Below are 55,789 nucleotides of genomic sequence, written 5' to 3'. Positions count from 1 at the left end.
TCCATGTCGACCCGTCTTGCCGCCGCCCTGGGCGCGATGGCGCCGCTTGCCGCCGTCCTGGCGGGATCCGCGCTCGCCCACGAGGGCCATGACCACGGCGCGGCCCCGCCGCCCGTCTCGAAGACCATCGCCCCCCGCGGCGAGGCCCTCTCGGAGACCTTCGAACTGGTCGCCGTCCCGCGCGACGGCACCCTGACGCTGTTCCTCGACCGCTTCCGGACGAACGAGCCGGTGACCGGCGCGACCATCGATGTCGAGACGCCGGACGGCCCGAAGACCGCGACCGCCACGCCGGAGGGCGGCTACGCGCTCACGGCCCCGTGGATGTCGGCGCCCGGCCGGCACGAATTCGTCGCCACCGTCACGGCGGGCGGGGACGTCGACGTCCTGACCGTCGCGGTCGCCGTGCCGGACCCCTCCGGCCGCGCGGCCGCGGCGCCCGCCGAGCCGTCACCGGGGCGGGCCGCCCTGTCGCGCGTGTCCGAGGTCGCCCAGGGGGTTCGCGCGCGCCTCGGGCAGAAGGATCCGACCCTGGTCGGCGCGGTCGTCGTCGCCTTCCTGCTCGGCATGCTGGTGACCGGGCTCGCGCGCGGGCGCCGCAGCGTCCCGGCGGTGGCGTTGCTCGCCATCGGCATCTCCCTCGTCCTCGGCACGGCCGCCTTCGCGCATGGCGACGAGGACCACGGCCCGGCCGTGCAGGGTGCCGCCCTGACCGAGCCGCGCCCGTCCGGAACCTCCGATCTCGCCCAGCGCCTGCCCGACGGCTCCGTCTTCGTGCCCAAGCCCACCCAGCGGTTGCTGGTTCTGCGCACGACGATGACCGAGCAGGGCCGGTTCCACCGCGCGGTGGAACTCCCCGGCCGCATCATCCCGGATCCGAATGCGAGCGGCGTCGTGCAATCCTCGGTCGGCGGCCGCCTCTCGCCTCCGGCCTCGGGGCTGTTTCCCCGCCTCGGCACCCGGGTGCGCCGGGGCGAGGTGCTGGCCACCGTCACCCCGCCGATCCAGGCCGTCGACCTCTCCGACATGCGCCAGACGCAGGGCGACCTCGACCAGCAGATCTCCATCGTCGAGCGCCGGGTCGACCGCTACAGGCGTCTCGCCCTGACGGGGGCGGTGGCCCAGACCCAGCTCGACGACGCCCTGGCCGAGTTCAAGGGCCTGCAGGACCGGCGCGCGGCCCTCGACCGGATCCGCCGGGAGCCCGAGCCGCTGGTTTCCCCGGTGGATGGCGTGGTCGCGCAGGCCGCGGCGGTCGCCGGGCAGATGGCGAGCCCCGGGCAGATGGTCTTCCAGATCGTCGACCCGAACCGCCTCTGGGTCGAGGCGCTGAGTTTCGATGCCCTCACGGCGGCGCAGGACGCCACGGCGCGGCTCGCCGACGGCCGGCTCCTGACGCTCGCCTACCAGGGCTCGGGGCTCGCCGACCGCAACCAGGCCATCCCGGTCCAGTTCGCGGTCCAGGGCGACGCGTCGGGCCTGCGCGTCGGGCAGTTCGTCACCGTGCTCGCCGGGACGGACCGCGAGCAGGCGGGCTTGGCCCTGCCGCGCGCGGCGGTCGTGCGGACCGGCAACGGGCAGGACGTCGTCTACGAGCACACCAGCGCCGAGCGCTTCGAGGCGCGGCCGGTGCGCGTCGAGCCGCTCGACGGCGGCCGCGTGCTGGTCGCCGAGGGGATGGGGCCCGGCCGGCGGGTCGTGACCCAGGGTGCCGAACTCCTCGACCAAGTGCGCTGAGGAGGCCCGCGATGTTCACCGTCCTCGTCGGCCAGTCGGTCCGCAACCGCCTGCTCGTCCTCGCGCTCGCCGCGGCGCTGGCGCTGTACGGCGCCTTCGCCGCCACCAAGCTGCCGGTCGACGTCTTCCCCGACCTCAACAAGCCGACCGTCACCCTCATGACGGAGGCGGAGGGGTACGCCCCCCAGGAGGTCGAGCAGCTCGTCACCTACCCCATCGAGACCCGGATGAACGGACTCCCGGGCGTCACCCGGGTGCGCTCGGTCTCGGGCGTGGGGCTGTCCATCACCTATGTCGAGTTCGACTGGGGCACCGACATCTACCGGAATCGCCAGCAGGTCGCGGAGCGTCTGGCGCTCGTGCAGAACCAGCTGCCCCGGGGCGTGACCCCGGTGATGGCCCCCATCTCCTCCATCATGGGCCAGATCCTGCTGGTGGCGGTCACGAGCGCGACGGCGAGCCCGATGCAGGTGCGCGAGGTCGCGGACTTCACCCTGCGGCCGCGGCTGCTGACCATTCCGGGCGTCGCGCAGGTCATCCCCATCGGCGGTGAGGTGCGCCAGTTCCGGATCGGCCCGAACCCGGCCGCCATGCGCGCGCTCGGGGTGACCAACGCGCAGCTGGAGACCGCGCTCGCGCAGTTCGGCACGAATGCCGGCGGAGGCTTCACCGACCAGAACGCCCGCGAGTACCTGATCCGGAACATCGGCCGCACCCTGAGCCTCGACGACCTGCGCAACCTCGTGGTCGCGACGGTCAACGACGCGCCCGTATCCCTGCGCCAGGTTGCCGAGGTCTCCTTCGCCGCGAAGGTGAAGCGCGGCGACGCCGGGTACATGGCCAAGCCCGCGGTCATCGTCTCGGTGGAGAAGCAGCCCGACGTCGATACGGTGCGGCTGACCCGCAGGATCGAGACCGCCCTGAAGGAGATGGCGCCGACGCTGCCGGCCGGCATCCGGGCCGACCGGATCCTGTTCCGGCAGGCCGACTTCATCGAGACCTCGATCCGCAACGTCGAGGGCGTCCTCGTCGAGGCGGTGCTGGTGGTGGCGGCGGTGCTGTTCGCCTTCCTGCTGAACGTCCGGACCACGGCCATCTCGCTGCTCGCCATCCCGGTCTCGGTGCTGACGACCGCCGCGGTGTTCCACCTGTTCGGGCTCTCCATCAACACGATGACGCTCGGCGGCCTCGCCATCGCCATCGGCGAACTCGTCGACGACGCGGTGGTCGACGTCGAGAACATTTTTCGCCGGCTCGGCGAGAACCGGAAGGCCGGCAACCCGAAGAGCGTGTTCCAGGTGGTGGTGGAGGCCTCGAACGAGGTCCGGTCCGGCATCGTCTACGCGACGCTGATCATCATCCTGGTCTTCGTCCCGCTCTTCGCGCTGTCGGGCATCGAGGGCCGGCTCTTCGCCCCCCTGGGGCAGGCCTACATCATCTCCATCCTGGCGAGCCTGCTCACCTCCATCACCCTGACCCCGGTGCTGGCCTCCCTGCTGCTGCCGGGGCTCAGGAACCTGGAGCAACACGACAGCCGCTTCCTGGCCCTGCTCAAGCGGGCCAACGCCGCCCTGCTGGGGGCCGCCTTCCGGCACCAGGGCCGGCTCGTCGGCGCCGTCGCCGTGGCGGTGGCGGCCGCGAGCGTGGCCGCCTGGAACCTGCCCCGGGCCTTCCTGCCGCCGTTCAACGAGGGCTCCTTCACGGTCAACATGACGTTCCGCCCGGGCATCTCCCTCGCCGAGAGCGACCGGGTCGGGCGCATCGCCGAGCGGCTGCTCCTCGACATCCGGGGCGTGAAGGCGGTGGGCCGCAGGACCGGCCGCGCCGAACTCGACGAGCACGCCGAGGGGGTCCACGCCTCCGAGATCGAGGTCGCCCTCGACGCGGACGCCGCGCGTCCGAAGGAGGCGCTCGTCGCCGACATCCGCGGACGCCTCGCCGCCCTGCCGGTGGCGGTGAATGTCGGCCAGCCGATCGCGCACCGGCTCGACCACATGCTCTCGGGCGTCCGCGCCGAGATCGCCCTGAAGGTGTTCGGCGACGACCTCGACGGCCTGCGCCGGGTGGCCAACGCCCTGCGCGACCGGCTGGCGGCGATTCCGGGCCTCGCCGACCTGCAGGTCGAGCGGCAAGTGCGCATCCCGCAGCTGGAGGTGCGGGTCGACTATACCCGGGCGGCCCTCTACGGGGTTCAGCCGGCCGCAATCGTCGAGCAGATCAGCCGCCTGTCGAACGGGCGGGTGGTCTCGACGATCGTGGATGGCGTGCGCCGCTTCGACGTGGTGCTGCGCCTGTCCGAGCACCGGCGGACGACCGCGGGGCTGGGCGATCTCCTCCTGGAGACACCGTCGGGCTGGGTGCCGGCGCGGCAGGTGGCCGACATCCGCGAGACGGACGGGCCGAACCAGATCCTGCGCGAGAACGCCCGCCGCCGCATCGTCGTCCAGGCCAACACCGACGGCGCAAGCGACATGGCGACCGTCGTGGCGGCCATCCGCGAGGCCGTGGCCAAGGAGCCGCTGCCGCCCGGCTTCTTCACCAGCCTGGAGGGCACCTTCCAGGCGCAGGAGGAGGCGAGCCGGACCATCGCGGCGCTCTCCGCGCTGTCCCTGGCCCTGGTCTTCGCCATCCTGTTCAGCCGCTACCGCTCGGCCGCCCTCGCCCTGATCATCATGGGCAACGTCCCGCTGGCGCTCATCGGCTCGGTGGCCGCCCTCTGGCTCGTGGGCCAGCCGCTCTCGGTGGCGTCGATGATCGGCTTCATCACGCTGACCGGGATCGTCGCGCGCAACGGCATCCTGAAGATCAGCCACTACCTGAACCTGTCGCTGCACGAGGGCGTGCCGTTCGGGCCCGACCTCGCGGTGCGCGGCAGCCTGGAGCGGCTGACCCCCGTGCTGATGACGGCGCTCTCGGCGGGCGTCGCGCTGGTGCCGCTGCTCTACGATGCGGCGAGCCCCGGCAAGGAGATCCTGCACCCGGTGGCGGTGACGATCTTCGGCGGCCTCGTCAGCGCGACGCTGCTCGACACCGTCCTGACCCCCGTCCTGTTCCTGCGCTTCGGCCGCACGTCGCTGGAACGGCTGCGCGCCCTCCACGCCGAAGCCCCGGCCCACCCATCGCCATCGGGCACGCCCCCGCGCCCGGCCGAGGCGTACTGACCCCCGAGGAGACACGCGCATGATCCGACCGAGCCTGACCCTTGCCGCCGGCCTGCTGGCCGCAACCGCCGCCTACGCCCACGAGACTGCGGGCCGGCACGGCGGGCGCGTCGCCGACGCCGGCGACTTCCACGTCGAACTCGTCACCCGGGGCGAGACCGTCGACGTCTACGTGTCGGACGGCACGCAGGCGCCGGTCCCCGTCGCGGGTTTCAGGGGGACGGCCATCCTCGTGGCCGGCGGCAAGCCCGCCCGCGTGCCGCTGGAGCCGGCCGACGGCAACCGCCTGACCGGGAAGGCCCCGGCGGCGCTCGGCGACCGCCCGAAGGGCGCCGTGCAGCTCGCCGCCCCGGACGGGGCCACCGTCAGCGGCAAGTTCAACTGAACCGACCACCGAAAGGATCTCTTCCATGACCGTCGCCCGGACCCTCCTCGCCGCTGCCCTGCTGACCGCAGGCCTCGCCGGCACCGCCCGCGCACAGGGCCTGCACGACCACGGTTCCATGTCCGGCCAGGGGAGGGGATCGATGAAGCCGGACCCGAAGGACGACGCCTCGACCCGGGCGTTCAAGGCCGCCGACCATGCGATGATGACGGACATGGACGTCCCCTACACCGGCGACCCCGACGTCGACTTCCGCACGCACATGATCCCGCACCACAAGGGCGCGGTCGCCATGGCCGAGGTCGCGCTGAAATACGCCCGGGACCCCGCCACGCAGGCGATGGCCCGGAAGATCATCGCCGACCAGACCACGGAGATCGCCGACATGGAGGCGTGGCTGAAGCGGCACGGCCGGTAGTCGCCGCCGGGGCCGGGCCGCCGACAGGGGCGCCCGGCCCGCGTCCCGATTCCACCCGCGCTTGTCCAGGGGCAACCGATGCATGCCGCCCGCAAGGCCACGCTCCACCGCATGGCCCCCTCCGAGCGCCTCTGTCCCTCCGGCCTGAAGGCCGAGGACCTGCGCGAATGCGAGGGCTTCGCGGTCGAGGACCGCAGGCTCACGGCCCGCGATGAGGCCGAACGCCTCAAGGACGAGCCCCCGGTCAAACCGACGCCCCGGACCTTCATCGACGACCTGCAGCGCCGTCTCGGCAAGGCGGCCCACGCCCGAACATGCCGACCTCCGTGCCGGCCAACGCGGTGTTCAAGGCGGTCGACCTCGAAGGGCGCGACATCGAGTGCGCCTGCGCCGGCGGGGCGAGCACGGTGCCGCCCGGCTTCGTCGGGCTGACCGAGAGCGTGATGATGGTCGCCCTGGCGGTCCGGATGCTGGCGATGCCCCCGTGAGCGGGGTCGTCGGCCTCTTCCCGCGGGGCCGGCCGCTCCCTGCGGCTCTTCAACCCGGCGATCCGGCCCCCCGGCTGAGACGCGTGGGGCATGTGGTCCGGCCCGTCGGCGCCCGCTCGCCGTGGACTGAGGCCCCTTCCGCGGGCGGCACGCCACGCTGGAGGCGCACCACCACGGGACGGTCAGCCTCCGAGCGGGCCGCGTACGCCGCCTCACATGCCCAACGGGCATCACTCGCGGGTCCATGGGCTGGCATCCATGGCCTGGCACGGTCTGAGCGAACGGTGTGAAAGAGCCATGTGAGCCGCACCAGCACCTTCAGCTACGGGCTTGAATGTGCTGGCGCGCCCTACGGGAATCGAACCCGTGTTTTCGCCGTGAAAGGGCGACGTCCTGGACCGCTAGACGAAGGGCGCTCTGGCTAGGCCGGGGTTCTATAGTCGGACCGGAGACGCCCGGCAACCGTTCATGCGCGGCACTGGTGCCACAGGACCCAGGTTTGACCGCGGGCCGGGTTGGGGCGATGGAGGAAAGATGCCCCAATCCCCCCCTCGCATGACCCTCGTCCTCGGCGGGGCGCGGTCCGGCAAGAGCGCCTACGCGGAGGGGTTGATCGAAGCCTGCCCCGGCCCGTGGCTGTATCTCGCCACCGCGCAGGCCTTCGACGACGAGATGGTCGCGCGCATCGCCCAGCACCGCGCCCGGCGCGCCGGGGCGTGGCGCACCCGCGACGTGCCGCTCGCCCTGCCGGAGGCGGTCGCCGCGTCCGAAGGGCCGGTCCTGGTCGATTGCCTCACGCTCTGGCTCACCAACCTGATCCTCGCCGAGGCCGATCTGGACGCTGCGACGGCGCGCCTCCTCGAAGCCTGCGCCGGCGCGCCCGGCCCGGTGGTGCTGGTCGGCAACGAGGTCGGGCTCGGGATCGTGCCCGACAACGCCCTCGCCCGCCGCTTCCGCGACGCGGCCGGCCGCCTGCACCAGCAGCTCGCCGCCCGGGCCGACCGGGTCGTGCTCACCGTGGCCGGCCTGCCGCTGGTCGTGAAGCCGCAAGCCCCCACCGCAGGAGCCTCCGCATGAGCGACGACGACGCCCGCCACCGCGCCAAGATGGAGAAGCGCAAGGCCGTCCAGGATGCCGAGGTGGCCGCCAAGACCCTCGAGAAGGGCCTGCTCCTCGTCCATACCGGTCCGGGCAAGGGCAAGAGCACGGCGGCGCTGGGGCTGATGCTGCGGGCGCTCGGCCGCGGCTGGCGGGTCGGCATGGTGCAGTTCATCAAGGGCGGCTGGGATACCGGCGAGCGCCACGCCGTGGCGGCCTTCGGCGACCGGGTCGTGTGGCACACCCTGGGCGAGGGCTTCACCTGGGAGACCCAGGACAAGGCCCGGGACATCGCCGCCTGCCGCCACGCCTGGGACGTCGCAGCCGGCCTGATGGCCGATCCGACGATCCGCCTGCTCGTCCTCGACGAACTGAACATCGCGCTGCGCTACGACTATCTCGACCTCGACGCCGTCGTCGAAGCCCTCCGCACGCGGCGGCCGGACCTGCACGTGGTCGTCACCGGCCGCAACGCCAAGCCGGCCCTGATCGAGGCCGCCGACCTCGTCACCGAGATGGGCAGCGTCAAGCACCACTTCGCCGCCGGCGTGAAGGCGCAGGAAGGGATCGAGTTCTGAGCCCGCCGCGGACAAAGGCCCTGATGATCCAGGGCACCGGCTCCGATGTCGGCAAGTCGCTGCTCGTGGCGGGGCTGGCGCGCGCCTTCACGGAGCGGGGCTTAAGGGTCCGGCCGTTCAAGCCGCAGAACATGTCGAACAACGCCGCCGTCACCGCCGATGGCGGCGAGATCGGCCGCGCGCAGGCCCTCCAGGCCCGGGCCGCCCGGGTGGCGCCCTCCGTCCACATGAACCCGGTCCTGCTCAAGCCGCAGAGCGAGGTCGGCTCCCAGGTGGTGGTGCAGGGCCGGATGGTCGCCACCGTGAAGGCGTGCGACTACCAGGCCTGGAAGCCCCGGCTGATGTCGGCCGTGCTCGACAGCTTCTCCCGGCTCGCCGGGGAGGCGGATCTGGTCCTCGTCGAGGGCGCGGGTTCGGCCTCAGAGGTGAACCTGCGGGCCGGCGACATCGCCAATATGGGCTTCGCCCGGGCCACCGACACGCCGGTGGTGCTGGTCGGCGACATCGACCGGGGCGGGGTGATCGCGAGCCTCGTCGGCACCAAGGCGGTGATCGACCCGGAGGACGCCGCCCTGATCGCGGGCTTCCTCGTCAACCGCTTCCGCGGCGACCCGAGCCTGTTCGCCGACGGCATGCGGCTGATCGCCGAGCGCACCGGCTGGGCGGCTCTGGGCCTCGTGCCGCACTTCCGCGATGCCGCGCGCCTGCCGGCCGAGGACGTGCTGGGGCTCGCCGGCTCGGAATCGCGCGGGCCCGGAGCCGTCACGGTGGCGGTGCCGGTGCTGCCGCGCATCGCCAATTTCGACGACCTCGACCCCCTGCGGGCGGAGCCGAACGTGTCGGTGGTGCTGGTCCGGCCCGGCACGCCGATTCCCGCCGAGGCCGCCCTCGTGCTGCTGCCGGGCTCCAAGACCACGATCGACGACCTGGAGGCCTTTCGCCAGGAGGGCTGGGACGTCGACCTGTGCGCCCATGTCCGCCGGGGCGGGCGGGTGCTCGGCCTGTGCGGCGGCTACCAGATGCTGGGCAACAGCCTCGCCGACCCGCACGGGATCGAGGGCGCGCCCCGCACGGTGGCGGGCCTCGGGCTCCTCGACGTCGACACCGTCATGACCCCCGAGAAGCGCCTCGCGGCGGTCACCGGCACGAGCCTGCCGGACGGCGTTCATTTTGCCGGCTACGAGATGCATATCGGCGCGACGGAGGGCCCCGACGCCGCCCGGCCGCTCCTGCGCCTCGCCGACGGGCGCCTGGACGGGGCGGTCTCGGCGGACGGGCGCGTGGCCGGCACCTACGTGCACGGCCTGTTCGCCCACGATGCCCAGCGGGCGGCCTGGCTCGCGCGCCTCGGGACGGCCTCGGACGGCCCGGGCTACGAGGCCGGGGTCGAGGCAGCGCTGGACGGCCTCGCGCGACACATCGCGGCCCATGTCGACTGCGACCGCCTCCTGGCGCTTGCCCGGTAGGCGCGGGCCGCGCCAGGAATTACTCTGTGTAATGCCGGTCCCGCCACGAAGGGCCGCACGCGCCAGAGGAATGCCCCATGCCCCCCACGCAATCCCCCGTCGGGGAGGATCTCGGCGCGAGCACCGTCCGCACCGTGACGCTGCGGCTGATGCCGCTCCTCGGCCTGCTCTACCTGATCGCCTATATCGACCGGCAGAACGTCTCCTACGCCAAGCTGGAGATGGTCGGCAGCCTCGGCCTCTCCGAGACCGCCTACGGGCTCGGGGCCTCGCTGTTCTTCCTCGGCTACTTCCTGTTCGAGGTGCCGGCCAACGTCTTCCTGGAGCGGGTCGGCGCCCGGATCTGGTTCGCCCGGATCATGATCACCTGGGGGATCGTCACCGTCCTGCTGGGCTTCACCCAGGGCACGGCGATGTTCTACGTGCTCCGCTTCCTGCTCGGCGCCGCGGAGGCCGGCTTCTTCCCGGGCGTGCTGTTCGCCCTGACCCTGTGGTTCCCGCAAGGACACCGGGCGCGGATGATCGGCTGGTTCATGATCGCCAGCGCGGTGGCCAACGCCGTGGGCGCGGCGGTGGGCGGCGCGCTGCTCGGCCTCGACGGGCTCCTCGGCCTCCAGGGCTGGCAATGGGTGTTCCTGGCCACCGGCGCGCCGGCGATCCTCATGGCCGCGGTGGTGCTGGTGGTCCTGCCGGACGGTCCCGAGACGGCGCCCTGGCTGTCGCAGGCGCAGCGCGACTGGCTCGCCCGCACCCTGCGGGCCGAGCGCGCGGAGGGCGGCCATGTCGACCACGGCAACCCCTTCGCGGCGCTCCTCGACCGGCGGGTGCTGATGCTCGCCGGGGTCTACGTCTCCCTGCCGCTCGCCGCCTACGGACTGGGCTACTGGCTCCCCACCGTGGTCAAGGGCTTCGGCGTCTCGAACCTCACCAACGGCTTCCTCAACATCATCCCCTGGATGGCCACGGCCGTCGCCCTCTGGTGGGTGCCGCGCCACGCCGCCCGCACGGGCGCGCAGGGCAATGCCCTGATCTGGCACGTCGTCGGGCCGGCGCTGGTGGGGGCGGCGGGCCTCGCGCTCTCCGTCGTCCTGCCGGGCAACGCGGTGAAGTTCGCCTGCCTGTGCGTGGCCGCCGCCGGGACCTTCGCGGCCCAGCCGGTCTTCTGGTCGATGCCCGGGACCTTCCTGCGCGGCGCCTCGGCGGCGGCCGGGATCGCGGCGATCAACTCGGTGGGCAATCTCGGCGGCTTCGTCGCCCAGAACGCGGTGCCGTTCATCCGCGACCAGACCCGGAGCGACCTCGTGCCGATGCTGTTCCTGGCCGCCTGCCTCGCCGTGGGCGCCGGCCTGATGTTCGTGGTGCTCTCCGCCCTGCGCCGGGACGCGGCGCGGCGGGCGGCGCCGAATGGGGCACGTCCGGCCTGAACACGGGCCGGATCCGTGCGTTATCCTTCCTCAAGCCGGATCGTCCGGCAGGATGATGCAGGACCGCATCCCGCGGGACAGCGTCGAGGAGGACTACACGATGAGCCAGGGATTTCCCCTTATGATCCTCGCCTTCGGGACGCTCGGCGGCATCTGGTTCCTGGCCGCCGCAGCCCGGAAGCAGGTCGCCGACGCTAAGGGCAGCCCGGAACGCTCCAACCTGATCCACCAGCACGGCGGCACGCCGCGGCCGAACATGCCGGGCACCGAACACTGAGGCTCGGTCAGCCGGCGGCGATCCGCCGGCAATGATCGAGGGCGGCGCCGATCAGGTTGTCGCTGGCCTCCGGCGTCCGGAACGCCGAATGCGCCGAGAGGGTGACGGTGGGCAAGGACACCAGCGGGTGGTCCGCCGGCAGGGGCTCGACCGTGAACACGTCGAGCCCGGCCTGCGCGACGCGGCCGCTGCGCAGGGCCTCGACCAGGGCGGCCTCGTCGATCAGGGCCCCGCGGGCGGTGTTGATCAGGAGGACGCCGGGCTTCATCGCGGCGATGCGCGCGGCCGAGAGGAAGCCGCGGGTCTCGTCGGTCAGGAGCAGGTGGAGCGAGACCACGTCGCTCTCGGCGAGCAGCCGCTCCAGCGGCACGAAGGTCACGTCCGGATGCGCCTTGGGCGTCCGGTTCCAGGCGAGCACCCGCATGCCGATGCCCCGGCAGAGACGTGCCATCTCGGCCGCGATCCCCCCGAACCCGACGAGGCCGACCGTCTTGCCGGTGAGCTGGACCGCCTCGCGGCGCAGCCAGGTGCCGGCACGCATCGCCCGGTCCATCTCGGGCAGGCCGCGGGCCGCCGCCCACATCAGCGCGAAGGCGCATTCGGCCACCGCCGTGTCGCCGTACCCCTTGATGGTGTGGACCGTGATCCCGCATTCGGCCGCGAGGGCCTCCGGGTCCATGTAGCTGCGGGCGCCGGTGCCGAGGAACACCACGTGCCTCAGGCCCCCGCAGGCCCGGGCCACCGCGCGGGGGAGGGCGGTGTGGTCGATCACGGCGATCTCCGCCCCGGACAGGAGGCCGGGCAGGTCCTGCGGAGCGATGCCGGGATCGGCGTGGATCGCGAAGGGCGGGTCGTCCGGCCGCAGCAGCCGCCGGGCCACCGCCGCCAGGGTCTCGTTGGCATCCACGAACACCGCGCGCATCGGGGTCTCCCTGTCCGGTCCCGTCACGATGCGTCGGGAGCGCGGGCCGTGCCAAGGCCCGGTCGGGCGTGGCGGGCGGGTCAGCCCGCCAGCGCCAGGGACAGGGCGAGCAGCCCCAGCACGAGCCCGCCCTGGAGCCAGCAGGCCGTCCGGTAGAGCGCCAGCGCCCGGGCGATGTCGTCGGCCTTGGCCTCGGCCCGCCCGTCGCCCATATGGGCGTCCGGGACGAGGGTGCCGTCATAGACCCGCGGTCCCGCGAGCCGCAGGCCGAGCGCCCCGGCCATGGCGGATTCGGGCCAGCCGGCATTGGGCGAGCGGTGGCGGCGCGCGTCCCGGGCCATCGCCCGGAGCGCGCCCCGCGCGTCGGCGCCGCGCAGGAGCGCCGCCCCGGCGATCAGCAGGCCCGCGAGCCGGGAGGCCGGCAGGTTCACCCCGTCGTCGAGCCGCGCCGCAGCCCAGCCGAAGGCTTCGTAGCGGGGCGTCCGGTGGCCGATCATGCTGTCGGCGGTGTTGATCGCCTTGTAGAGGGCGCCCCCCGGCAGGCCGAGGCCGCCGATCCAGAAGGCCGGCGCCACGATCCCGTCGGAGAAGTTTTCCGACAGGCTCTCGATCGCGGCGCGGCAGACCGCCGGTTCGTCGAGGCGCTCGGGGTCGCGCCCGACGATCATCGCCACCGCCCGGCGCCCGGCCTCCAGGCCGCCGGTGCGCAAGGCCTTCTCCACGGCGGCGACGTGCTGGTGCAGGCTGCGCTGCGCCGGCAGGCTCGCGCAGAGCAGGCCGAGGAGGAGCAGGCCGGGGAGGGGGCCGGCCAATCCCGCCAGCACCGTGAGGGCGAGGGCCGGCAGGCCCACCGCGGCAAGCAGGCAGGCCAGCGCGGCGCAGCCGGCGATCCGCCGCCGCCGCGCGGAGCCGCGGTTGAGGCCGCGCTCCAGGGCGGCGATCAGCCGGCCGATCCAGGTGACAGGGTGACCGGCCGCCCTGTAGAGCGCGTCGGGATAGCCGGCTGCCGCCTCGATCCCGAGGGCGACGGCGAGGACGGCAAGCGTGTCGGCAAACGTACCGGGCAGATGGACCATTCGGTGTGGAGCGTTCCCACGCGTGAGGTCGCCCCGATCGCGCATGGCGGCGATCTCGGCGGACTCCGCAAAGCCTTTCCCGACGCGCCGGAGCCCTGGCTCGACCTCTCGACGGGGATCAATCCGGTCCCGTACCCCGTGCCGCCGGTGGAGGCCAGCGCCTGGACGCGGCTGCCCGAGGCCGCCGAGCTCGGGGCGCTCCGGGCGGCGGCCGCCGCGGCCTACGGCGCGCCGGACGCCGCGCATGTCGTGCCCGCCCCCGGCACCCAGATCCTGATCGAGACCCTGCCCCGGCTGATGGCGCCGACCCGCGTCGCGGTGCTCGGGCCCACCTATGCCGAGCACGCCGCCGCCTGGGCGCGCGCCGGGCACGCGGTGACGGAGATCCGGAATCTCGATGCCCTCGGCGAGGCCCGGGTGGCGGTGATCGTCGATCCCAACAACCCGGACGGGCGGACCCTGCCCCTGGCCGAGCGCCGGGCCCTGGCCGCGGCCCTCGGCAAGCGCGGCGGCCTGCTCATCGCCGACGAGGCCTTCGCGGATCTGGAGCCGGTGGAGAGCCTGTGCCCACACGCGGCGCCGGGCCTCGTGGTGCTGCGCTCCTTCGGCAAGACCTACGGGCTCGCCGGCCTGCGCCTCGGCTTCGCGGTGGCCGATCCCGGCACGGCGGCCCGGATCGCCGAGGCCCTCGGACCCTGGGCGGTGTCGGGCCCGGCCCTGGCGATCGGGCGCGCCGCCCTGTCGGATGCGGGCTGGCGCGCGCAGGCCGCGGCGGCGCGGTCCGCGGACGCGGCCCGCCTCGACCGGATGATCGCCCGGGGCGGCGGCCGGATCGTCGGGGGCACCAGCCTGTTCCGGACCGCCGACTTTTCCGACGGGCCCGACCTCTACCGGCGGCTCGCGGCGGCCGGGATCGCGGTGCGGCGCTTCGCGGATCGCCCGGAGCGCCTCCGCTTCGGCCTGCCGGCCGGGAAGACGGCGTGGTGCCGTCTGTCGCGGGTCCTCAGGTAGACCGCACGCCCGGCGGATGCGGATCGCGCGCCGCCACGATCACGGCCAGCGCCGAGAAGGCGAGGCCCACCGCGCAGACCCCCGCCCAGCCGACCAGCAGGAACGCCTGCGTGCCGGCATAGGCGCCGAGCGCCCCGAACACGAACAGGGTCGTGAACAGGACCGTGTTGATGCGGCCCCGCGCCCCGGGGACCAGGGCGTAGGCCCGCGTCTGGTTGGCGATGAGGGCGCCGTTTATGCCGATGTCGATCAGCAGCACCCCGAGGGCCACCGCGACGAGCGACCACGTCCCGCCGGCCCAGAGCACCATGAAGGACAGCGCCACGAGCAGGCTGCCGCCGAGCACCACAGGCTTGGCGCCCCGCCGGTCGGTGAAGCGGCCCGACAGGGGTGCCACGAAGGCGCCGCAGACGCCGATCACCCCGAACAGCCCCGCGCCCGCGGCGGAGAGTCCGAAGGGCGGCCCCTCCACCAGCAGCGCCAGGGTCGCCCAGAAGGCGTTGAAGGCGGCAAACAGCAGCGCCTGCGACAGGCTCGCCGTGCGCAGCACCGGCTGCGTGCGGGCGAGGTGCAGGATCGACAGCATCAGGGCGCGGTAGCGCAGCGGGTGCGTCTGCACCGTGTGGGGCAGGGTGGCCCGGGCGATGGCCGCCATGGCGAGCGCCAGCAGGGACGCGACCAGGAAGACCGGCCGCCATCCGAGATGCGCCCCCAGGACGCCGCTCGCCGTCCGGGCGAGCAGGATGCCGGTGAGCAGGCCGGTCATGACCTGGCCGACGATCCGCCCGCGGCTCGCATCCGGGGCGAGTTCCGCCGCGAACGGGACCGCCTGCTGGGCCGCGCTGGCCAGCACCCCGACCGCGAGGTGGGCGAGGGCGAGGCTCGCGAGGTTCGGGGCCAGGCCCACCGCCAGCAGCGCCAGGGCGAGTCCGAGGCATTGCCCCACGATCAGGGTGCGGCGCGGCAGGGCATCGCCGAGGGGCACGAGCCCGACGATGCCGAGCCCGTAGCCGACGAGCGCCGTGGTCGGCACCCACAGGGCGGCGCGGTCGCCGAACTCCGCCACGATCAGCCCGAGCAGCGGCTGGTTGTAGTAGATGTTGGCGACCGCTCCGCCGGCGATCAGCGTCAGGCCGAGCCGGGCCTTCGCGTCGAGCGTCGTGGTCACGGCTGGGTCGGGGGCAGGCAGGCACGCCGCCGCGGAAGGGCCATGGTCGGGTCCGTGTGCGGGAGAGGTCCGGGCCGCGAGCGATACGGGCGGAGCGTGCGGTGGAGCAAGCTGCGGCGATGCATCCCTGCCGGCACGCCCCCGGCCCCTTCACCGGAACCGAGGGCGCCCCATATGCGGAAGATGCAGCCGGCGCCGTCCGCACGCGAGCGGGCGCCGCAGGCCATGCACCGGGCGTCGAGCCGATAGAGGTTCCGAACCGGATTACGAACGAGAGGGCGGTTTCGTTCCGGATGAACGGGGCCGGAACCGCCGCAGCAGGGAGTACGGGATGCCGAACTACCGCATCGACTTTGCCAAGGAGATCCTCGGGGTACCGTTCACGGTCGGCTCCGTGGCGATCACGCGGGCCCGCGATCCCGAGCGCGCCCGCCGCGCCGCCGAACTCCGCTTCGCCCGCCAGCACGGCGTCGGCGACTGGCGGGAGCGGGCCGACCTCGCCACCGTCGCCGAACAGCTCTGACGCACCCGCCCCGGGATCGTCACACGACCTTCGTGCCGCTCCCGCACGCTGGGAGCGCGCCGTTCGGGCCGGTCAAGCTCTGGTCGCGGCGGCCGCGGCGCCGTAGAATGGCGGGCGGATCGGGACGCTGAGCGAGCCGCCCCGGAGTGGGCGGCGGCTGCCGGATCCGCACGCGCCCGTCCGACGAGCCGGCGTCGCGGGGCCGGAAGCGTCTCGAATCCGGGTCGACGGGGGTCAGTGCAAGGGTCATGGCGGCGATCTCCTTCTTCGGCGACCTGCTTCAGACCATCAGCGAGCGCGGCCGCGACCTGATCGGCATCGGGCGCGGGGACATGACGTCCCGGGCCAGCGCGGGCGACCTCGTCAAGCTGTGCGAGGACCTGATCTCCCGGCGCGGCGAGGCCTCCGGGGTGGCGCTCGCCCGCCTGATCCTCGACCGCTACGCCAGCTTCGGGCAGGCGGAGCGCCACGCCTTCCTGCGGGCCATCGCCCTCGATTTCGATGCGGACCACGAAGCCGTCGACGAGGCGATCGCCGCCTACCGGGCCGCCCCCTCCCGCGCCCGCCTCGGCAGCCTGCACGAGGCCGCCGAGCCGCGCAGCCAGGAGCTGATCCGCCGCCTCAACCTCGCCCGCGGCGGCACGCTCAGCCTCGTGCGGATGCGCGAGGACCTGTTCGACCTGCGCCGGGCGCTGCGCGCCGGCGACGAGGCCGACCCCGCCCTGATGGACGCCGTCGACAGCCTGGACAGCGATTTCGAGCACCTGTTCGCCTCGTGGTTCAACCGCGGCTTCCTGGTGCTGCGCCACATCGACTGGACGACGCCGGCCCATATCCTGGAGAAGATCATCCGCTACGAGGCGGTGCACGCCATCGCCGACTGGGACGACCTGCGCGCCCGCATCGAGCCGCCGGACCGGCGCTGCTTCGCGTTCTTCCACCCGGCGCTGGCCGACGAGCCGCTGATCTTCGTGGAGGTGGCGCTCACCGACCAGATCGCCCCGGCCATCGCCCCGATCCTGTCGCGGGAGCGCAAGCCGCTGCAGCCGCAGGCGGCCAACACGGCGGTGTTCTACTCGATCTCGAACTGCCAGAAGGGGCTCGCCGGCGTCACCTTCGGCAATTTCCTGATCAAGCAGGTGGTCGAGGACCTCACCCGCGAGGTGCCCACGCTCAAGACCTTCGTGACGCTGTCGCCGGTGCCCGGCTTCGCCGCGTGGCTGGCGCGGGAGCGCCGGGCCGACAGCCCGCAGGGCCTGCTGCCCGAGGATGTCGAGGTCCTGCGGGCGCTGGACGACCCGAACTGGTCGGCCGACAAGGCCCGGGCCGAGACGGTGCGCCGGGCGCTGATCCCGGCGGCGGCGGCCTATTTCCTGCGCGCCAAGAACGAGCGCGGCCGCCCCCTCGACCCGGTGGCCCGGTTCCACCTCGGCAACGGCGCGCGCCTCGACCGCATCAACTTCCTGGGCGACACCTCGAAGAAAGGCCTCGCCCAGTCGCACGGCCTGATGGTCAACTACCTCTACGACCTCGCCGCCATCGAGCGGAACCACGAGACCTACGCCAATCTCGGCACCGTGGTGGCCGCGCCGGCGGTGACCCGTGAGCTGCGCGCCAAGCTGCCGCCGCCGCGGGCCGTGGTGCTGGCCGAGGCGTAGGATCCGGGCCGGTCGGGGCCCGCCTGTCACCGCCGGGCCGCGGGGCGCCACCGGAAAGGGCTCGCCGGAAGGCCCTCCGGGCGGTTATGGGTGCGTCAGACAGACAGGTCCCGCGACAGCTCTAGCCTCACGATGACGAACCACCTCTTCTCCCTGGTGCGGGACGGCGTCCCCGATCCCGCCAAGACCGTGATCGAGACCCCTGAGGGCCGCCGATACTCCTACGCGGACCTGATCGCCCGCTCCGGCGCCTACGCGGCGGCCCTGCGGGCGGCGGGCGTCGAGACCGGCGACCGGGTGGCCGTGCAGGTCGAGAAGAGCCCCGAGGTGATCTTCCTGTATCTCGGCGCGGTCCGGGCCGGCGCCGTGTTCCTGCCGCTCAACACCGCCTACACCCCGGCGGAGATCGGCTACTTCCTGAACGACGCCGAGCCCGCCGTGTTCGTCTGCGACCCGGGCCGGCGCGACGCGCTGGCGGAGGCCGCCGCGGGCGTGCGCCGGATCTGGACCCTCGACGGGGCGGGCGGCGGCAGCGCCGCAGAGGCCGCGGACCGGGCCGGGGATGCGGGGAGCGCCTTCGCCGACGTGCCCCGGGGCCCGGAGGATCTCGCGGCGATCCTCTACACCTCCGGCACGACCGGGCGCTCCAAGGGCGCCATGCTGACCCACGACAACCTCGCCTCGAACGCCCGGACCCTCGTCGATTTCTGGCGCTTCACCGCCGACGACGTGCTGATCCACGCCCTGCCGGTGTTCCACACGCACGGCCTGTTCGTGGCGACCAACACGGTGCTGGCGAGCGGCGGCTCCATGCTGTTCCTGCCCCGCCTCGACCCGAAGCTGATCCTGAGCCTGATGCCCCGGGCCAGCGTGCTGATGGGCGTGCCGACCTTCTACACCCGCCTCCTCAAGGAGCAGGGCCTCACGCCGGAGGCGGCCGGAGGCATGCGCCTGTTCGTGTCGGGCTCGGCGCCGCTGCTCGCCGAGACGCATCGCGCGTGGCAGGCCCGTACCGGCCACGCCATCCTCGAGCGCTACGGCATGACCGAGACCAACATGAGCACCTCGAACCCCTATGCGGGCGACCGGGTCGCCGGCACGGTGGGCTTCCCCCTGCCGGGCGTGTCCCTGCGGGTGGTCGATCCGGAAACCGGCGCGGCCCTCGGTCCGGACGCGGTGGGCATGATCGAGGTGAAGGGCCCGAACGTGTTCCTGGGCTACTGGCGCATGCCCGAGAAAACCGCGGCCGAGTTCCGGGCCGACGGGTTCTTCATCACCGGCGACCTCGGCAAGGTCGATGACCGGGGCTACGTCCACATCGTCGGGCGCGGCAAGGACCTGATCATCTCAGGCGGCTTCAACGTCTACCCCAAGGAGGTCGAGACCGAGATCGACGCGCTGCCGGGCGTGGTCGAATCCGCGGTGATCGGCTTGAGCCATCCCGATTTCGGCGAGGCCGTCACCGCCGTGGTGGTGGGGGGGCCGGGATGCCCGGACGAGGCCGGCGTACAGGCCGCCCTGGAGGGCCGGCTCGCCCGGTTCAAGTGCCCCAAGCGCGTCCTGTTCGTGAGCGAGCTGCCGCGCAACACCATGGGCAAGGTGCAGAAGAACCTTCTGCGGGACGCGCATGCGGAGCTCTACCGGGACTGACGATCCGATCCGCCGGCCGGGACCGGCGGATCGGGAATCCGCCCGCACCGTCGTCGCGCGCGGCGGGATGACGGTGCGGGCGTAACGCGACGGTGCCGATCCGGAACGCGGATCAGAGATTGTGCTCCTTCCGCTCACCCTCCGGCGGCGTGTGGCTGTCCGGATCCACCACCTTGCGGGCGGCCGCGTTCAGGTTGTCCGGATCGAGGGCGGTCTGGACGAAGTCGCGGCCGATGCTGGTCACCTCGCGGGCGTAGCGCAGGCCCTGGTCGCGGACCTCGTCGGCCCAGGGACCGATGCTCCGATCCTCCTGGCGGGTGCGCGGCAGCAGCGCGCCGAGCAGAAGGCCGGCGGCCACGCCGACCACGCCGACGAGGAGGGGATTGTCGTCCACGAAGCGCTCGACGGCGGTGCGGCCGCGGTTGAGCCCGTCGATACCCTGGGTGGTCAGGTCGTCCAGAGCCCGCATGTTGCGCCGGCGCAGCGTGCCGGCCCGCTCCCGGACCTCGTCGTAGGCGGACGCCGCGCGGTCGCGGGCCTGATCGGCGGCGCCGCCGAGACGGTTGCCGACATCGTCCGCGAAGTCCGACACCGTCTGCCGTGCCTGTCCGGCGAGGTCCGCGGCGCGGTCACCGGCCGCCTGGACGCCCTCCTTCACGGTGGCGGAGGCGGCGTCCACCCGCGCGGCGCCGGTGGCGCCGCCGCTCGAATGGCCGCCGGCCGAGAGGGGCGCGGCGCCGTGCGGCAGCGGGTCGTGCAGCCCGCGGGGGTCGGGCCGGAGCGTGAAGTCTCCCGCCGCCGCGCCGGGGATCCCGCGCGGGTCGCCGAGACCGGCCGGATCGGGCCGCAGGCTCCCGTCCCGAGCGCCGTGCGGCGGCGCCTCGCCGGGGCGCGGCTCGGGAATGCTGGAGGGGGTGGCGGGGGTACCCGGCTTGTCGGTCATGGCGGTGTCCTCGAATGTCGGTCCCGGCAGCCCGCCTTCGGCGCCGGTTTGCCCGGCCGTCCGGCCGGGCGCGGGAGGTTTCTCGGTCCGGGCCCCGCCCGGTCGTCAGATCTCGGTCGTGTCCAGCGGATCGCGGGCCGGGCGCGCGGTCGGAAGGTCGGGGTCGTAGCCGCGGGCCGCGCCGGTGTTCAGGGTGGGCACGCGCTCCGCCGAGACCTCGGTGCGCCGGCGCTGGGCGTCGCGCGCCATCCGGTTGAACAGCAGGCCGACGCCGGCCGCGATCAGCAGCACCGGCACCGGGTTGCGGCGCACCGCCTCCAGGGCCGAGTCGTAGGTGCTGTTCAGGGCCGGCACCCGCCGGGCATTGCCCAGCATCTCGTCCACGAGGTTCGGCACCGAGAGCCGCCCCTGGATGCGGTCGATCGTGTCGTCGAGCCGGGCGCGGCTCTCCTCGATCTCCTTCTCGAGGTCGTTCATCGTACTCATCCGGACACGCGCTCCGACAGGGCCTGGGCATCCTGGCGGACCTGGCGCGTGGTGCGCTTCGGGGCCAGGGTCGAGAGGGACAGGACGCTGCGCGCCCACAGGGCCATCCCGAGGGCGAGGGCCAGCAGCACGCCGCCGACGATCAGGGCCGAGAGCCACTCGGACCCGACGATGGTGGCGAGCCATTTCACGAAGGCGCCGATCAGGACCAGTAGGGCGACCACGGCGAACACCGCCGAGCCGACCATGCAGGCGAGGCCGACGATGAGCTGGCGGATGTTGCCGGCCATCTCGGCCCGGAACAGCGCGATCTCCTTGCGGGCGAGTTCGTTGGTCTCCCGCAGGGCGTCGCCGATGAGGCTCTGGATGCTGGAGGCGCCGGTCTGGCGCGGGTCGGAGCCGTGGGTCATGGCGTCAGGCCCGGAAGCTGTCGCGGGCATCGCCGTCCGGCGCCTCCGGCGGCAGGCTCGACGACTTGATGAAGCGGGCGGCGATCAGGCCGGCCACGAAGGTGCCCACCGCCACCGCCACCGGAGCACGCCGGGCGAAAGCCTCGGCCTCGCTGTAGAAGTCGCCGAGGCTGCGGCGCTCGATGGAGGAGCCGAGCTGCTCCAGCCCGTCGGCAGCGCTGTCGAAGAAGGCGCGCACGTTCGGCTTGTCGCCGAGGTCGCGGCCGGAATTGCGGATCGTCTGGGCCAGATCGTGGACCGACTGGGCCGCATCGCTCTTGCGTTGCTCGACATAGGTCTGGGCCTGCAGCCGGGCCGCGTCGAGCAGCCCGCGGCCGCGTTCGGCCGCCACGTCGGCCAGCCCCTCGACATCGCCCTGCAAGGCGCGCCACTGGGCACGCTCCTCCGCGGCGGTGTGCGGCGCCGCGCCGTGCGGATCCGCAACCGGGTCCACGGGGGCGCCCTGCGGTAACTCGTTGCCGGCCATCTCGAAAATACTCCTCGCGGCGCGGGTACGGAGCCGCTCGCGGCGACCGCGAGCCCCGCGATGGCTGAGTAACCGACTCGGCTGTCACGGGTTCCGGTCCCGGTGCACAGTTCCGATCTGCGCACGGGCTCCGACGGGACGGGCGGCACCGCTCACTCCACGTTCAGGCACGATCTGCCAGAACCGCCACGCTTGCACAACGCGCCCGATCGGGACGGAGCGGCCCCCCTGTCCCGGAACGGTAGGGCCTCGACTTGACCCGCGCCCGGCTTCACGCTTGGGTTGCCTGACAAGCAACAAAGGATCGCGCAGGCCCCCCGCGCGTTCTGACATATTAGTGAAGTCTCGATGCAGGCGCGGCCGGCCGCGCCCCTGATCCGGAGCCGACCCGCGTGGCACGCCTTGTGATCGTATCGAACCGCGTCGCCATCCCGGAAGAGGGCGGCAAGGCGGTGGCGGCGGGCGGCCTCGCCGTCGCGGTCAAGGAGGCCTTCACGGCCTATGAGGGGCTCTGGTTCGGCTGGAGCGGCACCATCTCCGAGGAGCCCTCCGAGGAGCCGACGCTGATCGACCGGGGCCGGGTCCAGTACGCGGTCGTCGACCTCTCGCCGCAGGACCACCTCGAATATTACGCCGGCTTCGCGAACCGCGCCCTGTGGCCGATCATGCATTACCGGCTGGGGCTCGGCGCCTTCTCGCGCTCGGATTATGCCGGCTACAGCCGTGTGAACCGGACCTTCGCGCGGGCGCTCGCCAAGCTGGTGGAGCCCGACGACATCATCTGGGTGCACGATTACCACCTGCTGCCGCTCGCCGCCGAGTTGCGCGGCCTCGGGCTCGACAACCCGATCGGCTACTTCCACCATATCCCCTGGCCCGCCGCCGACGTGTTCAACTCGCTGCCGGCGAGCGGCGAGCTGCTGCGTGCCATCGTCGATTACGACCTGATCGGCCTGCAGACCGAGGCGGACGTGCAGAACCTGCAGCGCAACCTCGTCGATACCCAGCGGGCGATCCCGCTGGGCGGCGGCTCGCTGATGGTGGATGGCCGCCGCACGCGGATCCGCGCCTTCCCGATCGGCATCGACGTCGCGGGCTTCAAGGAGGCGGCCGAGAAGGCCAACGCCAACAAGGTCGTGCGCGAGACCATCGCGGGCCTGCGCACCCGCAAGCTGCTGATCGGCGTCGACCGGCTCGATTATTCCAAGGGCGTGCCCGAGCGGATGGAGGCGGTGGAGAGCTTCTTCGCCTCGAACCCCGACCAGCGCGGCAACGTCACCTACATCCAGATCACGCCGAAATCCCGCAGCGAGGTGCCCGAATACGAGCAGCTCTCGCGCGACGTGAACGAGAAGGTCGGCGAGATCAACGGCTCGCTGGGCGACCCGGCCTGGACGCCGATCCAGTACATCACCAAGGCCTATCCGCGCCCGGTGCTCGCGGGCCTCTACCGGGCGGCCCGGGTCGGCCTCGTCACGCCGATGCGCGACGGCATGAACCTCGTCGCCAAGGAATACGTGGTCGCCCAGTCCGAGGACGATCCGGGGGTTCTGGTCCTGTCGAAATTCGCCGGCGCCGCCCGGCAATTGCCCGAGGCGCTGCTGATCAACCCCTACGACCGGTTCGAGGTGGCGGAGGCGATCCGGGCCGCGCTCTACATGCCGAAGGCCGAGCGTGTGGCGCGCTGGAAGCCGATGGTCGAGCGCATGACCCGCGAGGACGTCGATTGGTGGGCGCGCAACTTCCTGGCGGAGCTCGAGAATTTCCGCACCATGGAGCGCGAGGCCCCCACCGCTGCCGCGGCCGCCGAATAGCCGGCGCAGCCCGCTGATTCCGCCTGCAGCCCCCCGTGTGACCGGACGCCCCACATGATCGCCGTCGATGACGGGGTGCCGGCGCCGCTCGGCGCCCATTTCGACGGGCGCGGCGTCAACTTCGCCCTCTTTTCCGAGCACGCCACCGCGGTCGATGTCTGCCTGTTCGAGGCGGGGGAGCGGCACGAGACCCGCACGGTGCGGTTGCCCTGCCGGACCGACGACGTCTGGCACGGCTACCTGCGCGGCGTACTGCCGGGCCAGCTCTACGGCTACCGGGTGCATGGCCCCTGGGATCCGGCGTCCGGCCACCGGTTCAACGCCTCGAAGCTCGTCCTCGACCCCTACGCCCGGGAGATCCGCGGCCGGATCCGCTGGCACGATGCGCTCTACAGCCATCGCCGGGGCGGGCGCGAGGACCGGATCGACCGGCGCGACAGCGCGGTCTACATGCCGAAATGCGTGGTCACCGCCCCGGAGGTGCCCGATCTGGCCCTCACGCCGGTGCGGCGGCCGCTGGCCGAGACGGTGGTGTACGAGGCGCACGTCAAGGCGCTGACCCGCACCCATCCCGACATCCCCGAGGCGGAGCGGGGCACCTACGCGGCCCTCGCCCATCCGGCGATCATCGCGCACCTCGTCAGGCTCGGCGTCACCGCCCTGGAGCTGCTGCCGATCCAGGCCTTCGCGGACGACCGCTTCCTGGTGGAGAAGGGGCTCGTCAATTTCTGGGGGTATCAGCCCCTGGGCTACTTCGCCCCGGAGCCGCGCTACCTGGGGGAGGGCGGCTTGGGCGGCCTGAAGGCGGCGATCCGGGAGCTGAACGCCGCCGGGATCGAGACCTGGCTCGACGTGGTCTACAACCACACCGCCGAGGGGGACCACACCGGCCCGACCCTGTCATTCCGCGGCATCGACAACGCCAGCTACTACAAGCTCGATCCCGCCGACCCGCGCCGCACCATCGACTGCACCGGCTGCGGCAACACCTTCGACGCGAGCCATCCGCGGGTGATGCAGCTCGTGCTGGATTCCCTGCGCCATTGGGTCACCGCCTACGGCATCGCGGGCTTCCGCTTCGACCTGGCCTCGAGCCTCGGGCGCGCGCCCTCCGCCTTCACCCCGCAGGCGGCCTTCTTCCAGGCGGTGGCGCAGGATCCGGTCCTCGCCCGGGTGAAGATGGTGGCCGAGCCCTGGGACATCGGGGAGGGGGGCTACCAGCTCGGCGGCTATCCGCGCGGCTGGAGCGAGTGGAACGACAAGTTCCGCGACGCCGCGCGGGGCTTCTGGAAGGGGGATTCCGGCACGCTCGCCAAGGTCACGCAGGGGCTGACCGGCTCGCGGGAGGTGTTCGCCCCGTCCCGGCGCTCGCCGCTGGCCAGCGTCAACTTCATCGCCAGCCACGACGGCTTCACCCTGGCCGACACGGTGGCGTACGAGCAGAAGCACAACGAAGCCAACGGCGAGGACAACCGCGACGGCCATAACCACAACGTCAGCCGCAACTACGGCGTCGAGGGCGACACCGACGACACGGCGATCCTGGCTCTACGCGCCCGCCAGAAGCGCAACATGCTGGCCACCATGATGCTGGCCCAGGGCGTGCCGATGCTGCTGATGGGCGACGAGCGCTCCCGCAGCCAGGGCGGCAACAACAACGCCTATGCCCAGGACAACCCGACGAGCTGGATGGACTGGAGCGTCGATCCGGATCCCGCCCTCACGGATTTCGTCGCCAACCTGCTGGCCCTGCGCCGGGCCCAGCCGGCCCTGCGGCGGCGGCGCTTCTTCACCGGCGCGCTGATCGACCCCGACGAGCCCCTGCGCGACGTGCACTGGCTCTCCCCCGAGGGCACCGAGATGGAGGGCCGCCACTGGTCCGACGACGGGCTCCAGGTGTTCGGCATGCAGATCGGCAACGACGGCGATCCGGGCGACCGCCTCCTGATGCTGTTCAACGCCGGGGAGGGCGCCGTCCCGTTCCGCCTCGCCCCGGTGGTGGGCGGCCCCTGGACGCCGGTCTTCGACACCGGCGAGCCCGCGGGCGCCCGCGCGCCCGGCACGCCGGCCGTCGAGTCCGGGGCCGCCGTGCCGCTGCCGGGCCGTACGGTCCTCGTGCTCACCGCGCCGGGGACGGAGACCGGAAACCGGGGCGGCTGGGTGCCGGAACGCTAGGGGCAGGAGCCCCCCGCGGATCCGTCAGTCGAACAGGCTGGAGACGCTGGATTCCGTCGCCGTGCGCCCGATCGCCTCGCCCAGCAGCGGCGCGATGGTGGCCACGCGGATGTTGCGGGCGAGCTTGACGGCCTGCGTCGGCTGGATCGAGTCGGTGATCACCAGCTCCTTCATCCGCGAGGCGGCGATGCGCGAGACCGCGCCGCCCGACAGCACGCCGTGGGTGATGTAGGCCGAGACGTCCTTGGCGCCGGCATTGAGCAGGGCCTCGGCGGCGTTGACCAGGGTGCCGCCCGAATCGACGATGTCGTCCACGAGGATGCAGGAGCGGCCCTCGACCTCGCCGATGATGTTCATCACCTCGGACTCGCCCGGGCGCTCGCGGCGCTTGTCGACGATGGCCAGCGGGCAGTCGATCCGCTTGGCGATGGCCCGCGCCCGCACCACGCCGCCGACGTCGGGCGAGACCACCATGCGGTTGTCGCCCGGCAGCCGCTCCTTGATGTCGCGCACCATCACGGGGGCGGCGAACAGGTTGTCGGTGGGGATGTCGAAGAAGCCCTGGATCTGGCCGGCATGGAGATCGAGGGTCAGGACGCGGTCGGCGCCCGCCTCGGTGATGAGGTTCGCCACCAGCTTGGCCGAGATCGGCGTGCGGCCGGAGGTGCGCCGGTCCTGCCGCGCATAGCCGAAATACGGGATCACCGCCGTGATGCGCCGGGCCGAGGATCGGCGCGCGGCGTCGATCATGATCAGCAGTTCCATCAGGTGGTCGTTCGCCGGGAACGAGGTCGACTGGACGATGAACACGTCCTCGCCGCGCACGTTCTCCTGAAGCTCGACGAAGATCTCCATGTCGGCGAAGCGCCGGACCATGCACTTGGCCAGCGGCAGTTCGAGATAGGCCGCGATCGCCTCGGCCAGGGGCCGGCTGGCATTCCCGGCGATGATCTTGATCGAGGATTTCATGGGCGGCCGCTCACTCGCGGCCGGACCTTACCGCCGCTCTTGTCCAGACCGGTCTCCCGAGGAGCCGGAACGATCCGATGACGGGCGAGGCTCTTAGCAGCGGGCAGGAACTGTCACAATGCCTTCACGGCCGCCCAGCACGCGCCGCCGACAGGTAGTGCGGCGGCGCTCAGGGAGCCGGCGGCTCCAGCAGGCGGTGCAGGTGCACCACGAAATAGCGCGTCTGCGCGCTGTCGACGGTGGCCTGGGCCTTGGCCCGCCACGCGGCCTGGGCGGAGGCGTAGTCCGGGAAGATGCCGACGATGTCGAGGCCCTTGATGTCCCGGAACCGGACCCCGTCGAGATCCTGCAATTCACCACCGAAGACCAGGTGCAGCTTCTGGTCGCTGTCGATCGCCGTCGCCATGGCCTCTCCTCACGCTTCTCCGCGGCGCTCGCAAATGGCGGGCCTCCGGTCAAGCCTGCATGGTCGCAGCCGAGCCCTGAACCCGCCGCAGGTCTGCGCGGCGGCCGGGTTCCGGGCGCGGCGCCGCGCCGGATGCGCAACCTCGGATGCGTCATGCTACGAGCGGACCATGACACGCCGACCTCTCGCTCTCCTCGTCCCCGTCGCGGTGACCGTCAGCCTCAGCGCGGCGCAGGTTCTGGCGCAGCAGGCGCCCCGGGCGCCCCGCGCCGCCGGCTCCGACAGGAGCGCCCCCGACCGGCGGGGCGGGGCACCGGTGATCGGCTGCCCGTCGCTCGCCAATTACCGGATGCTGATGCGCGACGGCGCGGCGGCGGCCGCGGCGCATCTGGCCGATCCCAAGGCGGACCATCTCGGCTGCTCGGCGCTGGCGCGCACGGAATTCACCGGCATCGTCGACAAGGTGCCCCTGGGCGGCCAGAGCTACGATTGTGCCGGCGTGCGCGGCACCACGGCCTGCCACTGGATCGCGCCCGGGACGATTCCCGAGACGCCCGCGCCGGCCAAGCGCTGACCCCGACGGGCCTCTCGGTCCGGCCTCAGCGCAGGTGGCCGCTGGCGCGCAGGTCCCGTTCGACCGCCTCGTGGACGGCCTGGAGCGGATTGTCGTTGATGGCGGCGGGGGGAAGCAGCGGCGTCATCGCAGCGGGCCGCGTGTCGAAATCCGGCAGGATCGCGGATTGCGGCGCCGGCTGGCGCACCGGCACATCTGCCGGCATGCGCGCCGGCAGATGTGCCGGCATGCGCGCCGCGAGGGTCCGCAGCGCCTCACGGGCGCCGGAGGGCAGGAGCGTCACGAGTCTGTTCAGCATGGCCGGCCTCAGCGCGCACGGCCGGCCGGGGCCGGCGGGAACGGGACGGTGGCGGCGGAACGGTTCTTCACGGGGACACCAGCACGGGATCGGTCGCGGGAAACGAACCGGCACCCCCACAGTTCCGACAGATCAGTATTGCCAAATTTTCGGCGCGTGTCGCCTGGATACAGGCGAACACTGATTTGTCGGTTGAGGCAGTCTGAAGAATGGCGGAAGCGGATGGGAATCGAACCCACCGTACGCTGTTGGCGTACCGCTGGTTTTGAAGACCAGGAGGGCCACCAGACCCCGTTCGCCTCCGCCACCGGGGTTACGGGCCGCCGCCGGACGGGTCAAGGTCCAGGATGCCGGCAGGCGGGCGTGGCGGCGGGCCAGCGCGCAAAGGTCGCGGGCCGGGGTCGCGGGCCGGGGTCGGGGTCGCGGGTCGGGGGCTGCGGGTCAGGGATCCCGCTCGTCCGGCGCGCGCGTCAGGCCGACCGAGGTCCCGGTTCGCGCCGACATGAGCGCCGCCTCGAGGCAGGCCATCACCCGCACGGCCTCCAGCGCCTCGGTCTGGTCGACCGGGCTGCGGGCGATCGCCCCGGCCACGGCGCGGTAGAATGCGCGCTGGTCGCCGGCCAGCGCCGGTGTGCGCGCCACCCGCCCGGTCGCGTCGTGGATCTCCAGCCCGTCCGGATCCGCGCCCCAGCCGGCGGCTCCCGGCTTCACGCCGGCCAGCAGCTGCTGCTCCTGGATGTCGGGACGGTGTTTGATCAGGCTGCCGGCCTCGCCGTGCACCAGGAAGCGGGGCGATCCGCCGGCGGCCAGCATGCTGGCATGCAGCACCACGCGCAGGCCCGGATAGTCCAGCACCGCATGGGCCCAATCGTCGGCCTGCGCGCCGGGGCGGAGCCGCGCCAGATGCGCGCTCACCCGATCGGGCAGACCGAAGAGCTGGAGCGCCTGGTCCACGAGATGCGGACCGAGATCGTACCAGATCCCGCTGCCCGGGCCGGGCCCCTCCCGCCAGCGGTCGCGGACCTCCGGACGGAACCGGTCGAAGTGCGATTCGAAGTGCCGGACGCGGCCGATGCGCCCCTCCGCGACGGCTTGGCGGACGCTGAGATAGTCGCTGTCCCAGCGCCGGTTGTGGAAGACGCGCAGCAGCCGGCCCCCGCGCCGCGCCGCGGCGGCCAGCCCGCGCGCCTCGGCGAGGTCGAGGGTGAAGGGCTTGTCGACCACGACGTGCTTGCCCGCCGCCAGGGCGGCCCGCGCCAGGGGCGCGTGGGTGTCGTTCGGGGTGGCGATCACGACGAGGTCGACGGCCTCCGCCGTGGCCACCGCGACCGGATCCGCCGACACCCTCACGTCGGGCAGATCGGCCCGGACCCGGGCGGGCGCGCTCGAGCCGACCAGCCGGAGGTCGAGTTCCGCCACGGCGCCGATGAGCGGGGCATGGAAGGTCCGGCCGGAATAGCCGTAGCCGATCAGACCGACCCTGATCCGTTGCCCTGCCTGCATGCCGCGCCCCCGGCTCTCCGGGGCGACGCCGAGACCCGCCGCACCCGACTTCTGGCCCCCCCGGCACCGCCGGTCCCAGCGCGCCACCCTACACCCCGCAGTCCGCGCGTGGCTGGACCGGCCGCGCGCCGCGCTCCGGAGGACGCGGGCGGCCACCGGGACCGGGGCCCGCAGTCCGGACTGTGGTCGTGGCGGTCGCATGCGACGGATCGCGCCGCCGATCCGCCGCCCGGAAGCCCGGATTCGTATTAATTCCGCCACACTGTTGTGGCCCTGCACCAGTCATGCCGTTCCTGAGACGCCCACGGACAGAGGAAGGCTCCACGCCGGCACCCGAGAGGGCCGGCGACGGGGCTGGCCAAGACGTGGCTCGAGGGGCGACTCAAGAGGCGGCTGAAGTCGTTGGCCAGCAGGCCGCGGACCAGCGGGACGCGGGTATGCCCGCGGGTTCGGACGCGCCCCCGCCGTCCGGGACGCCCCTGGCGGAATCCCTGCAGCCCGGCCCGCGCGGTCCGGGCTGGATCGGCGCGGCCATGGTGGTCACCGCCCTGGTCTCGGCGCTGGCGACCTTCCTGATCCTGGCCGGGGTGATCCGGGTGACGCCGACGCCGGCCTACGGCGTGACCCTGCTCGCCATCAACGCCGCCCTGGTGCTCGGGCTGGCGGTCATCATCGCCTGGGAGGCGCGGGTCTTCCTGCACGCCCGCAAGGCCAACGCCGCGGTGGCGCGGCTGCACACCCGCATCGTCGGCCTGTTCAGCCTGATCGCGATCCTGCCGACGATCCTGCTCGCCGTGGTGGCGTCCGTGACGATCGACCGGGGCCTGTCGCTGGGCTTCACCGACCGGGTCCGCGACGTGGTGCTGAAATCCGTGGAGGTGGCCGACGCCTACCAGGAGAACCAGTGCCAGAGCCTCGCCCGGGAGATCCGCATCCTCGCCGACGACCTGACCCGCGCCCGGCCGAATTTCGACGTGAACCGGGACTGGTTCCAGACCTTCCTGACCACCCGGGCGACCAATCTCGGCCTGCCGGTGGCGCAGATCATGCGCGGCCCCACCGAGGTGGTGGCCCGGGCCAAGATCGACGTCCTGAAGACGAACCGCCTGCCCTCGGCGGCGGCCTTCGAGGACGCGGCCAACTCGGCCGACCCGATCTGCCTCCTGCCCACCGAGGGCCGGGTCTTCGCCGCGCTGCTGCGCATGCCGGCCTACGACGACGCCGTGCTGATGGTGCAGCGGGAGGTGAGCCAGCTCGCCATCGAGTTCCCCGGCGTGTCCCGGGCGGCGGCGGCCGAGTATCTCACCTACGATTCGCTGCGCCGCTCGATCCAGATCACCTTCGCGTCGGTGTTCCTGCTGATCGCGCTGATCGCGCTGCTCTCGGCCGTCTGGTTCGGGATGAACTTCGCCAACCGGTTCGTGGCGCCGATCCGGCGGCTGATCAACGCCGCCGACCAGGTGGCATCGGGCAACTTCTACGCCCAGGTGCCGACCAAGAAGACCAGCGGCGACCTCGCCCATCTCGGCGAGAGCTTCAACAAGATGACCCAGGAGCTGCGCCGCCAGCATGCCGGCCTGATCGCGGCGAGCGACCTGATCGACACCCGCCGCCGGTTCACCGAGGCCGTGCTGTCGGGGGTCTCGCCCGGGGTGATCGGCCTCGACGCGGCGGGCTTCGTCACCATCGCCAACCCGGCCGCCGAGCGGATGCTCGATCTGCCGAGCGACGCCCTGGTCGGCCAGCCGCTGGCCCGCGCGGTGCCCGAACTCGCCCCCGTGCTCGCCGAGAGCGAGGCGCGCTCGCGCAGCCTGCAGCAGCAGCAGATCCAGCTCACGCGCTCCCGGGGCGAGCGCACCATCACGGTGCGGGTCACGAGCGAGCAGGCGCAGGGCGCGTCCCGGGGCTCGGTGGTGACGCTGGACGACATCACCGACCTCGTCCAGGCGCAGCGCAGCTCCGCCTGGGGCGACGTGGCGCGCCGCATCGCCCACGAGATCAAGAACCCGCTGACCCCGATCCAGCTCTCGGCCGAGCGGATCCGGCGCAAGTACGGGAAGGTCATCACCGCCGACAAGGAGGTGTTCGACCAGTGCACCGCCACGATCGTGCGCCAGGTGGACGAGATCAAGCGCATGGTCGACGAGTTCTCGGCCTTCGCGCGGATGCCCAAGCCCGCGATCGCGCCGAACGACCTCACCGAGATCGCCAAGCAGAACCTGTTCATGATGCGGGTCGCGCATCCGGATATCGACTTCGCCTTCTCGGCCCAGAGCGGCGCCGGGGGATCCGAAAAGATCGTGGCGGCCTTCGACATCAGGCTGCTCAGCCAGGTGATCACCAACATCCTCAAGAACGCCGTCGAGGCCGTGGCCGAGGTGCCGGAGGCCGAGCTCGGCAAGGGCAAGATCGCCTTGAGCCTCGCCGTCGAGGACGGCTTCGCGGTGATCGCCGTCACCGACAACGGCAAGGGATTTCCCGCCGAGGGGCGCCAGCGGCTCCTCGAGCCCTACATGACCACCCGCGAGGGCGGCACCGGGCTGGGGCTTGCCATCGTCAGCAAGGTGCTGGAGGAGCACGGCGGCGGGATCGAGCTGAACGACAATCCCGCCGGCCGCGGCGGCCAGGTGCGGATGCGGGTCCCGCGCGAGCACGGGCCCGAACCGTCCGGCGCGGGTCCCGACACCAAGACCCCCGAGACGAGTCCCGTCACGACAGAGGAGAAGGGCGCCGCACCGACGGCCCCCCGGATCGCGGAGATGCACGCATGAGCGCCGATATCCTGATCGTCGACGACGAGGCCGACATCCGCGACCTCGTGGCCGGGATCCTGGACGACGAGGGCCACCGCTGCCGCACGGCCGGCGGCTCGGACGAGGCGCTGGCCGCCATCGAGGCGCGCCGGCCGCACCTCGTCTTCCTCGACATCTGGCTGCAGGGCTCGCGGCTCGACGGCCTGCAGGTGCTCGACCTGATCAAGGCCGCCAATCCCGACCTGCCGGTGGTGATGATCTCGGGCCACGGCAACATCGAGACCGCGGTCTCGGCCATCAAGGCGGGCGCCTACGACTTCATCGAGAAGCCGTTCAAGGCCGACCGGCTGATCCTCGTGGCCGAGCGGGCGCTGGAAGCCTCCCGGCTCCGGCGCGAGGTCCGCGACCTGACGGCGCGCTCCGGCGCCACCAACCGGATCGTCGGCACGTCGCTGGCCATCAACCAGCTGCGCCAGACCCTCGACCGGGTGGCGCCGACCAACGCCCGGGTGATGATCACCGGGGCCTTGGGCTCCGGCAAGGAACTCGCCGCGCGCAGCCTGCACAAGGCCTCGGCCCGGGCGAACGGCCCCTTCGTGCTGCTCAACGCGGCGGCGATCCTGCCCGAGACCATGGAGGCGGAGCTATTCGGGGTCGAGGGCGAGAGCGGCCGCCGGGTCGGCGCCCTGGAGGAGGCCCATGGCGGCACCCTCTACCTCGACGAGGTCGCCGACATGCCGCGGGAGACCCAGAACCGGATCCTGCGCGTGCTCGTCGACCAGAACTTCCAGCGGGTCGGCGGCACGACCCGGGTCCACGTCGACGTGCGGATCATCTCGTCCTCCTCCCGGGACCTCCAGGAGGAGATCGCGGCGGGCCGCTTCCGCGAGGACCTGTTCCACCGCCTCTCGGTGGTGCCGATCCGGGTGCCGGCCCTGTCGGAGCGCCGGGAGGACGTGCCCGAGCTGATCCAGTTCTTCATGGACAACATCTCGTCCCAGACCGGCCTGCCCAAGCGCCGGATCGCCGAGGACGCCATGGCGGTGCTGCAGTCGCACAACTGGCCCGGCAACGTCCGCCAGCTCAAGAACAACGTCGAGCGGCTGATGATCCTGACCCAGGCCGACCCGGAGCAGGAGGTCACCTCCGAGATGCTGCCCTCCGAGATCGGCGCCCTGGTGCCGACCACCCCGGGGGGCGCGGGCGGCGAGAAGCTGATGAGCCTCGCGCTCCGGGAGGCCCGGGAGATCTTCGAGCGGGAATACCTCGTGGCGCAGATCGCGCGGTTCTCGGGCAACATCTCGCGCACCGCCGAATTCATCGGCATGGAGCGCTCGGCCCTGCACCGCAAGCTGAAGTCCCTGGGCATCGGCCCGTGAGGCTCCGGAGCCGGGGCGCGCGTTGAGGGCGGGGCCGATCCGTCACGGATCGGCTGGAACGGGGGTTGCTTGCGCCCACGCTTTCACGGCGTCATGGTATTTGTATACATGGGCCCTGGACCGGGTGTTCGGACGATCCGGCCGGCGGCATACGACTCATCCCGGACGGAGCGATCCGGGACAACAAGAAGGCTAAGAAGATGGCGGGCGAACGCGCACAGAACCTTCAGGACACGTTTCTCAACCATGTCCGCAAGAACAAGATCCCCCTGACCATCTTCCTCGTCAACGGCGTCAAGCTGCAGGGCGTCGTGACGTGGTTCGACAATTTCTGCGTGCTGCTGCGCCGGGACGGGCATTCGCAGCTGGTCTACAAGCACGCGATCTCCACGATCATGCCGGGCCATCCGGTGCAGCTGTTCGAGCCGGACGAGACCGCCGAGAAGGCGTGAGGGCTCGTCGCCCCGGGCGCCCGGGGCGAGGCCGGCGGATCGGACCGACCGAGGCCGCTGCCGAAGCTGGGACCGGTCCGGGGCTGTCGCGCGGGGCGAGGGCGGCCTCCGGACCGATGCCGCCGCGCGGCCTGGTTCCCGATGCCGTCGCGGATATCCGCCACCGCCCCGGCCCGGCATATTGACCCGGCATCTTGGCTGAGGTCGCCCGCATCCCCATTCTGTCGGATCCGACCTCTCCAACGAAGCCGCCGGCCTCCCGGCGGTCACAAAGGCTGCATGAGCGAGACGCTGACGTCCGGCGAAGCCCGCCTCCAGGCGCAGGCCGCCCCCGAGGGCGAGATCGCCGCGGCGACCCACACCCTGGTGATCGGCCCCTATCTGGCCCGCGGCGCCTCGGGGGCCGGGCAGGGGGGCGGGCAGGGGGCCGCCGCGCCGTCCCGCTCCGTGGAGGCCCGCCTCGACGAGGCCACCGGCCTCGCCGCGGCCATCGAACTCGACGTGGTCGAGAGCCTCGCCGTCAGCCTGCCGCGGATCCGGCCCTCGACCTATCTCGGCAAGGGCCGGGTCGAGGAGATCGCCGGCCTGATCCGCGCCCGGGAGATCGGCCTCGTGGTGATGGACTGCGCCCTGTCGCCGGTGCAGCAGCGCAACCTGGAGAAGGCCTGGGGCGCCAAGGTCATCGACCGCACCGGGCTGATCCTGGAGATCTTCGGGCGCCGCGCCTCGACGCGCGAGGGAACCCTTCAGGTCGAGCACGCCCACCTCGCCTACCAGAAGTCGCGCCTTGTCCGGTCCTGGACCCACCTGGAGCGCCAGCGCGGCGGCTTCGGCTTCCTGGGCGGCCCCGGCGAGACCCAGATCGAGGCCGACCGGCGCATGATCCAGGAGCGCATGACCCGGATCGAGCGCGACCTCGACGCGGTGGTCCGCACCCGCGGCCTGCATCGACAGAGCCGGGCGCGGGTTCCGTATCCGATCGTGGCGCTCGTGGGCTATACCAACGCCGGAAAATCCAGCCTGTTCAACGCCTTGACCCGAGCCGAGGTCACCGCCAAGGACATGCTGTTCGCCACCCTCGATCCCACCGCCCGGGCGACCAAGCTGCCCCACGGCGAGACCGTGATCCTGTCCGACACGGTGGGCTTCATCTCCGACCTGCCGACGCCCCTGATCGCCGCCTTCCGGGCGACGCTGGAGGACGCCATCGAGGCCGACGTGCTGCTGCACGTGCGCGACGTCAGCCACGTCGATTCCGAGGCCCAGGCCGAGGATGTCGGCGAGGTGCTGCGGGAGCTCGGCATCGAGACCACGGCGGACCGGATCATCGAGGTCTGGAACAAGGCCGATCTCCTCGACGACGACGAGCGCACGCGGCTCCTGAACCTCAGCGGCCAGGCCAAGGCCCGCAACGACCGCGACAGCGCCGCGCCGGTCCTGGTCTCGGCGGTCACCGGGGAGGGGCTCGCCGCCCTGACGGCCCGGATCGAGGCGCGGATCGGGCGCAACCGCGCGAGCTTCGCGGTGGCGCTGCCGCCGGAGGACGGGGCGGCGCTCAACTGGCTGTACGAGAACGCCGAGATCCTCGACCGCCGGTCGGAGGCCGACGGCACCCTGCATCTCGCGGTCCGGATCGCCCCCGAGAAGGAGCCGCGCTTCCTCAACCGCTTCGCGGCGGCCCGGCGCCTCGGCCGGGGCGGTTGATGGCCTCCGGCAGCTTCGGCAATCCACCGCTTCCCGGCCTGCAGACCATGCGGGCGCCGGCGGCGGGCCGGGCGGATCCGGGATCGGACGACGAGGCGGTGCTGCGGGCCATGCAGGCCGGCGGCGGCCTGCGCCTGCTCGGCCTGCGGATCGTGATCGTGCTGGTGCTGCTGATGGCGGCCCAGGCCTATGACGGCTCGCTGCATGCCCTGAGCCACTGGCTCATCCTCGGCTTCTACGGCCTCGGCACGGTCTGGTTCGGTCTCCGGGAGCGGGGCGGCGGCCCCGCGGCCAACGTCTACAGCTGGGCCGGCACCGGGCTCAACGCCGGTCTCGCCGTCTACGTGATCATCGAGCACATGCTGGCCGGCGGCGGGGCCGGTCTCGGCGCCGACGCGGTGAGCCGCCTGCCCGCCTTCCTGCTCCTGCTCCAGACCGGCCTGAGCATGCGGGTGGCGCAGACCCTGCTGTTCTGCGGCGTGGTCACCCTCTGCTGGAGCGCGGCCTTCCTGGTCGGGCTGCTGCATCCGGACCTGTTCCCGAACGCCGAGACGTTTCCGACCGCGCAGCTCACCGGGCTCGCCACCTTCATGGCGGCGGGCCTCCTGGTGGTCGACGGCATGATCCGCCTGCGCGCGGCGGTGGCGCGGGCCCTGCGCATGGAGCACGAGCGGGCCCAGCTCGCCCGCTTCGTGCCCGACACGGTCGCCCTCGATCTCGCCGCCGAGGACGGGGATTCCGGCCTCGGCATCCACCGGCGCCACGCCTGCCTGATGATCCTCGACATCCGCGGCTTCTCGCGGCTCTCCCGCGAGCATCCGCCGGAGGCCATGGTCACGGCCCTGCTGGCGGTCCGGGCGGCCGCCCAGGCGGCGGTGGCGGAGCAGGGCGGCCTCGTCGACAAGTATATCGGCGACGCGGTGCTGGTGCAGTTCGTCGTCGGCCACCCCGACGCCCAGGCCCGGGCGGCGCTTGCCTGCGCCCTGTCGATCCGCGACCGGATCGCCGCCCTCAACGCGTCCCGCGCCCGGGAGGGGCTGTTCCCCCTGCGGGTCGTGGTTGCCCTGCACGCGGGCGACCTCTTGGTCGGGGTCTTCGACGACGGGGTGCGGGCCGAGTACACGGTGCTGGGTCCGGCGATGAACGCCCTGGCGCGGATCGAGACCCGGGCCAAGGCGGCCGAGATCGAGCTCGCCGCCTCGGGGGATTTTCTGGATCTGCTCGGCGGCGTGCTCCCGGCCGGGATCCGGGCCGTGCCGGTGCCGGACGCCGCCCTGCCGGAGCCCCTCACCCTGGCGGCGATCACGGTGGCGCCGGGCGCCTGAGGCGGCCCGGGCACGACCGGGACTGCGGCACGCCGATCGCATTCGGTCTCGCCCGGCCGCTTCCGACGCCGCAGGGCGCCGGAAGCGCGCGGATTGTGGCTGGCGGGCCGGGCGTCTTCTGCTACGTCCGCCGGATTGTCAGCCCACCGTGCGTGGGCACGGTGCCACGAGGAAACGATGCTGGGATCGAAGCGGGGATCGAAGCGGGAATCGGGATGGTTGGGGCGGCTCGCCCTGGGAGCCCTGGCGGCCCTGGCCGGCGCCGTGCCGGTGCGGGCGCAGGAGACGGCAGCCCCGAAGGCGCTCCCGCCCCTCGTGTTCACCGGCATCCCCGATCAGGACGAGAGCCGCCTGGTCGAGCGCTTCGGCAAGGTCGCCGCCTATCTGGAGGCCAAGCTCGGCGTGCCGGTGCGCTACATCCCGGTGAAGAGCTACCCGGCGGCGGTCACCGCCTTCACCAACGGGCAGGTGCAGCTCGCGTGGTTCGGCGGCTTCACGGGCGTCCAGGCGCGCAAGGCCGTGCCGGGCGCCCAGGCGATCGCGCAGGGCGCCGAGGACGCGGCGTTCAAGACCTACCTCATCGCCAACGCCGCCACGGGGCTGAAGCCCGACAAGGCCTTCCCGAAGGACATCGCGGGCAAGACCTTCACGTTCGGCGCCCGCGCCTCGACCTCCGGGCGGCTGATGCCCGAGTATTTCATCCGGCAGGCCTTCCCGGGGCAGAGCCCCGAGCAGGTCTTTGCCCGGGTCGGCTTCTCGGGGGATCACAGCCGCACCATCCAGCTGGTCCAGTCCGGCGCCTTCGCGGTGGGCGCCGTCGACTACTCGGTCTGGGACCTCGACGCGAAGGCCGGCAAGGTCGACCGACAGGCGGTCTCGGTGATCTGGGAGAGCCCGGCCTTCCCCGACTACCAGTGGACCGTGCGGGGCGACGTGGAGCAGACCTACGGCGCCGGCTTTACCGAGAGGCTGCGGGGGGCACTCGTCGGCATCACCGACCCGGCGATCCTGGAGCCGTTCGGGCGCTCGAAGTTCATCCCCGTGACCAACGCCGCCTACGAGCCCCTCGTCGCGGTCGGACGCTCCACCGGCCTGCTGGACTGACGTCCGTGGCGGGCGGCGCGCAAGCCCGGGCGGCCATCGTCCTCCGGAACGCCTCCGCATCCTATGGCGGGCGTCCGGTGCTTTCGGGCCTCGACCTGACCGTGCGGGCGGGGGAGCGCGTCGCGCTGATGGGCCGCTCCGGGGCCGGCAAGTCGACCCTGATCGGCCTGATCCACGCCCAGGCGCCCGAGCAGGTGGCGCTGGTGCCCCAGGCCGCCGCCCTCGTGCGGCCGCTCTCGGTGTTCCACAATGTCTATATGGGCCGCCTCGACCGGCGCTCGACCCTGCACAACCTGCGCACCCTGGTCCGGCCGGCCCGGGCGGACGTCGCCGCGGTGGAAGCGGTCCTCGACCGGGTCGGGCTCGCGGACCGGCTCTGGGCCCGGGCCGGCGAACTCTCCGGCGGCCAGCAGCAGCGCGTCTCCGTGGCCCGCGCCCTCTACAACGGCCGGCCGATCCTGGTCGGGGACGAGCCGGTCTCGGCGCTCGACCGCCAGCAGGGCGCGCGGATCCTCACCGAGCTGGCCCGCGGCCACGAGACCCTGATCCTGGCGCTGCACGACGTGGCCCTGGCCCTCGCCCAGACCGACCGGATCGTGGTGCTGGAGGCCGGCCGGATCGTCCTCGACGCCCCGTCGGCGGGCCTCGATCCGGCGCGGCTCAGCCCGTTCTACGCGGCCGCCTGATGCGCAGCCCCGCCTTCCTGCCGCGGCCCGGCTACGCGGCGGTGAGCCGCTGGTTCCTGGCCGCGGCGCTCGCCGGCCTGCTGGTGGCGGACCTGCAGGTCACGACGCTCCACCCCTTGGCCGACCTCGCCCGCCTCCTCGGCGGCCTGATCCGGCCCGATTTCCCCGCGGTGGAGGGCTGGAGCGTCGTCTACACCGTCGCCTTCGCGATGCTCGGGGTCGGGCTCGGCGCCGGGACGGGGCTGCTGCTGGCGATCCCCTTCGCCCGCTCGCGCACGGTCCGGCTCGCCTGCGCGGGCGTCCGCGCCGTCCACGAGCTGTTCTGGGCCCTGCTGCTGATGCAGGTCTTCGGGCTCTCGGCGACCACCGGCGTGCTCGCCATCGCGCTGCCCTATGCGGGGATCTGCGCCAAGGTCTATGCCGAGCTGATCGAGGAGGCCGACCTCGCGGCCGTCCGGGTCCTGCCCGCGGGCACCGGCACGGTCTCGGCCTTCCTGTACGCCCGCCTGCCCGAGGTGGCCGGGCGGATGCGCGACTACACCCTCTATCGCCTGGAATGCGGCCTGCGCTCCAGCCTCGTGCTCGGCTTCATCGGCCTGCCGACCATGGGCTTTGCCTTCGAATCCGCCTTCCGCCAGGGCCGCTATGCGGAAGCCGGGGCGCTGCTCCTGATCTTCTACGCGCTGATCGGCACGCGGCGGCTCTGGGTGCGGGCCCGGACGCTGCCTCTCCTGCTCGTCGGATCCGTGCTGGCGCTGCCGCCCACCGTCGGCAGCGCGGCGATCGGCCCGAGCCTCGCGCGCTTCCTCGGCCACGACATCGTGCCGGCGCCGCTCCGGGACGCCGCCCTCGCCGAGCCCGAGACCTGGGTCCGGCTCTGGTCCTGGCTGCGCCCGATCCTCGCCGGGCAGGTCCTGCCCGGCACCGCGCAGACCCTGATCCTGGCGCAGATCGCGCTGGTGGCCACCGCCCTCGGGGCGCTGGTCCTGTTCCCGCTGACCGCGCGGCGCTTCGCCGGCCCGGTCGGGCGGCCCCTCGGGCGGGTGCTTCTGGTGGTGGTGCGCTCCACGCCGGAATACGTGCTCGCCTATCTCGGCCTGCAGCTCCTGGGCCCCTCGATGCTGCCGGCGATCCTGGCGCTTTCGCTGCACAATGCCGGGATCGTCGCCTACCTGATGGGCCGCCACGCCGACGCGATCCCCTACCGGGCCGACGCGCCCCGGGGCCTCGATCTCTACGCCTACGAGACCGTGCCGCGCCTCTACGGCCAGTTCCTGGCCTACCTGCTCTACCGCTGGGAGCTGATCCTGCGGGAGAGCGCGATCTTCGGCATCCTGGGTGTCACGACGCTGGGCTTCTACGTCGACGCGGCGATCTCGGAGCTGCGCCTCGACGTGGCCGTGGTGCTGATCGCCGCCACCGCCCTGGTGACGGTGGCGGTCGACGCCCTCTCCCGGGCCCTGCGCCGGTCCCTGCGGATCGACGCCCTGCCGACCCGGCTCTCCGGGCCGCAGCCGATCACCGGGGCGGAGCCGACCTGAGCGGGATCGGTGACGCCGGCCCGGACGGGGCGCCGGCCGGCGATCCGCGGCGCGAACCGAACCCGGGTCGCCCGGAGCCTGCGCCGGACCGGGACCGTGAAACCCGGGCGCCCCGCCTCACCACTTGTAGCTGATCTTCGCCAGCACCCGCCGGGCATCGCCGTAGAAGCAGGAATTCTGCGCCTGGCAGGAGGAGACGAAGCGCCGGTCGGCGAGGTTCGTGGCGTTCACCTGGAAGCGCCAGTTCTCGTAATCGTAGTGCACCTGCGCGTCGAACAGCACGTAGTCCGGCAGGCGCAGGGTGTTGCCGACGTCGGCGAAGGAGCGGCCGATGTAGCGCACGCCGCCGCCGAAGCCGAAGCCGCGCCAGTCGCCGGTCGGAATCGTGTAGTCGAAGAACAGGTTGGCGAGGTTTTCGGGGGTGTTGACCGGCACGCGCCCGAGCTGGTCGACGGTGCCCCGCACGGTGTTGATCCCGAAGACCGTGAAGGAGCCGACGACGTTGAGGCCGTCGAACAGGTTGGCCACCAGCTGCGCCTCGAAGCCGGTGGAGCGCACCGCGCCGAGCTGGCTCTGGAACAGCGTGTTCGCCGGGTTCGGCGTCAGCACGTTGTTGCGGTGGATGTCGAAGCCCGCGAAGGTCAGGAAGTAGCCCTGGCCCGGCGGCTCGAACTTGACGCCGCCCTCGATCTGGTCGCCCGTCTCCGGCTTGAAGGTCTGGCTGTTGATGTCCGTGCCGATCAGCGGCTGGAACGAGGTCGAGTACATCACGTACGGCGCGAGGCCGAAGTCGAAGTTGTAGATCGCCGCCGCCCGGTAGGTGAAGGCGCTGTCGTTGCGGCCGTTGCTGTTGGCGGGGGTCAGGCGGTCGTAGACCCGGTTGTCGACGAAGTCCTGCCGGCCGCCGAGGATCAGGCTCAGCTCCGGCGTGAGCTTGATCTGGTCCTGGACGTAGAGCCCGACCTGCTGGAACGAGTCGGCGTTGATCAGGTACGGCGAGGCGGAGACCGTCTGCGGACCGTAGACCGGCGCGAGGATGTTCAGGTTCGGGGCCGGGAAGCCCGAGGCCTGGTTGTCGTGGATCTGGAAGTTCCGGTACTCCACGCCCATCAGGAAGTCGTGCCGGAAGAAGCCGTCGGAGAACTGCGCCTCGGCCTGGGTGTCGACGTCGAGCTGGGCGACCTTGGCGTGGTCCCGGAACAGGTAGCGGGCGAGCTGCGTCTGCTGCGGATCGGCGTAGCCGAGCTGGCCGATATAGGAGTTCTGGTAGCTCTCCGCGAAGGCGTAGCGGGCGTTCTGGCGGACCGTCCAGGTCTCGTCGAAGGCGTGCTCGAACTCGTAGCCGATGAAGGCTTGGTCGCGCCGGAAGGTGTTGAAGCCGGCATCGCCGACGTTGAGCGCGCGCGGGATGCGCAGGCCCAGCGCGGTCGGCTTCACCGTCCCGTAATAGGGCAGGAAGTTCGAGGTCACGGCGGAGTTGTCGCGCTGGAAGCTCGACAGGATCGTGAGCCGGGTCGCGCCGTCCGGCTTATAGGTGAAGGCCGGGGCGATGTAGTAGCTGTCGTCCGGCGCCCCCTGGACCTGGGTGCCGCCGTTGCGGGCGTAGCCGGTCAGGCGGGTGAACCAGTGGCCCTCCCGATCCGCCGGGCCGCCGACGTCGAAGGCGGCGTAGCGCTGGTCGAAGGAGCCGCCGCCGACCTCGATGGAGCCGAACGGCGTCTCGGTCGGGCGCTTGGTGACCTGGTTGATCAGGCCGCCGGGATTGCCGGCGCCGAACAGCACCGCGGCGGGGCCGCGCAGCACCTCGACGCGCTCCAGCCCGTAGGTGTTGACCCGGTAATACGCGAATCCGTAGTTCAGGAGCTGCAGGCCGTCGCGGTAGAGGCCGTAATCGCTCGCCACGAAGCCGCGCAGCTGGAAATAGTCGAGGCGCGAATCCGCGCCGAAGGTGCCCGCATAGGTGCCGGCCACGTACTGGGTCGCCTGCTGCAGGGTCTGGGCGTTCTGCGTGTCGATCTGCTGGCGGCCCACGACGGTGATCGATTGCGGGGTCTCGATCAGCGGGGTGTTGGTCTTGGTGGCGGTGGCCGAGCGCCGGGCCACGTAGCCGTCGATCGGGCCGGTCGGGCTCTCCACGGCGCGCGCGGGCGCCCCGGCGCGGACCGCGGAGGCCGGCCCGCCGCCGCCCTGGCTCTCCACGCTGAGCTCCTCGAGCTGCACGCTGCTGCCGGCCGGCGCCGCGGCGGCACCGCGGCGCGGCCCCGCATCCTGCGCACGGGCCGGGCCCGGCGCGGCCTGCGCCAGGACGGCCAGGGAAGCGCCGGCGAGGAGGGTGCGCAGGGTGACGCGCCGGACGATGCCCGTGGCGCCGGGGAGGGGGTGGGCGGCTCTCATGATCTCTTGCCGGATGCGACGCTGCGGGCAGCCGACCGCATTCGCCGGATTCGCCCCCGACGTGTCGGCCGCGCTGTTTAGAATCGTGATAAACTACTGTAATACTTGATCTTTCCAGCCCCGGACTACGGGCAGCCGGGCGCGGCCGCAAGCAGCCTTCGCGCGGAAGACGAGGGCTGTTGCCATTTCAACACGTATCGGTGGTGCAGCGACCGGGCCCGCGGCCCGGCGGCCCGGGGCTACTTCACGCGGCCCGCGATCCAGCCGGCCAGGACGTCCGCCACGGCGTCGCTGTTCGTCTCCAGCATCATCATGTGGCCGTTGCCGTGGAGGCCCTGATCGGCCAGCCGGACCACGTCGGGCTTGGCGCCGGCCTGGGTCAGGAAGGCGATGGTGCACTCGTCGTAGGTGGCGTGGAACGAGGCCTCCGCGGTCACCACCACGGTCGGCACCTTCGCGAGGTTCGGCAGGGCCCGGACGGGCTCGCCCTGCAGCCAGCAGCGGATCCGCCCGTCGCCCCCCTTCGGGTCGCCCCCCTTGGCGTCAGACCCCTTGGCGTCGGACCCTTTGGCCTGCTGCGCCACGATCAGGTCCTCGGGGGCCTTGACCGGGGGATCGAAGGTCAGCGGCATGCGGGTCAGGCCGTAGGCCCGGGCGCGCCCGTCCCCGGTCTTCTCCCAGAACTCCTTGCCGCCGCGGAACTGCACGTCGAAGAAGGGCGGGCCGTTCGGCTCGACGGCGACATGCGCCTTGACGAGGTCCGGCCGCGCATCCGAGGCCGCCCAGCCGAACAGGGCCGCCTGGCCGTGGGTGATCAGGATCGCCGGACCGATCTTCTCCAGCAGGGCCAGCAGGGCGGGATCGACCAGCTCCTCGGTCTGCTGGCTGTTGGCGAGGAAGGGGACTTGGCTGGCGAAGAACTGATCGAAGGCGGCGTTGCCCGGCACGCCCGCCCCGCCCGGCCAGCGGGTGTGGAGCTTGGCCTGCGGGTACAGGTCGTAGACCTCCGGGGCCGTGTGGGTGCGCTCCAGGCTCCGGGTGCCGAGCCGGTCGTAGGGGCCGTAGACCTCCGGGTTGGTGCCCGAGCGCCCGCGCCCGACCTGGTCGACCACGTAGACCGGATAGCCCTTCTCGACGAAGCGCTGCACCCAGCCCGGGCGGCCATCCGCGGTGGCGAGGTAGTTCACGCCGGTCTGGGCGAGGCCGTGGACCATCACCACCGGGTAGGCTTGCGTGATCCGGGCCGGGCTGCGCGACTGCACGAACATCTGGCCGACCATCACGGTCTTGTCGCCGAGCTTCTGGTAGCGGCCGCCGATGTAGAAATAGCCGGCGCGCGTCACCGGCTCGGACGGTCCCGCCGGGGCGGAGGCGGGCGCCACGCTCTGGGGGGCGGCGGCCTGCGCCGGCGGCTGGGCCGGGACAGGGCCCTGGGCCCGGGCCGGCCCCGCCGCCAACCCGGCGGCCAGCCCGGCAGACAGGCTCAGCCCCTGAACGGCGAGCAGCGCCGCGCGGGCGCCGTTCGCGATGCCGTTGCCGGCCATGCCGTCTCTCCCGGATGCGCGCCACTCCGCGCGGGCGCTTATTGCGGGAAACGCAACGTTCGGCCAGCCGGGAAAGCTGCACCATCCCGCCCGCGATGTCCGCGGCGGGGTCGGGCGAAGCGTCACGGCAACCGGATCGCGGCCGAGCCCGGCCCCCGGCGCATGCCAGGCGCGCCCGCGGCGGTGCTGGCGCGGCGCGGGCGGCACGCCCACCTTGGGATCGCATCGGCGCCGCTACGCGCGCCCCTCGCCCGGATCACCCGCGGCGGGGCAAAGCCAAGGACTCCAGCCGTGGATCCCGCAACCGCCAAGACCCTGGTTTCCGCCGCCCTGGTCGCCGCCATCAGCCTGTTCAGCTTGGTGTCGCTCCAGGCCTTCGTCGCTCAGATCCTCGCCGACCTCCGCGACGCCGGGTCCGCCGCCAGGGCGGTGCCGGTCCCGGTCCGCGTCGACCGCCGGATTCCGCCGCAGGCCTGATCGGTCCGAGCGGGCGGCGGGAGTTCCGTCCGCCGGGATCTTCCGACGGATGCCGGTCAGGTCTCCTCCTGCCGGGCCCGCTCGCGCAGGATGAACTTCTGCACCTTGCCGGTGGAGGTCTTGGGCAACTCGCCGAACACCACGTGGCGGGGGAGCTTGTAGGAGGCCAGCCGCCCCCGGCACCACTGGATCAGCTCGTCGGCACTGGGGGATGCGCCGGGCTTCAGCTCCACGAAGGCGCAGGGGGTCTCGCCCCATCTCGCATCGGGCTTGGCCACCACCGCCGCGGCGGCCACCGCCGGGTGCTTGAACAGGGCGTCCTCCACCTCGATCGACGAGATGTTCTCGCCCCCCGAGATGATGATGTCCTTCGAGCGGTCCTTGAGCTGCACGTAGCCGTCCGGGTGCTTCACCCCGAGGTCGCCGGTGCGGAACCAGCCGCCCTTGAAGGCGGCCTGCGTGGCGGCGGGATTCTTGAGGTAGCCGCGCATCACCACGTTGCCGCGCATCATCACCTCGCCGATCGTGGCCCCGTCGGCGGGCACCGGCTCCATCGTCTCAGGGTCGCGGACGTCGAGGGCCTCGAGCACCGGATAGCGGACGCCCTGGCGCGCCTTCTTGGCCGCCCGCTGGTCGGCCGCGAGGGCGTCCCAGTCGCCGTGCCAGGCATTCACAACCGCCGGCCCGTAGCTCTCGGTCAGGCCGTACAGGTGGGTCACGTCGAACCCGGCCTCCGACATGCCGGCGAGCACCGCCTCCGGCGGCGGCGCGGCGGCGGTGAAGAACGCGACGCGCTTGTGCAGGTCGCGGCGCTCGGCATCGGAGGCGTTGATCAGCATCTGCATCACGATCGGCGCCCCGCAGAGATGCGTGACCCCGTGCTCGTCCATCAGCCGGTACATGGCCTCCGCCCGGACCTGGCGCAGGCAGACATGGGTGCCGGCCACCACCGACAGGGTCCAGGGGAAGCACCAGCCGTTGCAGTGGAACATCGGCAGGGTCCAGAGATAGACCGGGTGCTGGCCGAGCCCGCCCGTGATGACGTTGCCGAGCGCCAGCAGCGCCGCCCCCCGGTGGTGGTAGACCACGCCCTTCGGGTCGCCCGTGGTGCCCGACGTGTAGTTCAGGGCGATCGCGTCCCACTCGTCGTCCGGGAGACGCCAGTCGTGCTCCGGGTTGCCGCCGGCCAGAAACGCTTCGTAGTCGGTCTCGCCGAGGCGGGCGCCGGGGCCGTCGTATTCGGGATCGTCCACGTCGATCACGAACGGCTTGGTCTCCAGCCCCTCCAGCGCCGCGGCGGCCGTGCGGGAAAATTCGCGGTCGGTGATCAGCACCGTGGCCTCGCCGTGTTCCAGGCAGAAGCGGATCGCGCCGGCGTCGAGGCGGGTGTTGAGGGTGTTGAGCACCGCCCCGGTCATCGGCACGCCGTAGTGGCACTCGATCATCTCGGGGGTGTTGGCCAGCAGCGCCGCCACGGTGTCGCCCCGGCCGATCCCGCGCGCCGCCAGCGCCGAGGCGAGGCGGCGCGCCCGGGCGTAGAGGTCCCGGTAGGAGCGCCGCAGGGGGCCGTGGACCACCGCCACGTGCTCGGGAAACACCCGCGCGGCCCGGTCCAGGTAGAGCAGGGGGGTCAGCGGCTGGTGGTTGGCCGGGACGCGGTCGAGGTCGCGGTCGTAAATCGTGTCGCGGGCCATCCCCGTCCTCCCGGCAAAATGTTGCCGGGACCGTAGCTTGCCGGGACGGGCGCGATCAATCGGGCGGGCGCGGGCATCCTCAGTGGCGGGGCTCGTCCTCGGGCTCGGGCAGGAAGCGGGCGAGTTCGAAGCCGATCTCGATCATCAGGTGCTCGATCCGGTCGGTGAGGGTCGGCCGGTGCAGGGCGCGGGCGAGGTCGCGCAGGGCGATGATGTGCTCGGCCATCCGGTTCACCACCCGCTCGCTCTGCACGAGATTGGCGGCCTGCTCCTCGGTGCGGTCGATGGCGATGCCGCGCCCCCGGGTCGCCCCGCCGGCGGGGTCCCGCTCGATCCGGCCGCGCATCAGCAGCGTGCGGATCCCGGTGCGCGTGTCGCGGGTGCGGAACTCCGCCTCGACCGGACCGCCGGTCTCGGCCATCGCGTGCAGGTAGCTCTCGATCCGGATGCGGTCCTCGGGATGGGTGTGATCGAGGAACACCTCGAGGGACACCCCGCCGGCGGCGGCCTCGGGGTCGAGGCCGAGCAGATCCGCGAAGGTGGCCGAGAGCGCCAGCTGCCCCGCCCAGTAATCGTGGGCCCAGGTGCCCACGACGCCGGAGGCTTCCAGAACGGCTTGCGGGATCGGGGCTTCGGCCGCGCCAGTCCGCGCCGGGGCGACACCCGCCTTTAAACTTGAGGTTTTCACCCCCATCGGACTCCTCGTCTCACCCGCGCTCACGCTACGGTATCCGAGCGCCGCTGGAAAGGCTGTTAACTCTCTATATGCTAAGAATCTTAACCTGAAGTTTAGATGGATAGCCTGTGGCCGCATTGGGCCGGGATCTTCGGAACGACGCGCCGTCTTAACGGGTCGTTAACCATGTCGGCCGCAACCTGCCTCGGGACATCCTTGGGTCACAGGATCGCGGCACGCCGCAAATTCCATACCTGAGGTTGATCCAGACGGCGCAGCGACCGGCGGTCGCGGGCGCCCGAACGGATGCACGGGGCCTTCTGGAGGACGCCCAGGATGAAAGCGATCACCTTCGTCACGCAGAAGGGCGGCAGCGGCAAGAGCACGCTGTGCATCTCCCTGGCGGTGGCCGCCCGGGAAGCCGGCCACACGGTCTGCATCCTGGAGATGGACCGGCAGGCCACGATCTCCGACTGGCTCGACCACCGCACCGCCGACGGCCCCGAGGTGGCGCAGATCGACGCCACCCAGATCGACGCCGTGATGGAGCGCCTGCGCGAATCCGCCTACGATTACGTGTTCATCGACACGCCGGGGGTCGATTCCACCGGCACGCTGTCGGCGATCCGCGCGGCGGACCTGTGCATCATCCCGTGCCGGCCGACCCCCGCGGACCTGCGGGCGTTCAAGCCGACGCTGGCCGCCGTCTACCGGCTGGAGAAGAAGTTCGCCTTCGTGCTGAACCAGACCCCGCCGCGCTCCTACCGGGTCCGCGACGCCGCGGACGGGCTGGCGGTGCTCGGCATCCTGCCCGACGTGAACATCGTCGCCCGCACCGACCACCAGGACGCGATCGGCCTCGGGCAGGGCGTCACCGAATTCAACCCGAAGGGCCAGGCCGCCGGGGAGGTCCGCCGCCTCTGGTCCTGGATCGAGCGCCGCACGCAGCCCCTGAGGACGGGTCAGCATGTCCAAGCCGCCTAAGCTCAGCCTCGCGGCGATCGTGGCCTCGGCGAGCCCGCAGGTGAAGCCCCTCGCCCGATCCGCGCCGGCGGTCCGGCCGCAGGGCGCCGAGATCGTGTCGTTGACCCTCGCGCCTCCGGTGCCGAAGCCCGCGGCCACGCTCAAGCAGCGGGCCCGCCAGATGTCGGTCTATCTGGAGCCGCCGGTCTACGACCAGCTGCGCGACCTCGCCTACGCCGAGCGGACCAAGATGCACGCCCTGATTCTGGAGGGCCTCGACCTGCTGTTCAAGCAGCGCGGCGCCCAGTCGATCGCGCAGCTGACCGACGCGCAGTCCCGCTGAGGGCAGGCGGCTCCGCCTCCCTCCCCCGCGGCGGGGAGGGAGATGCCCTCTGGGAGAGCCTTTTCCCTTCTCGAACAGCCTTTTATGCGTCGATCCTGAGATCACGCACGAACCGCCCGGCACCGTCGGGCGCAGCGCCTGAACCCCGACCTCCGGCAACGTTCAGGCTTCCTTTACGCGATCCCTACAATTCTGGGTGGACCCGGCCGCGGGCCTTTTGGCGCGTCCGGATCCGGTCCGGTTCGGGCCCCGGCCACGCGTAGAGTTTGGTGACCCCCACGATGGTGCGCACGACGCTTCCCCGGCCGGCGCGCCTCGCCCTGCGGCTCATGGCCGTCTCGGGCGTGGCCCTGGCCACCGCCAACTGCGCCACCTCGCCCCAGCAGAAGCTCGCCGCCGGGAACGGTATCGACCCGAAATACGGGGTCAAGGCGAGCCCGCGCCTCTACAACGAGGGCGACGTGATCCCGAAGGGCGGCGGCCGCCGCTACACCGGCAAGCCCTACGTGGTCGCCGGCCAGACCTACGTGCCGAAGGAGAATCCGAACGGCTACGTGCGCGAGGGGCTCGCCTCCTGGTACGGCTCGGCCTTCCACGGCCGCATGACCGCCAACGGCGAGGTGTTCGACCGCCACTCGATCGCCGCCGCCCACCCCACCCTGCCGCTGCCGAGCTACGCCCGGGTGACGAACCTCGACAACGGCTACTCGATGGTGGTGCGCGTCAACGACCGCGGCCCCTACCATGCCGGGCGCGTCATGGACGTGTCGGAGGAGGCGGCCGACGCCCTGGGCTTCCACCGCAAGGGCACCGCGCATGTGCGCGTCGAATATGTCGGCAAGGCCTCGGTGGCCGGCAGCGACGACCGCAAGCTGCTCGCCAGCCTGCGCACCGACGGCCGGCCGGCCGGCCGCTCGACCGTGATGATGGCCGATCTCGGCCCGACCGAGGACACGGAGCGCTACACGCGCTCCGCCCCGGCGCCGCTGGCCTTCCGTCCCGCCCAGGATTCCGCGTCGGAGCCCGCCGAGACCCCGGCCGCGCGGCCCGAGAGGACGGCGCCGGTGCGCGCGCCGATCATGCTGGCCTCCGCCGCCGTGACGGTCCCGGCGGCCGTGCAGCCCACCGCCCCGCGGGTGCGGGAGTTCCGGCCCGCCCCCGTCCAGACCGCCGCCGCCAAGGGTGGCGGCGTCGGGGCCGGCAGCCTGAAGGTCGCGGGTCTCAACCCGGCCCTCGCCCAGGGAGCGCCCCAGGCGCACGGGCATGCCGCCGCCGGGAAAATCGCCTCGAAACCCGGCTCGGCCGCCCGTCCGGCGATCGCCGAGGTCCACGGCCGGGGGGCTCCGGCGCCCGGCCCGACGAAGCTCGCCAAGGGCCCCTCCGCGCCGCCCTCCGCGCCGCTGCCGGCCTCGGCCAAGCTCGCCATGGCACGCCTCGCCGCCGTGCCGGCCAAGCCCGCGGCGGCCGCGCCGTCCAAGGTGGCGCCCGGCAAGTCCGCGGCGCCTGCCAAGTCCGCAGCGCCTGCCAAGTCCGCGGCGCCCGGCAAGGCGTCACCGAGCAGGATCGCCGCCCCTGCCGGCGCCCATCACGCCCGCCTGGCCGGGATCTACTGACGCCGCCCGCGGCGTCGGCCATCGGGGCCTCGGCCGGATCCCGGCCGCCGATGCGGCATTTCGCGTTCGATCCGGCGCCGAAACCGTAATATGGTCACGCTTGTTATTGGGATACGGCCGGGATGCTTCCGGGCCGGCGGCAGGCGTGGGACGGAACGGTGATGCGCAGACCCCTTCTCACCCTCCTCGCGGCCGCCTGCGCCCTGGGCGCCGGCCTCGCCGCCGCCGCCGCACAGAGCTTCCAGACCGCGGCCCCGCACGCGATCCTGATCGACGCCGATTCCGGCTCGGTCCTGTTCGAGAAGGCCGCCGACGAGCGGTTCTCGCCGGCCAGCATGGCCAAGCTGATGACCACCGACATCGTGTTCGAGGCGCTGAAATCCGGCCGCCTCTCCATGGACACGGAGTTCACCGTCACCGAGGACGCGTGGAAGCGCGGCGGCGCCGGCGGGGGCGGCTCGTCGATGTTCGCGCAGGTCAACAGCCGCATCAAGATGGCGGACCTGCTGCGCGGCCTGATCGTGCAGTCGGGCAACGACGCGGCGATCACCATCGCGGAGAACATGGCCGGGTCCGAGGAGGCCTTCGCGGGGCTGATGAACCAGCGCGCCAAGGAGATCGGGCTGACGAACTCGACCTTCCGCAACGCCACCGGCTACGCGGCGCCCGACCAGAAGGTCACGGCCCGGGACATGGCCAAGCTCGCGCTGCACATCATCGACACCTACCCGGATTACTACAAGATCTTCTCCGAGAAGGAGTTCACCTGGAACAAGATCCGCCAGCAGAACCGCAACCCGCTGCTCGCCCTCGACATCGGCGCGGACGGGCTCAAGACCGGCTACCTGGAGGAATCGGGCTACGCGCTCACGGGCTCGGCGGTGCAGAACGGCCAGCGGCTCGTTCTGGTGGTCTCGGGGCTGAAGAGCGCCCGGGACCGCGCCTCCGAGTCGCGCAAGCTGATGGAATGGGGCTTCCGCGCCTTCGAGCCCCGGCAGGTCTTCACGCCGGGCGAGACCGTGGCCGAGGCCTCCGTGTACGGCGGCCAGTCGGGCTCGGTGCCGCTGGTGGCGAAGAAGCCCGTGCGGGTCCTGCTGCCGCGCGGCTCCAGCGACCGGGTCAGCGCCAAGGTGATCTATACCGGGCCCCTCGTCGCCCCCGTGGAGGAGGGCCGGCGGGTCGGCGTCCTGCGCATCCAGCGCGGCGATACGGTCGCCCTCGACCAGCCCCTCTACGCCGGCGCCTCGGTGGAGCCCGGCACGCTGTCGCAGCGGGCGATGGATGCGGCGCTGGAATTCGGCACCGGCCTCGTCCGCAAGGCCCTCGACCGGGCCGGCAAGGGCGGCGACAAGGGGACGGACAAGGGTGCTGCCGGGGCGGCCAACCCCTCGTGACGGCGCGCGCGTGACCGTGCTGCGGCTCCGGGATCCCGCGGAGGCGGGCGGCGCCTTCCTCACCTTCGAGGGGGGGGAGGGGGCCGGCAAGTCGACCCAGATCGCCCGCCTCGCCGCGACCCTGCGCGCGCGATCGGGCCGGGCCGTCTGCGTGACGCGCGAGCCCGGCGGCTCGCCGCGGGCGGAGGAGATCCGCACGGCCCTGCTCGACGGCGTCGCCAAGCCCTACGGCCCCTTCGCGGAAGCCCTGCTGTTCAGCGCCGCCCGGATCGACCACCTCGACCGCTTGATCCGTCCGGCCCTGCGCCGGGGCGAAATCGTGCTGTGCGACCGCTTCATCGACTCGACCCGGGCCTATCAGGGCGCCGCAGGCGGCCTCGATCCCGGGATCCTGGACGCCCTGGAACGGGTCGTCGTCGGCCCGACCCGGCCCGACCTCACCCTGATCCTCGACCTCGCCCCCGAGGCGGGCCTCGCCCGCGCGGCCGGGCGCTGCGCCGGGACGGGACAGGGGGCCGACCGGTTCGAGGCCGAGGCCCTCGACTTCCACATCCGGCTGCGGGAGGCCTTCCTGGCGATCGCCCGGGCCGAGCCGGAGCGCTGCGCGGTGATCGACGCGTCCCGCGATCCGGACACGGTCGAGGCGGCGATCCGGGGCGTCGTCGCGTCCCGGCTGCCCGAGCTTCTGCCCGACCGGCCGAAGGGGACGGGCAGAAGCGGCGATGCGGTGTGAGCGGCTGCGCTCCGCGGCCGGTTTGCGGCGTGCCCCGTTCGGGCTATCGTCCGGATGGAAACCGCCGCTCCCTGGCGCTGACCCGTCAAGGTCGAGCCGGCGCACGATCACGGGGTGCAGGGCGCGTCGGCGGTGGAACCTCCGCTCGCCCTGTTCCGCGCGCGAGAATGCCGGAGAGGCCCATTCTCGGCACGCAGGCTCGGCACGCAGGGCCGCGCGCCACCGGCACGGGGTGGGTCGGCGAGGCCCGGGCAGGCCGGTGCGACCGGCCCAGGGGCGCTCTCGGGGGCGCTCTCGGGGGCGCTGGGCACCGCCCGTGGGCTTCCGGAAGCGCAGCGGTGCCGGAACCGCCAGAGGAGCGAAGGCTCGCATGAAACCCGTGGACCGCGCCGCCGACGACGTCGAGCCCGGAGACCTGTCGGGCATCCCGCGCCCGCGCGAGACCCTCGGGCTCGTCGGCCACGGGGCGGCGGCCGACGCCTTCGCGGCCGCGATCGCGGCGGGCCGCCTGCACCATGCCTGGCTGATCGGCGGCGCCCCCGGCATCGGCAAGGCGACGCTGGCCTACCGGGTCGCGCGCCGCCTGCTCGCCCATCCCGCGGGCGGCGGGCCGGCGGGCCTCGACGTGCCGGCGGACGATGCCGTCATCGGCAAGGTGGCGGGCCTGTCGCACCCGAATCTGGTGGTCCTGCGCCGCCACCGGACCGCCGGCACCAAGACGCTGCCGACCAAGATCTCGGTCGACATGGTGCGCCGGGCCCTCGACCTCTTCGCCTCGACGGCCACGGATTCCGGCTGGCGGGTCTGCATCCTCGACAGCGCCGAGGATCTCAACGCCAACGCCGCCAACGCCCTGCTCAAGGTCCTGGAGGAGCCCCCGCCCCGGGCGCTGTTCCTGATCCTGTCCCACCAGCCCGGCCGGCTGCTCCCGACCATCCGCTCCCGTTGCCGGGTCCTGATGCTGCGCCCGCTGTCCCCCGAGGCGGTCGCCCAGGTGGTGCGCGGCCTGCCCGAGCCCTTCCCGCAACCCGACGAGGCCGCCCTGGCCCGGGCGCTGGCCCAGTGCGAGGGCTCGGTCGCCCGGGCGCTGGCGATGCTCGATCCGGTCACCGCCGGCCTCGTGGCCGAGATCGAGACCCTGCTGGCGCGGGCGCGCACGCCCGATTGGGGCCGGGTGCTCAAGCTGGCCGAGACCCTGGCGGGCCGCGACGCGGAGGCGCGGTTCGAGGCCGCCCAGGACGCGGTGCTGCGCTTCGTCTCGGCCGAGATCGACCGGCGCCGGGACGAGCCCCCCGCCCGCCTCGCCGCCCTGGTGGAGGTCGCCGACCGGTTCGGCCGCGCCGCCCGGGAGGCGGCGATCTACAACCTCGACCGGCGCCCGGTGATGCTGTCCCTGTTCGGGGACCTCGCCGAGGTGGCGTAGGGCCGGACGCGGCGGTGCCGCGGGCGATGGGCGCCGTGAGAGGCCGCTGCGCGAGGCCGCCGCGTGAGGCCGCCGCATCCCGTCGTCCCGGGGCCGCCCGGCGGGGCCTGGGATCCAGACACGCCGAGGCGGCGAGGCCTCGCACGGACGGTGTCCCGGGTCGCCCGGCTCCGGCGTGCCCCTCCGGGTCCGGGTTCGTCTGCGGCGCCCCGGGGTCACTGCGCGGATCGATGGGCGCAGGGCCTCACCGCCCGGACGCGCCGCCCGCACCTTGACAATGTTCCTATTTTGTGCTTCCTGACCGCACCTGTCCGCGGCGGCCCGGGAGCGATCCCGGGGCGTCCTTCGGGGGCCCGCCCGGTGGCTGACCGGGCGGGTCCGGGGGCGGGGCGGCGCCCGCGTCGGTGGCTCTCAGCCGCCATCGCCCCGGGCGGCGGACCGGTGCGGGGCGTGTCTCGGAAGCGGGCGTGAGACCGGGCGGCAGTTTGCCCGGCGGGGTCGAGGAAATGCCCCCGCGCCGACCCGCCTCTGGGCCGACCCTGAGCGACCTGCGGACCCGCCCACTACGAGGCGGGGGGCGGCTGGAAGGCCACGGCGCTGATGCGGGTTCCGGAGGTGCGGGCACGGCGTGCCTGGGCCTCGCCCGAGACCGCTAACAGGGAGTCGCAGGACCGGGGCGCTGGAGACGCCGCGGTGAGAAAGACGGCACCGGCCGGGGGAGGCGCCCGGTCGATGCCGCGGGGCGCCGCGGGGATCGGATCCCGCGCGACTTTGGCCGACACCTGGGTTCCCGCGGCGTCCCGCGTCCCTCGTGTTCGCTCCCGGGCCATGCCCCCGGCGCCACCGGCGCGCGGGGACGATGACGCATGTCCGGAGACGGTCGACGACGGCCGCCTCCCGGACCGGCCGCCGTCGCGGCCGCGCCGGTCTTGCCGGCCGCGACGGTTGCGTCCCGGCTCCGGTCGCGCGACAACGCGGGCAGCTTCCCGCGCTCATCCGGAACACCACAGACGTGACGTCCAACGCCCCGGCGCCCCTGAAAAAAACCTTCGGCCTCTCGACCGCGATCTCCTACCCCAACGGCGCGCCCCATATCGGCCATGCCTACGAGGTGATCGCCGCCGACGCCATCGCGCGCTTCCACCGGCTCGACGGCTACGACGTGCTGTTCTCCACCGGGACCGACGAGCACGGGCTGAAGATCCAGCAGGCCGCGACCCGGGCCGGCACCACCCCCCGCGCGTATGTCGACGGCACCGCCGCCCGGTTCCAGGCGATGGCCGACCGGTTGGACTGCGCCTACGACCGCTTCATCCGCACCACCGAGCCCGACCATTCCGCCGCCGCCCAGGAGATCTGGCGGCGGATGGAGGCCAACGGCGACATCTACCTCGACAAATACGCCGGCTGGTACTCGGTCCGCGACGAGGCCTATTACGACGAGGCCGAGACCCGGCTCCTGGAGGACGGCAGCCGCCGCAGCCTCGCCACCGACACGCCGGTCGTGTGGATGGAGGAGGAGAATTTCCTGTTCCGGCTCTCCGCCTATCAGGACCGGCTGCTGCAGCTCTACGCGGACCAGCCCGACTTCATCGGGCCGGACACGCGCCGGAACGAGGTGGCGAGCTTCGTGCGCTCCGGCCTCAAGGACCTCTCGGTCAGCCGCACCAATTTCGACTGGGGCGTGCCGGTGCCCGGCCATCCGAGCCACGTCATGTACGTGTGGGTCGATGCGCTCACCAATTATCTCACCGTCACCGGCTTCCCCGACGAGTCCGATCCGCGAAAAAAATTCTGGCCGATGGACCTGCACATCATCGGCAAGGACATCGTCCGGTTCCACGCGGTCTACTGGCCGGCCTTCCTGATGTCGGCCGGGCTGCCCCTGCCCAAGCGCGTCTTCGGCCACGGCTTCCTGCTCTCCAAGGGCGAGAAGATGTCGAAGTCGCTGGGCAACGTCCTCGACCCGTTCGAGCTCGCCGACACCTACGGCGTCGACCCGGTGCGCTACTTCGTGCTGCGCGAGGTGCCGTTCGGCGGCGACGGCAGCTACAGCCACGAGGCGATCATCGGCCGGATCAACGCCGATCTCGCCAACGACCTCGGCAACCTCGCCCAGCGCTCGCTCTCGATGGTGGCCAAGAACTGTGACGGTGCGGTGCCGGATCCGGGCAGCCTGGACGAGGCCGACCGCGCCCTGCTCGCCCAGGTCGATGCCCTGCCGGAGCGCGCCCGCACCCTGATGGGCGACCTCGCGCTGCACAGCATCCTCGCCGAGATCTGGGCCGTGGTGGCGGAGGCGAACCGCTACTTCGCCGCCCAGGAGCCCTGGCGCCTGCGCAAGTCCGACCCGGCGCGGATGAACGCCGTGCTCTACACGACGCTGGAGGCGTTGCGCGTCTTCGGCATCCTGACCCAGCCCTTCGTGCCGGGGGCGGCCGCCAAGC

The 55,789-nt window shown here is 72.6% G+C and carries 49 protein-coding genes and 2 tRNA genes (1 of these 51 only partly in view); 33 read left to right on the top strand and 18 right to left on the bottom strand.

Features of this window, described 5'->3' with window-relative positions; all coding sequences use genetic code 11:
* The first annotated feature begins 3 nt into the window (after positions 1-3).
* From ABC766_RS01790 to ABC766_RS01770, 5 genes are all read left to right on the top strand, one after another.
* The gene (locus ABC766_RS01790) at positions 4-1,737 is read left to right on the top strand and encodes an efflux RND transporter periplasmic adaptor subunit (RefSeq protein WP_345820872.1); all 1,734 of its coding nucleotides are present in this window, start codon (positions 4-6) and stop codon (positions 1,735-1,737) included.
* 11 nt (positions 1,738-1,748) lie between these two features.
* Positions 1,749-4,898, top strand: coding sequence for an efflux RND transporter permease subunit (locus tag ABC766_RS01785; RefSeq protein WP_345820871.1), 3,150 nt, complete (start codon positions 1,749-1,751; stop codon positions 4,896-4,898).
* Between the two features lie 19 nt (positions 4,899-4,917).
* Positions 4,918-5,283 carry a hypothetical protein gene (locus tag ABC766_RS01780; protein WP_345820870.1) on the top strand — a complete coding sequence of 122 codons (366 nt, stop codon included), beginning with the start codon at positions 4,918-4,920 and terminating at the stop codon, positions 5,281-5,283.
* 25 nt (positions 5,284-5,308) lie between these two features.
* On the top strand, positions 5,309-5,701 hold the full coding sequence (gene copM, locus ABC766_RS01775) for a CopM family metallochaperone (RefSeq protein ID WP_345820868.1): 393 nt from the start codon (positions 5,309-5,311) through the stop codon (positions 5,699-5,701).
* 314 nt (positions 5,702-6,015) lie between these two features.
* Complete coding sequence (locus ABC766_RS01770; RefSeq protein ID WP_335633071.1) at positions 6,016-6,189, top strand: hypothetical protein; 174 nt, start codon at positions 6,016-6,018, stop codon at positions 6,187-6,189.
* A gap of 340 nt (positions 6,190-6,529) precedes the next feature.
* Here ABC766_RS01770 and ABC766_RS01765 read toward each other — a convergent pair.
* Positions 6,530-6,605 (bottom strand) — tRNA-Glu (locus tag ABC766_RS01765).
* A gap of 118 nt (positions 6,606-6,723) precedes the next feature.
* Between ABC766_RS01765 and cobU the strand changes: the two genes are divergently transcribed.
* The 5 genes from cobU to ABC766_RS01740 all read left to right on the top strand — a co-directional run bounded on the left by cobU (position 6,724) and on the right by ABC766_RS01740 (position 11,032).
* Positions 6,724-7,266 carry a bifunctional adenosylcobinamide kinase/adenosylcobinamide-phosphate guanylyltransferase gene (gene cobU / locus ABC766_RS01760; protein ID WP_182592913.1) on the top strand — a complete coding sequence of 181 codons (543 nt, stop codon included), beginning with the start codon at positions 6,724-6,726 and terminating at the stop codon, positions 7,264-7,266.
* Positions 7,263-7,865: a cob(I)yrinic acid a,c-diamide adenosyltransferase gene (gene cobO / locus ABC766_RS01755; protein WP_053609835.1), complete on the top strand. Its 603-nt coding sequence runs from the start codon at positions 7,263-7,265 to the stop codon at positions 7,863-7,865. The genes cobU and cobO overlap by 4 nt, the downstream gene beginning before the upstream one ends.
* A gap of 23 nt (positions 7,866-7,888) precedes the next feature.
* The gene (locus ABC766_RS01750; RefSeq protein ID WP_345820865.1) at positions 7,889-9,331 is read left to right on the top strand and encodes a cobyric acid synthase; all 1,443 of its coding nucleotides are present in this window, start codon (positions 7,889-7,891) and stop codon (positions 9,329-9,331) included.
* A gap of 77 nt (positions 9,332-9,408) precedes the next feature.
* Positions 9,409-10,755, top strand: coding sequence for an MFS transporter (locus ABC766_RS01745; RefSeq protein WP_345820863.1), 1,347 nt, complete (start codon positions 9,409-9,411; stop codon positions 10,753-10,755).
* A gap of 52 nt (positions 10,756-10,807) precedes the next feature.
* Positions 10,808-11,032 (top strand): hypothetical protein, encoded by a 225-nt coding sequence (locus ABC766_RS01740; RefSeq protein ID WP_043389407.1) that lies wholly within the window; start codon positions 10,808-10,810, stop codon positions 11,030-11,032.
* Between the two features lie 7 nt (positions 11,033-11,039).
* Here ABC766_RS01740 and ABC766_RS01735 read toward each other — a convergent pair whose 3' ends face one another.
* Both ABC766_RS01735 and cbiB read right to left on the bottom strand, forming a co-directional pair.
* A complete protein-coding gene (locus ABC766_RS01735) occupies positions 11,040-11,954 on the bottom strand; it encodes an NAD(P)-dependent oxidoreductase (protein ID WP_043389408.1) in 915 nt (304 codons plus the stop codon).
* Between the two features lie 80 nt (positions 11,955-12,034).
* Positions 12,035-13,030 carry an adenosylcobinamide-phosphate synthase CbiB gene (gene cbiB / locus ABC766_RS01730; RefSeq protein WP_345820858.1) on the bottom strand — a complete coding sequence of 332 codons (996 nt, stop codon included), beginning with the start codon at positions 13,028-13,030 and terminating at the stop codon, positions 12,035-12,037.
* Between cbiB and cobD the strand changes: the two genes are divergently transcribed.
* Positions 13,022-14,041 (top strand): threonine-phosphate decarboxylase CobD, encoded by a 1,020-nt coding sequence (gene cobD, locus ABC766_RS01725; protein WP_345820857.1) that lies wholly within the window; start codon positions 13,022-13,024, stop codon positions 14,039-14,041. The genes cbiB and cobD overlap by 9 nt on opposite strands.
* Here cobD and ABC766_RS01720 read toward each other — a convergent pair.
* Positions 14,034-15,209: an MFS transporter gene (locus tag ABC766_RS01720; protein WP_345820855.1), complete on the bottom strand. Its 1,176-nt coding sequence runs from the start codon at positions 15,207-15,209 to the stop codon at positions 14,034-14,036. The genes cobD and ABC766_RS01720 overlap by 8 nt on opposite strands.
* 331 nt (positions 15,210-15,540) lie before the next feature.
* Here ABC766_RS01720 and ABC766_RS01715 point away from each other — a divergent pair, with 331 nt between their 5' ends.
* Complete coding sequence (locus ABC766_RS01715) at positions 15,541-15,732, top strand: hypothetical protein (RefSeq protein WP_043352836.1); 192 nt, start codon at positions 15,541-15,543, stop codon at positions 15,730-15,732.
* Between the two features lie 19 nt (positions 15,733-15,751).
* On the opposite strand, the gene ABC766_RS01710 is transcribed toward ABC766_RS01715, so the two are convergent.
* Positions 15,752-15,982, bottom strand: a complete 231-nt coding sequence (locus tag ABC766_RS01710; protein WP_274927571.1) for a hypothetical protein — start codon at positions 15,980-15,982, stop codon at positions 15,752-15,754.
* On the opposite strand from ABC766_RS01710, the gene ABC766_RS01705 reads away from it, so the two are divergent.
* Together ABC766_RS01705 and ABC766_RS01700 are read left to right on the top strand one after the other, a co-directional pair.
* Entirely contained in the window at positions 15,981-17,390 is a 1,410-nt protein-coding gene (locus ABC766_RS01705) for a malonyl-CoA decarboxylase domain-containing protein (RefSeq protein ID WP_179698564.1), read from the top strand. The two genes, ABC766_RS01710 and ABC766_RS01705, sit on opposite strands and share 2 nt — an antisense overlap.
* 132 nt (positions 17,391-17,522) lie before the next feature.
* Complete coding sequence (locus ABC766_RS01700) at positions 17,523-19,040, top strand: malonyl-CoA synthase (protein ID WP_345820851.1); 1,518 nt, start codon at positions 17,523-17,525, stop codon at positions 19,038-19,040.
* Positions 19,041-19,152: 112 nt separating this feature from the next.
* Here ABC766_RS01700 and ABC766_RS01695 read toward each other — a convergent pair whose 3' ends face one another.
* The 4 genes from ABC766_RS01695 to ABC766_RS01680 form a co-directional block, all read right to left on the bottom strand.
* The gene (locus tag ABC766_RS01695; RefSeq protein WP_345820849.1) at positions 19,153-19,983 is read right to left on the bottom strand and encodes a hypothetical protein; all 831 of its coding nucleotides are present in this window, start codon (positions 19,981-19,983) and stop codon (positions 19,153-19,155) included.
* Positions 19,984-20,088: 105 nt separating this feature from the next.
* Positions 20,089-20,460, bottom strand: coding sequence for a DUF3618 domain-containing protein (locus tag ABC766_RS01690; RefSeq protein WP_170861816.1), 372 nt, complete (start codon positions 20,458-20,460; stop codon positions 20,089-20,091).
* A gap of 5 nt (positions 20,461-20,465) precedes the next feature.
* Positions 20,466-20,879 carry a phage holin family protein gene (locus tag ABC766_RS01685; RefSeq protein ID WP_043389422.1) on the bottom strand — a complete coding sequence of 138 codons (414 nt, stop codon included), beginning with the start codon at positions 20,877-20,879 and terminating at the stop codon, positions 20,466-20,468.
* Between the two features lie 4 nt (positions 20,880-20,883).
* Positions 20,884-21,405 (bottom strand): hypothetical protein, encoded by a 522-nt coding sequence (locus ABC766_RS01680; protein ID WP_043352818.1) that lies wholly within the window; start codon positions 21,403-21,405, stop codon positions 20,884-20,886.
* Positions 21,406-21,797: 392 nt separating this feature from the next.
* Here ABC766_RS01680 and ABC766_RS01675 point away from each other — a divergent pair, with 392 nt between their 5' ends.
* Positions 21,798-23,219 carry an alpha,alpha-trehalose-phosphate synthase (UDP-forming) gene (locus tag ABC766_RS01675; RefSeq protein WP_043389425.1) on the top strand — a complete coding sequence of 474 codons (1,422 nt, stop codon included), beginning with the start codon at positions 21,798-21,800 and terminating at the stop codon, positions 23,217-23,219.
* A 54-nt stretch (positions 23,220-23,273) separates the two neighbouring features.
* A complete protein-coding gene (gene glgX, locus ABC766_RS01670) occupies positions 23,274-25,394 on the top strand; it encodes a glycogen debranching protein GlgX (protein ID WP_345820847.1) in 2,121 nt (706 codons plus the stop codon).
* Between the two features lie 24 nt (positions 25,395-25,418).
* Here the strand turns inward: glgX and ABC766_RS01665 are convergent, their stop codons facing one another.
* Positions 25,419-26,363, bottom strand: a complete 945-nt coding sequence (locus tag ABC766_RS01665; RefSeq protein WP_043356665.1) for a ribose-phosphate pyrophosphokinase — start codon at positions 26,361-26,363, stop codon at positions 25,419-25,421.
* A gap of 169 nt (positions 26,364-26,532) precedes the next feature.
* The gene (locus ABC766_RS01660) at positions 26,533-26,769 is read right to left on the bottom strand and encodes a DUF4170 domain-containing protein (protein ID WP_043356667.1); all 237 of its coding nucleotides are present in this window, start codon (positions 26,767-26,769) and stop codon (positions 26,533-26,535) included.
* A gap of 169 nt (positions 26,770-26,938) precedes the next feature.
* On the opposite strand from ABC766_RS01660, the gene ABC766_RS01655 reads away from it, so the two are divergent.
* Complete coding sequence (locus tag ABC766_RS01655; RefSeq protein ID WP_345820843.1) at positions 26,939-27,343, top strand: hypothetical protein; 405 nt, start codon at positions 26,939-26,941, stop codon at positions 27,341-27,343.
* Between the two features lie 25 nt (positions 27,344-27,368).
* Here ABC766_RS01655 and ABC766_RS01650 read toward each other — a convergent pair whose 3' ends face one another.
* The 3 genes from ABC766_RS01650 to ABC766_RS01640 form a co-directional block, all read right to left on the bottom strand.
* On the bottom strand, positions 27,369-27,641 hold the full coding sequence (locus ABC766_RS01650) for a hypothetical protein (protein WP_345820841.1): 273 nt from the start codon (positions 27,639-27,641) through the stop codon (positions 27,369-27,371).
* A gap of 210 nt (positions 27,642-27,851) precedes the next feature.
* Positions 27,852-27,944, bottom strand: a tRNA-Sec gene (locus ABC766_RS01645).
* A gap of 138 nt (positions 27,945-28,082) precedes the next feature.
* A complete protein-coding gene (locus ABC766_RS01640) occupies positions 28,083-29,144 on the bottom strand; it encodes an oxidoreductase (RefSeq protein ID WP_287091187.1) in 1,062 nt (353 codons plus the stop codon).
* Positions 29,145-29,581: 437 nt separating this feature from the next.
* Here ABC766_RS01640 and ABC766_RS01635 point away from each other — a divergent pair, with 437 nt between their 5' ends.
* The 8 genes from ABC766_RS01635 to ABC766_RS01600 all read left to right on the top strand — a co-directional run bounded on the left by ABC766_RS01635 (position 29,582) and on the right by ABC766_RS01600 (position 40,088).
* Complete coding sequence (locus ABC766_RS01635; protein WP_420845367.1) at positions 29,582-31,915, top strand: ATP-binding protein; 2,334 nt, start codon at positions 29,582-29,584, stop codon at positions 31,913-31,915.
* On the top strand, positions 31,912-33,276 hold the full coding sequence (locus ABC766_RS01630) for a sigma-54-dependent transcriptional regulator (protein WP_012318476.1): 1,365 nt from the start codon (positions 31,912-31,914) through the stop codon (positions 33,274-33,276). The genes ABC766_RS01635 and ABC766_RS01630 overlap by 4 nt, the downstream gene beginning before the upstream one ends.
* Before the next feature lie 200 nt (positions 33,277-33,476).
* On the top strand, positions 33,477-33,728 hold the full coding sequence (gene hfq, locus ABC766_RS01625; RefSeq protein WP_007563033.1) for an RNA chaperone Hfq: 252 nt from the start codon (positions 33,477-33,479) through the stop codon (positions 33,726-33,728).
* Positions 33,729-34,007: 279 nt separating this feature from the next.
* A complete protein-coding gene (gene hflX / locus ABC766_RS01620; RefSeq protein ID WP_043389440.1) occupies positions 34,008-35,432 on the top strand; it encodes a GTPase HflX in 1,425 nt (474 codons plus the stop codon).
* Positions 35,432-36,757 (top strand): adenylate/guanylate cyclase domain-containing protein, encoded by a 1,326-nt coding sequence (locus tag ABC766_RS01615; protein ID WP_043389442.1) that lies wholly within the window; start codon positions 35,432-35,434, stop codon positions 36,755-36,757. Before hflX ends, ABC766_RS01615 begins: the two co-directional genes overlap by 1 nt.
* 177 nt (positions 36,758-36,934) lie before the next feature.
* The gene (locus tag ABC766_RS01610; RefSeq protein WP_345820813.1) at positions 36,935-37,861 is read left to right on the top strand and encodes a putative selenate ABC transporter substrate-binding protein; all 927 of its coding nucleotides are present in this window, start codon (positions 36,935-36,937) and stop codon (positions 37,859-37,861) included.
* Between the two features lie 5 nt (positions 37,862-37,866).
* Positions 37,867-38,547 (top strand): ATP-binding cassette domain-containing protein, encoded by a 681-nt coding sequence (locus tag ABC766_RS01605; RefSeq protein WP_345820810.1) that lies wholly within the window; start codon positions 37,867-37,869, stop codon positions 38,545-38,547.
* Positions 38,547-40,088, top strand: a complete 1,542-nt coding sequence (locus ABC766_RS01600) for an ABC transporter permease (RefSeq protein ID WP_345820807.1) — start codon at positions 38,547-38,549, stop codon at positions 40,086-40,088. The genes ABC766_RS01605 and ABC766_RS01600 overlap by 1 nt, the downstream gene beginning before the upstream one ends.
* Before the next feature lie 117 nt (positions 40,089-40,205).
* Here the strand turns inward: ABC766_RS01600 and ABC766_RS01595 are convergent, their stop codons facing one another.
* Both ABC766_RS01595 and ABC766_RS01590 read right to left on the bottom strand, forming a co-directional pair.
* Positions 40,206-42,482, bottom strand: coding sequence for a TonB-dependent siderophore receptor (locus ABC766_RS01595; RefSeq protein WP_345820806.1), 2,277 nt, complete (start codon positions 42,480-42,482; stop codon positions 40,206-40,208).
* A gap of 239 nt (positions 42,483-42,721) precedes the next feature.
* Positions 42,722-44,026, bottom strand: a complete 1,305-nt coding sequence (locus ABC766_RS01590; RefSeq protein ID WP_345820805.1) for an alpha/beta hydrolase — start codon at positions 44,024-44,026, stop codon at positions 42,722-42,724.
* 291 nt (positions 44,027-44,317) lie between these two features.
* On the opposite strand from ABC766_RS01590, the gene ABC766_RS01585 reads away from it, so the two are divergent.
* Complete coding sequence (locus ABC766_RS01585; RefSeq protein WP_342144665.1) at positions 44,318-44,503, top strand: hypothetical protein; 186 nt, start codon at positions 44,318-44,320, stop codon at positions 44,501-44,503.
* 56 nt (positions 44,504-44,559) lie between these two features.
* On the opposite strand, the gene ABC766_RS01580 is transcribed toward ABC766_RS01585, so the two are convergent.
* Together ABC766_RS01580 and ABC766_RS01575 are read right to left on the bottom strand one after the other, a co-directional pair.
* A complete protein-coding gene (locus ABC766_RS01580; protein ID WP_345820804.1) occupies positions 44,560-46,197 on the bottom strand; it encodes an acyl-CoA synthetase in 1,638 nt (545 codons plus the stop codon).
* 79 nt (positions 46,198-46,276) lie between these two features.
* Positions 46,277-46,891 carry a PAS domain-containing protein gene (locus ABC766_RS01575; RefSeq protein WP_051044948.1) on the bottom strand — a complete coding sequence of 205 codons (615 nt, stop codon included), beginning with the start codon at positions 46,889-46,891 and terminating at the stop codon, positions 46,277-46,279.
* A gap of 318 nt (positions 46,892-47,209) precedes the next feature.
* On the opposite strand from ABC766_RS01575, the gene ABC766_RS01570 reads away from it, so the two are divergent.
* The 7 genes from ABC766_RS01570 to metG form a co-directional block, all read left to right on the top strand.
* A complete protein-coding gene (locus ABC766_RS01570; protein ID WP_043354541.1) occupies positions 47,210-47,857 on the top strand; it encodes a ParA family protein in 648 nt (215 codons plus the stop codon).
* Positions 47,841-48,179 carry a ribbon-helix-helix domain-containing protein gene (locus ABC766_RS01565; RefSeq protein ID WP_043354543.1) on the top strand — a complete coding sequence of 113 codons (339 nt, stop codon included), beginning with the start codon at positions 47,841-47,843 and terminating at the stop codon, positions 48,177-48,179. The genes ABC766_RS01570 and ABC766_RS01565 overlap by 17 nt, the downstream gene beginning before the upstream one ends.
* Before the next feature lie 281 nt (positions 48,180-48,460).
* Positions 48,461-49,792 carry a septal ring lytic transglycosylase RlpA family protein gene (locus ABC766_RS01560; protein WP_345822652.1) on the top strand — a complete coding sequence of 444 codons (1,332 nt, stop codon included), beginning with the start codon at positions 48,461-48,463 and terminating at the stop codon, positions 49,790-49,792.
* A gap of 161 nt (positions 49,793-49,953) precedes the next feature.
* The gene (locus ABC766_RS01555; RefSeq protein ID WP_345820799.1) at positions 49,954-51,186 is read left to right on the top strand and encodes a D-alanyl-D-alanine carboxypeptidase family protein; all 1,233 of its coding nucleotides are present in this window, start codon (positions 49,954-49,956) and stop codon (positions 51,184-51,186) included.
* Between the two features lie 10 nt (positions 51,187-51,196).
* The gene (gene tmk, locus ABC766_RS01550) at positions 51,197-51,919 is read left to right on the top strand and encodes a dTMP kinase (protein ID WP_345820796.1); all 723 of its coding nucleotides are present in this window, start codon (positions 51,197-51,199) and stop codon (positions 51,917-51,919) included.
* A 370-nt stretch (positions 51,920-52,289) separates the two neighbouring features.
* Positions 52,290-53,342 carry a DNA polymerase III subunit delta' gene (locus ABC766_RS01545; protein ID WP_043354545.1) on the top strand — a complete coding sequence of 351 codons (1,053 nt, stop codon included), beginning with the start codon at positions 52,290-52,292 and terminating at the stop codon, positions 53,340-53,342.
* Between the two features lie 1,012 nt (positions 53,343-54,354).
* Positions 54,355-55,789: the 5' portion of a methionine--tRNA ligase gene (metG, locus tag ABC766_RS01540; RefSeq protein ID WP_342143720.1), read on the top strand. It continues 143 nt past the right edge of the window; 1,435 of the gene's 1,578 nt are visible here — the first part of the coding sequence; the start codon lies at positions 54,355-54,357; the stop codon falls past the right edge of the window.

It is taken from the genome of Methylobacterium fujisawaense (genome assembly GCF_039619325.1).
Lineage (GTDB): Bacteria > Pseudomonadota > Alphaproteobacteria > Rhizobiales > Beijerinckiaceae > Methylobacterium > Methylobacterium fujisawaense.
This window is presented reverse-complemented; position numbering and strand designations above follow the sequence as displayed.

Excerpts from the sequence above, each read along its gene's own strand:
- ABC766_RS01790 (WP_345820872.1), top strand. The coding sequence starts at position 4 with ATGTCGACCCGTCTTGCCGCCGCCCTGGGCGCGATGGCGCCGCTTGCC.
- ABC766_RS01785 (WP_345820871.1), top strand. The coding sequence starts at position 1,749 with ATGTTCACCGTCCTCGTCGGCCAGTCGGTCCGCAACCGCCTGCTCGTC.
- ABC766_RS01780 (WP_345820870.1), top strand. The coding sequence starts at position 4,918 with ATGATCCGACCGAGCCTGACCCTTGCCGCCGGCCTGCTGGCCGCAACC.
- copM (WP_345820868.1), top strand. The coding sequence starts at position 5,309 with ATGACCGTCGCCCGGACCCTCCTCGCCGCTGCCCTGCTGACCGCAGGC.
- ABC766_RS01770 (WP_335633071.1), top strand. The coding sequence starts at position 6,016 with ATGCCGACCTCCGTGCCGGCCAACGCGGTGTTCAAGGCGGTCGACCTC.
- cobU (WP_182592913.1), top strand. The coding sequence starts at position 6,724 with ATGCCCCAATCCCCCCCTCGCATGACCCTCGTCCTCGGCGGGGCGCGG.
- cobO (WP_053609835.1), top strand. The coding sequence starts at position 7,263 with ATGAGCGACGACGACGCCCGCCACCGCGCCAAGATGGAGAAGCGCAAG.
- ABC766_RS01750 (WP_345820865.1), top strand. The coding sequence starts at position 7,889 with ATGATCCAGGGCACCGGCTCCGATGTCGGCAAGTCGCTGCTCGTGGCG.
- ABC766_RS01745 (WP_345820863.1), top strand. The coding sequence starts at position 9,409 with ATGCCCCCCACGCAATCCCCCGTCGGGGAGGATCTCGGCGCGAGCACC.
- ABC766_RS01740 (WP_043389407.1), top strand. The coding sequence starts at position 10,808 with ATGATGCAGGACCGCATCCCGCGGGACAGCGTCGAGGAGGACTACACG.
- ABC766_RS01735 (WP_043389408.1), bottom strand. The coding sequence starts at position 11,954 with ATGCGCGCGGTGTTCGTGGATGCCAACGAGACCCTGGCGGCGGTGGCC.
- cobD (WP_345820857.1), top strand. The coding sequence starts at position 13,022 with ATGGACCATTCGGTGTGGAGCGTTCCCACGCGTGAGGTCGCCCCGATC.
- cbiB (WP_345820858.1), bottom strand. The coding sequence starts at position 13,030 with ATGGTCCATCTGCCCGGTACGTTTGCCGACACGCTTGCCGTCCTCGCC.
- ABC766_RS01715 (WP_043352836.1), top strand. The coding sequence starts at position 15,541 with ATGCCGAACTACCGCATCGACTTTGCCAAGGAGATCCTCGGGGTACCG.
- ABC766_RS01705 (WP_179698564.1), top strand. The coding sequence starts at position 15,981 with ATGGCGGCGATCTCCTTCTTCGGCGACCTGCTTCAGACCATCAGCGAG.
- ABC766_RS01710 (WP_274927571.1), bottom strand. The coding sequence starts at position 15,982 with ATGACCCTTGCACTGACCCCCGTCGACCCGGATTCGAGACGCTTCCGG.
- ABC766_RS01700 (WP_345820851.1), top strand. The coding sequence starts at position 17,523 with ATGACGAACCACCTCTTCTCCCTGGTGCGGGACGGCGTCCCCGATCCC.
- ABC766_RS01695 (WP_345820849.1), bottom strand. The coding sequence starts at position 19,983 with ATGACCGACAAGCCGGGTACCCCCGCCACCCCCTCCAGCATTCCCGAG.
- ABC766_RS01690 (WP_170861816.1), bottom strand. The coding sequence starts at position 20,460 with ATGAACGACCTCGAGAAGGAGATCGAGGAGAGCCGCGCCCGGCTCGAC.
- ABC766_RS01685 (WP_043389422.1), bottom strand. The coding sequence starts at position 20,879 with ATGACCCACGGCTCCGACCCGCGCCAGACCGGCGCCTCCAGCATCCAG.
- ABC766_RS01680 (WP_043352818.1), bottom strand. The coding sequence starts at position 21,405 with ATGGCCGGCAACGAGTTACCGCAGGGCGCCCCCGTGGACCCGGTTGCG.
- glgX (WP_345820847.1), top strand. The coding sequence starts at position 23,274 with ATGATCGCCGTCGATGACGGGGTGCCGGCGCCGCTCGGCGCCCATTTC.
- ABC766_RS01665 (WP_043356665.1), bottom strand. The coding sequence starts at position 26,363 with ATGAAATCCTCGATCAAGATCATCGCCGGGAATGCCAGCCGGCCCCTG.
- ABC766_RS01660 (WP_043356667.1), bottom strand. The coding sequence starts at position 26,769 with ATGGCGACGGCGATCGACAGCGACCAGAAGCTGCACCTGGTCTTCGGT.
- ABC766_RS01655 (WP_345820843.1), top strand. The coding sequence starts at position 26,939 with ATGACACGCCGACCTCTCGCTCTCCTCGTCCCCGTCGCGGTGACCGTC.
- ABC766_RS01650 (WP_345820841.1), bottom strand. The coding sequence starts at position 27,641 with ATGCTGAACAGACTCGTGACGCTCCTGCCCTCCGGCGCCCGTGAGGCG.
- ABC766_RS01640 (WP_287091187.1), bottom strand. The coding sequence starts at position 29,144 with ATGCAGGCAGGGCAACGGATCAGGGTCGGTCTGATCGGCTACGGCTAT.
- ABC766_RS01635 (WP_420845367.1), top strand. The coding sequence starts at position 29,582 with ATGCCCGCGGGTTCGGACGCGCCCCCGCCGTCCGGGACGCCCCTGGCG.
- ABC766_RS01630 (WP_012318476.1), top strand. The coding sequence starts at position 31,912 with ATGAGCGCCGATATCCTGATCGTCGACGACGAGGCCGACATCCGCGAC.
- hfq (WP_007563033.1), top strand. The coding sequence starts at position 33,477 with ATGGCGGGCGAACGCGCACAGAACCTTCAGGACACGTTTCTCAACCAT.
- hflX (WP_043389440.1), top strand. The coding sequence starts at position 34,008 with ATGAGCGAGACGCTGACGTCCGGCGAAGCCCGCCTCCAGGCGCAGGCC.
- ABC766_RS01615 (WP_043389442.1), top strand. The coding sequence starts at position 35,432 with ATGGCCTCCGGCAGCTTCGGCAATCCACCGCTTCCCGGCCTGCAGACC.
- ABC766_RS01610 (WP_345820813.1), top strand. The coding sequence starts at position 36,935 with ATGCTGGGATCGAAGCGGGGATCGAAGCGGGAATCGGGATGGTTGGGG.
- ABC766_RS01600 (WP_345820807.1), top strand. The coding sequence starts at position 38,547 with ATGCGCAGCCCCGCCTTCCTGCCGCGGCCCGGCTACGCGGCGGTGAGC.
- ABC766_RS01595 (WP_345820806.1), bottom strand. The coding sequence starts at position 42,482 with ATGAGAGCCGCCCACCCCCTCCCCGGCGCCACGGGCATCGTCCGGCGC.
- ABC766_RS01590 (WP_345820805.1), bottom strand. The coding sequence starts at position 44,026 with ATGGCCGGCAACGGCATCGCGAACGGCGCCCGCGCGGCGCTGCTCGCC.
- ABC766_RS01580 (WP_345820804.1), bottom strand. The coding sequence starts at position 46,197 with ATGGCCCGCGACACGATTTACGACCGCGACCTCGACCGCGTCCCGGCC.
- ABC766_RS01575 (WP_051044948.1), bottom strand. The coding sequence starts at position 46,891 with ATGGGGGTGAAAACCTCAAGTTTAAAGGCGGGTGTCGCCCCGGCGCGG.
- ABC766_RS01570 (WP_043354541.1), top strand. The coding sequence starts at position 47,210 with ATGAAAGCGATCACCTTCGTCACGCAGAAGGGCGGCAGCGGCAAGAGC.
- ABC766_RS01565 (WP_043354543.1), top strand. The coding sequence starts at position 47,841 with ATGTCCAAGCCGCCTAAGCTCAGCCTCGCGGCGATCGTGGCCTCGGCG.
- ABC766_RS01560 (WP_345822652.1), top strand. The coding sequence starts at position 48,461 with ATGGTGCGCACGACGCTTCCCCGGCCGGCGCGCCTCGCCCTGCGGCTC.
- ABC766_RS01555 (WP_345820799.1), top strand. The coding sequence starts at position 49,954 with ATGCGCAGACCCCTTCTCACCCTCCTCGCGGCCGCCTGCGCCCTGGGC.
- ABC766_RS01545 (WP_043354545.1), top strand. The coding sequence starts at position 52,290 with ATGAAACCCGTGGACCGCGCCGCCGACGACGTCGAGCCCGGAGACCTG.